Origin of the sequence: Flavobacterium sp. RNTU_13 (genome assembly GCF_046614455.1) — a bacterium.
Classification (GTDB): domain Bacteria; phylum Bacteroidota; class Bacteroidia; order Flavobacteriales; family Flavobacteriaceae; genus Flavobacterium.
This window is the reverse complement of sequence record NZ_JBKJHB010000002.1, coordinates 115,343-170,267: the sequence shown is the minus strand read 5'-3', so window position 1 is coordinate 170,267 and position 54,925 is coordinate 115,343. Positions and strand designations below refer to the sequence as shown.

61 protein-coding genes and 1 tRNA gene (1 of these 62 only partly in view) are annotated in these 54,925 nt (G+C 43.0%); 31 read left to right on the top strand and 31 right to left on the bottom strand.

Translation table 11 applies throughout. The annotated features are described in order from the left end of the window. Positions 1-488 precede the first annotated feature (488 nt). From tgt to ACLI08_RS05785, 6 genes are all read left to right on the top strand, one after another. A complete protein-coding gene (gene tgt / locus ACLI08_RS05810; RefSeq protein ID WP_411427523.1) occupies positions 489-1,619 on the top strand; it encodes a tRNA guanosine(34) transglycosylase Tgt in 1,131 nt (376 codons plus the stop codon). Positions 1,620-1,695: 76 nt separating this feature from the next. Beyond that, complete coding sequence (locus ACLI08_RS05805; RefSeq protein ID WP_411427522.1) at positions 1,696-2,769, top strand: LptF/LptG family permease; 1,074 nt, start codon at positions 1,696-1,698, stop codon at positions 2,767-2,769. Then, on the top strand, positions 2,756-3,676 hold the full coding sequence (locus tag ACLI08_RS05800) for a DMT family transporter (protein ID WP_411427521.1): 921 nt from the start codon (positions 2,756-2,758) through the stop codon (positions 3,674-3,676). Before ACLI08_RS05805 ends, ACLI08_RS05800 begins: the two co-directional genes overlap by 14 nt. A gap of 81 nt (positions 3,677-3,757) precedes the next feature. Then, complete coding sequence (locus ACLI08_RS05795; RefSeq protein WP_411427520.1) at positions 3,758-4,711, top strand: acetyl-CoA carboxylase carboxyltransferase subunit alpha; 954 nt, start codon at positions 3,758-3,760, stop codon at positions 4,709-4,711. 163 nt (positions 4,712-4,874) lie between these two features. Further along, a complete protein-coding gene (gene dnaB, locus ACLI08_RS05790) occupies positions 4,875-6,431 on the top strand; it encodes a replicative DNA helicase (RefSeq protein WP_411427519.1) in 1,557 nt (518 codons plus the stop codon). Between the two features lie 297 nt (positions 6,432-6,728). After that, the gene (locus ACLI08_RS05785; protein ID WP_411427518.1) at positions 6,729-6,956 is read left to right on the top strand and encodes a hypothetical protein; all 228 of its coding nucleotides are present in this window, start codon (positions 6,729-6,731) and stop codon (positions 6,954-6,956) included. Between the two features lie 130 nt (positions 6,957-7,086). Here ACLI08_RS05785 and ACLI08_RS05780 read toward each other — a convergent pair whose 3' ends face one another. Beyond that, on the bottom strand, positions 7,087-8,757 hold the full coding sequence (locus ACLI08_RS05780) for a PNGase F N-terminal domain-containing protein (protein WP_411427517.1): 1,671 nt from the start codon (positions 8,755-8,757) through the stop codon (positions 7,087-7,089). A gap of 266 nt (positions 8,758-9,023) precedes the next feature. Here ACLI08_RS05780 and ACLI08_RS05775 point away from each other — a divergent pair, with 266 nt between their 5' ends. The 5 genes from ACLI08_RS05775 (at position 9,024) to ACLI08_RS05755 (ending at position 13,407) form a co-directional block, all read left to right on the top strand. After that, a complete protein-coding gene (locus ACLI08_RS05775; protein ID WP_411427516.1) occupies positions 9,024-9,872 on the top strand; it encodes a transketolase in 849 nt (282 codons plus the stop codon). Positions 9,873-10,001: 129 nt separating this feature from the next. Beyond that, the gene (locus ACLI08_RS05770; protein WP_411427515.1) at positions 10,002-10,955 is read left to right on the top strand and encodes a transketolase family protein; all 954 of its coding nucleotides are present in this window, start codon (positions 10,002-10,004) and stop codon (positions 10,953-10,955) included. Between the two features lie 112 nt (positions 10,956-11,067). Beyond that, the gene (locus ACLI08_RS05765; RefSeq protein WP_411427514.1) at positions 11,068-11,853 is read left to right on the top strand and encodes an HNH endonuclease; all 786 of its coding nucleotides are present in this window, start codon (positions 11,068-11,070) and stop codon (positions 11,851-11,853) included. Between the two features lie 4 nt (positions 11,854-11,857). Continuing rightward, positions 11,858-12,415, top strand: coding sequence for a Crp/Fnr family transcriptional regulator (locus ACLI08_RS05760; protein WP_411427513.1), 558 nt, complete (start codon positions 11,858-11,860; stop codon positions 12,413-12,415). A 209-nt stretch (positions 12,416-12,624) separates the two neighbouring features. After that, complete coding sequence (locus tag ACLI08_RS05755) at positions 12,625-13,407, top strand: type 1 glutamine amidotransferase domain-containing protein (RefSeq protein WP_411427512.1); 783 nt, start codon at positions 12,625-12,627, stop codon at positions 13,405-13,407. A 162-nt stretch (positions 13,408-13,569) separates the two neighbouring features. Here ACLI08_RS05755 and ACLI08_RS05750 read toward each other — a convergent pair. Continuing rightward, a tRNA-Arg gene (locus tag ACLI08_RS05750) sits at positions 13,570-13,643 on the bottom strand. A 104-nt stretch (positions 13,644-13,747) separates the two neighbouring features. On the opposite strand from ACLI08_RS05750, the gene ACLI08_RS05745 reads away from it, so the two are divergent. Continuing rightward, complete coding sequence (locus ACLI08_RS05745) at positions 13,748-14,260, top strand: adenine phosphoribosyltransferase (protein WP_411427511.1); 513 nt, start codon at positions 13,748-13,750, stop codon at positions 14,258-14,260. An 81-nt stretch (positions 14,261-14,341) separates the two neighbouring features. Here the strand turns inward: ACLI08_RS05745 and ACLI08_RS05740 are convergent, their stop codons facing one another. Then, positions 14,342-15,394: a WD40/YVTN/BNR-like repeat-containing protein gene (locus ACLI08_RS05740; RefSeq protein ID WP_411427510.1), complete on the bottom strand. Its 1,053-nt coding sequence runs from the start codon at positions 15,392-15,394 to the stop codon at positions 14,342-14,344. Between the two features lie 82 nt (positions 15,395-15,476). Here ACLI08_RS05740 and ACLI08_RS05735 point away from each other — a divergent pair, with 82 nt between their 5' ends. Beyond that, a complete protein-coding gene (locus ACLI08_RS05735; protein WP_411427509.1) occupies positions 15,477-16,097 on the top strand; it encodes an NUDIX hydrolase in 621 nt (206 codons plus the stop codon). 9 nt (positions 16,098-16,106) lie between these two features. Here ACLI08_RS05735 and ACLI08_RS05730 read toward each other — a convergent pair whose 3' ends face one another. From ACLI08_RS05730 to ACLI08_RS05705, 6 genes are all read right to left on the bottom strand, one after another. After that, on the bottom strand, positions 16,107-16,994 hold the full coding sequence (locus ACLI08_RS05730) for a DUF4835 family protein (RefSeq protein WP_411427508.1): 888 nt from the start codon (positions 16,992-16,994) through the stop codon (positions 16,107-16,109). Beyond that, entirely contained in the window at positions 16,987-18,198 is a 1,212-nt protein-coding gene (coaBC, locus tag ACLI08_RS05725) for a bifunctional phosphopantothenoylcysteine decarboxylase/phosphopantothenate--cysteine ligase CoaBC (protein WP_411427507.1), read from the bottom strand. The genes ACLI08_RS05730 and coaBC overlap by 8 nt, the downstream gene beginning before the upstream one ends. A gap of 8 nt (positions 18,199-18,206) precedes the next feature. After that, positions 18,207-18,524: a DNA-directed RNA polymerase subunit omega gene (locus ACLI08_RS05720; RefSeq protein ID WP_411427506.1), complete on the bottom strand. Its 318-nt coding sequence runs from the start codon at positions 18,522-18,524 to the stop codon at positions 18,207-18,209. Between the two features lie 8 nt (positions 18,525-18,532). Next, entirely contained in the window at positions 18,533-19,339 is an 807-nt protein-coding gene (locus tag ACLI08_RS05715) for an outer membrane protein assembly factor BamD (RefSeq protein ID WP_411427505.1), read from the bottom strand. A gap of 157 nt (positions 19,340-19,496) precedes the next feature. Next, complete coding sequence (gene dapA, locus ACLI08_RS05710; protein ID WP_411427504.1) at positions 19,497-20,399, bottom strand: 4-hydroxy-tetrahydrodipicolinate synthase; 903 nt, start codon at positions 20,397-20,399, stop codon at positions 19,497-19,499. A gap of 9 nt (positions 20,400-20,408) precedes the next feature. After that, entirely contained in the window at positions 20,409-20,921 is a 513-nt protein-coding gene (locus ACLI08_RS05705) for a DUF6913 domain-containing protein (protein WP_411427503.1), read from the bottom strand. Between the two features lie 57 nt (positions 20,922-20,978). Here ACLI08_RS05705 and ACLI08_RS05700 point away from each other — a divergent pair, with 57 nt between their 5' ends. From ACLI08_RS05700 to ACLI08_RS05685, 4 genes are all read left to right on the top strand, one after another. Then, positions 20,979-21,764, top strand: a complete 786-nt coding sequence (locus tag ACLI08_RS05700; protein ID WP_411427502.1) for a 5'-nucleotidase C-terminal domain-containing protein — start codon at positions 20,979-20,981, stop codon at positions 21,762-21,764. Next, a complete protein-coding gene (locus ACLI08_RS05695; protein WP_411427501.1) occupies positions 21,764-22,675 on the top strand; it encodes a bifunctional metallophosphatase/5'-nucleotidase in 912 nt (303 codons plus the stop codon). The genes ACLI08_RS05700 and ACLI08_RS05695 overlap by 1 nt, the downstream gene beginning before the upstream one ends. A gap of 100 nt (positions 22,676-22,775) precedes the next feature. Next, positions 22,776-23,423, top strand: a complete 648-nt coding sequence (locus ACLI08_RS05690; RefSeq protein WP_411427500.1) for a hypothetical protein — start codon at positions 22,776-22,778, stop codon at positions 23,421-23,423. Position 23,424: 1 nt separating this feature from the next. Beyond that, entirely contained in the window at positions 23,425-23,886 is a 462-nt protein-coding gene (locus ACLI08_RS05685) for a hypothetical protein (RefSeq protein WP_411427499.1), read from the top strand. Between the two features lie 46 nt (positions 23,887-23,932). On the opposite strand, the gene ACLI08_RS05680 is transcribed toward ACLI08_RS05685, so the two are convergent. Then, positions 23,933-24,853 (bottom strand): AraC family transcriptional regulator N-terminal domain-containing protein, encoded by a 921-nt coding sequence (locus tag ACLI08_RS05680; RefSeq protein WP_411427498.1) that lies wholly within the window; start codon positions 24,851-24,853, stop codon positions 23,933-23,935. Positions 24,854-24,930: 77 nt separating this feature from the next. Next, a complete protein-coding gene (locus ACLI08_RS05675) occupies positions 24,931-26,157 on the bottom strand; it encodes an ATP-binding protein (RefSeq protein ID WP_411427497.1) in 1,227 nt (408 codons plus the stop codon). A 417-nt stretch (positions 26,158-26,574) separates the two neighbouring features. Between ACLI08_RS05675 and nadC the strand changes: the two genes are divergently transcribed. Genes nadC through ACLI08_RS05660 form a run of 3 tightly spaced genes read left to right on the top strand, consistent with a single transcriptional unit; the run spans position 26,575 to position 28,817 of the window. After that, positions 26,575-27,432, top strand: coding sequence for a carboxylating nicotinate-nucleotide diphosphorylase (nadC, locus tag ACLI08_RS05670; RefSeq protein WP_411427496.1), 858 nt, complete (start codon positions 26,575-26,577; stop codon positions 27,430-27,432). 5 nt (positions 27,433-27,437) lie between these two features. Next, positions 27,438-28,367, top strand: a complete 930-nt coding sequence (locus ACLI08_RS05665; protein ID WP_411427495.1) for a YihY/virulence factor BrkB family protein — start codon at positions 27,438-27,440, stop codon at positions 28,365-28,367. A 21-nt stretch (positions 28,368-28,388) separates the two neighbouring features. Further along, positions 28,389-28,817 (top strand): DUF2147 domain-containing protein, encoded by a 429-nt coding sequence (locus ACLI08_RS05660; protein WP_411427494.1) that lies wholly within the window; start codon positions 28,389-28,391, stop codon positions 28,815-28,817. A gap of 219 nt (positions 28,818-29,036) precedes the next feature. Here the strand turns inward: ACLI08_RS05660 and ACLI08_RS05655 are convergent, their stop codons facing one another. The 3 genes from ACLI08_RS05655 to ACLI08_RS05645 form a co-directional block, all read right to left on the bottom strand. Then, positions 29,037-29,411, bottom strand: coding sequence for a DUF779 domain-containing protein (locus ACLI08_RS05655; RefSeq protein ID WP_411427493.1), 375 nt, complete (start codon positions 29,409-29,411; stop codon positions 29,037-29,039). A 146-nt stretch (positions 29,412-29,557) separates the two neighbouring features. Then, entirely contained in the window at positions 29,558-30,592 is a 1,035-nt protein-coding gene (gene adhP, locus ACLI08_RS05650) for an alcohol dehydrogenase AdhP (protein WP_411427492.1), read from the bottom strand. A gap of 95 nt (positions 30,593-30,687) precedes the next feature. Beyond that, positions 30,688-32,193 (bottom strand): aldehyde dehydrogenase family protein, encoded by a 1,506-nt coding sequence (locus ACLI08_RS05645; RefSeq protein WP_411427491.1) that lies wholly within the window; start codon positions 32,191-32,193, stop codon positions 30,688-30,690. Between the two features lie 257 nt (positions 32,194-32,450). Here ACLI08_RS05645 and ACLI08_RS05640 point away from each other — a divergent pair, with 257 nt between their 5' ends. Further along, positions 32,451-33,035 (top strand): hypothetical protein, encoded by a 585-nt coding sequence (locus ACLI08_RS05640; protein ID WP_411427490.1) that lies wholly within the window; start codon positions 32,451-32,453, stop codon positions 33,033-33,035. A gap of 16 nt (positions 33,036-33,051) precedes the next feature. Here ACLI08_RS05640 and ACLI08_RS05635 read toward each other — a convergent pair whose 3' ends face one another. The 3 genes from ACLI08_RS05635 to ACLI08_RS05625 form a co-directional block, all read right to left on the bottom strand. Next, positions 33,052-33,966, bottom strand: coding sequence for a phospholipase A (locus ACLI08_RS05635; protein WP_411427489.1), 915 nt, complete (start codon positions 33,964-33,966; stop codon positions 33,052-33,054). A gap of 153 nt (positions 33,967-34,119) precedes the next feature. Further along, on the bottom strand, positions 34,120-34,494 hold the full coding sequence (locus ACLI08_RS05630) for a DNA topoisomerase IV (RefSeq protein WP_411427488.1): 375 nt from the start codon (positions 34,492-34,494) through the stop codon (positions 34,120-34,122). Then, positions 34,494-35,078: a DUF1572 domain-containing protein gene (locus tag ACLI08_RS05625; RefSeq protein WP_411427487.1), complete on the bottom strand. Its 585-nt coding sequence runs from the start codon at positions 35,076-35,078 to the stop codon at positions 34,494-34,496. Before ACLI08_RS05625 ends, ACLI08_RS05630 begins: the two co-directional genes overlap by 1 nt. 476 nt (positions 35,079-35,554) lie before the next feature. On the opposite strand from ACLI08_RS05625, the gene ACLI08_RS05620 reads away from it, so the two are divergent. Next, a complete protein-coding gene (locus tag ACLI08_RS05620; RefSeq protein ID WP_411427486.1) occupies positions 35,555-36,601 on the top strand; it encodes a DUF2806 domain-containing protein in 1,047 nt (348 codons plus the stop codon). A gap of 9 nt (positions 36,602-36,610) precedes the next feature. Here ACLI08_RS05620 and ACLI08_RS05615 read toward each other — a convergent pair whose 3' ends face one another. From ACLI08_RS05615 to ACLI08_RS05600, 4 genes are read right to left on the bottom strand one after another with little or no spacing between them, the layout of a single operon-like run. Further along, complete coding sequence (locus tag ACLI08_RS05615) at positions 36,611-36,838, bottom strand: DUF6095 family protein (protein WP_411427485.1); 228 nt, start codon at positions 36,836-36,838, stop codon at positions 36,611-36,613. Continuing rightward, on the bottom strand, positions 36,825-37,640 hold the full coding sequence (gene murQ, locus ACLI08_RS05610; RefSeq protein WP_411427484.1) for an N-acetylmuramic acid 6-phosphate etherase: 816 nt from the start codon (positions 37,638-37,640) through the stop codon (positions 36,825-36,827). The genes ACLI08_RS05615 and murQ overlap by 14 nt, the downstream gene beginning before the upstream one ends. 24 nt (positions 37,641-37,664) lie before the next feature. Beyond that, positions 37,665-38,384: a ZIP family metal transporter gene (locus tag ACLI08_RS05605; RefSeq protein ID WP_411428006.1), complete on the bottom strand. Its 720-nt coding sequence runs from the start codon at positions 38,382-38,384 to the stop codon at positions 37,665-37,667. 8 nt (positions 38,385-38,392) lie between these two features. Beyond that, complete coding sequence (locus ACLI08_RS05600) at positions 38,393-39,130, bottom strand: class I SAM-dependent DNA methyltransferase (RefSeq protein ID WP_411427483.1); 738 nt, start codon at positions 39,128-39,130, stop codon at positions 38,393-38,395. A gap of 176 nt (positions 39,131-39,306) precedes the next feature. Here ACLI08_RS05600 and ACLI08_RS05595 point away from each other — a divergent pair, with 176 nt between their 5' ends. After that, complete coding sequence (locus tag ACLI08_RS05595; protein ID WP_411427482.1) at positions 39,307-40,464, top strand: THUMP domain-containing class I SAM-dependent RNA methyltransferase; 1,158 nt, start codon at positions 39,307-39,309, stop codon at positions 40,462-40,464. Positions 40,465-40,533: 69 nt separating this feature from the next. On the opposite strand, the gene ACLI08_RS05590 is transcribed toward ACLI08_RS05595, so the two are convergent. The 3 genes from ACLI08_RS05590 to ACLI08_RS05580 all read right to left on the bottom strand — a co-directional run bounded on the left by ACLI08_RS05590 (position 40,534) and on the right by ACLI08_RS05580 (position 43,323). Next, positions 40,534-41,271, bottom strand: coding sequence for a zeta toxin family protein (locus tag ACLI08_RS05590; RefSeq protein ID WP_411427481.1), 738 nt, complete (start codon positions 41,269-41,271; stop codon positions 40,534-40,536). 4 nt (positions 41,272-41,275) lie between these two features. Continuing rightward, positions 41,276-41,569: a glycine zipper 2TM domain-containing protein gene (locus ACLI08_RS05585; RefSeq protein WP_411427480.1), complete on the bottom strand. Its 294-nt coding sequence runs from the start codon at positions 41,567-41,569 to the stop codon at positions 41,276-41,278. Positions 41,570-41,694: 125 nt separating this feature from the next. After that, entirely contained in the window at positions 41,695-43,323 is a 1,629-nt protein-coding gene (locus ACLI08_RS05580; RefSeq protein WP_411427479.1) for an acyl-CoA carboxylase subunit beta, read from the bottom strand. 198 nt (positions 43,324-43,521) lie between these two features. On the opposite strand from ACLI08_RS05580, the gene ACLI08_RS05575 reads away from it, so the two are divergent. Next, positions 43,522-44,166, top strand: a complete 645-nt coding sequence (locus ACLI08_RS05575) for a DUF47 domain-containing protein (RefSeq protein WP_411427478.1) — start codon at positions 43,522-43,524, stop codon at positions 44,164-44,166. Between the two features lie 21 nt (positions 44,167-44,187). Beyond that, the gene (locus ACLI08_RS05570) at positions 44,188-45,513 is read left to right on the top strand and encodes an anion permease (RefSeq protein ID WP_411427477.1); all 1,326 of its coding nucleotides are present in this window, start codon (positions 44,188-44,190) and stop codon (positions 45,511-45,513) included. A 62-nt stretch (positions 45,514-45,575) separates the two neighbouring features. On the opposite strand, the gene kdsB is transcribed toward ACLI08_RS05570, so the two are convergent. The 5 genes from kdsB to ACLI08_RS05545 all read right to left on the bottom strand — a co-directional run bounded on the left by kdsB (position 45,576) and on the right by ACLI08_RS05545 (position 49,548). Continuing rightward, positions 45,576-46,307 (bottom strand): 3-deoxy-manno-octulosonate cytidylyltransferase, encoded by a 732-nt coding sequence (gene kdsB / locus ACLI08_RS05565; RefSeq protein ID WP_411427476.1) that lies wholly within the window; start codon positions 46,305-46,307, stop codon positions 45,576-45,578. Continuing rightward, on the bottom strand, positions 46,304-47,158 hold the full coding sequence (locus ACLI08_RS05560; protein WP_411427475.1) for a reverse transcriptase family protein: 855 nt from the start codon (positions 47,156-47,158) through the stop codon (positions 46,304-46,306). Before ACLI08_RS05560 ends, kdsB begins: the two co-directional genes overlap by 4 nt. After that, a complete protein-coding gene (locus tag ACLI08_RS05555; RefSeq protein WP_411427474.1) occupies positions 47,130-47,429 on the bottom strand; it encodes a helix-turn-helix domain-containing protein in 300 nt (99 codons plus the stop codon). Before ACLI08_RS05555 ends, ACLI08_RS05560 begins: the two co-directional genes overlap by 29 nt. Positions 47,430-47,474: 45 nt before the next feature. Further along, positions 47,475-47,699 (bottom strand): hypothetical protein, encoded by a 225-nt coding sequence (locus ACLI08_RS05550; RefSeq protein ID WP_411427473.1) that lies wholly within the window; start codon positions 47,697-47,699, stop codon positions 47,475-47,477. A 424-nt stretch (positions 47,700-48,123) separates the two neighbouring features. Then, positions 48,124-49,548 (bottom strand): ATP-dependent RecD-like DNA helicase, encoded by a 1,425-nt coding sequence (locus ACLI08_RS05545; protein WP_411427472.1) that lies wholly within the window; start codon positions 49,546-49,548, stop codon positions 48,124-48,126. Positions 49,549-49,655: 107 nt separating this feature from the next. On the opposite strand from ACLI08_RS05545, the gene ACLI08_RS05540 reads away from it, so the two are divergent. The 3 genes from ACLI08_RS05540 (at position 49,656) to ACLI08_RS05530 (ending at position 51,706) form a co-directional block, all read left to right on the top strand. Then, positions 49,656-50,459 (top strand): DUF3822 family protein, encoded by an 804-nt coding sequence (locus ACLI08_RS05540; RefSeq protein WP_411427471.1) that lies wholly within the window; start codon positions 49,656-49,658, stop codon positions 50,457-50,459. Continuing rightward, on the top strand, positions 50,456-51,052 hold the full coding sequence (locus ACLI08_RS05535; protein ID WP_411427470.1) for an RsmD family RNA methyltransferase: 597 nt from the start codon (positions 50,456-50,458) through the stop codon (positions 51,050-51,052). Before ACLI08_RS05540 ends, ACLI08_RS05535 begins: the two co-directional genes overlap by 4 nt. A gap of 69 nt (positions 51,053-51,121) precedes the next feature. Next, complete coding sequence (locus tag ACLI08_RS05530) at positions 51,122-51,706, top strand: hypothetical protein (protein WP_411427469.1); 585 nt, start codon at positions 51,122-51,124, stop codon at positions 51,704-51,706. Between the two features lie 95 nt (positions 51,707-51,801). Here the strand turns inward: ACLI08_RS05530 and ACLI08_RS05525 are convergent, their stop codons facing one another. Next, a complete protein-coding gene (locus ACLI08_RS05525; RefSeq protein WP_411427468.1) occupies positions 51,802-52,077 on the bottom strand; it encodes an ATP-dependent Clp protease adaptor ClpS in 276 nt (91 codons plus the stop codon). A 27-nt stretch (positions 52,078-52,104) separates the two neighbouring features. After that, positions 52,105-52,941 carry a 50S ribosomal protein L11 methyltransferase gene (gene prmA / locus ACLI08_RS05520; RefSeq protein ID WP_411427467.1) on the bottom strand — a complete coding sequence of 279 codons (837 nt, stop codon included), beginning with the start codon at positions 52,939-52,941 and terminating at the stop codon, positions 52,105-52,107. A gap of 258 nt (positions 52,942-53,199) precedes the next feature. Between prmA and ACLI08_RS05515 the strand changes: the two genes are divergently transcribed. From ACLI08_RS05515 to ettA, 3 genes are all read left to right on the top strand, one after another. After that, on the top strand, positions 53,200-54,033 hold the full coding sequence (locus ACLI08_RS05515; protein ID WP_411427466.1) for a S1 RNA-binding domain-containing protein: 834 nt from the start codon (positions 53,200-53,202) through the stop codon (positions 54,031-54,033). Positions 54,034-54,102: 69 nt separating this feature from the next. After that, positions 54,103-54,279, top strand: a complete 177-nt coding sequence (locus ACLI08_RS05510; protein ID WP_411428005.1) for a CAL67264 family membrane protein — start codon at positions 54,103-54,105, stop codon at positions 54,277-54,279. Positions 54,280-54,332: 53 nt separating this feature from the next. Continuing rightward, positions 54,333-54,925 carry the 5' portion of an energy-dependent translational throttle protein EttA gene (gene ettA / locus ACLI08_RS05505; protein WP_411427465.1) on the top strand. 1,102 nt of this gene lie beyond the right edge of the window, so 593 of the gene's 1,695 nt are visible here — the first part of the coding sequence; the start codon lies at positions 54,333-54,335; the stop codon falls past the right edge of the window.

Here is a 54,925-nt window from a genome sequence, read left to right as displayed (position 1 = left end):
TTATTAAGGGTTTAGAGAAAAATATTACGTTACCATATTGTAAGGCAAAATTTAATTTGTAATTAATTTCTGCCCAATGATTAACATTAAAAAAACACCCGGGAAACATTAGCAAAACAAAAACATTACAAACGGCTGAAAGGCTCTCTTTGATAAGAAAATAAAACAGCCCGTAAAAAGTCGGGCTGGTGTAAACTATATAATTTTTATTACTGTTTGATTTTTTTATCGGCTGCTACCTTGGCTTCAACTGTTCCTCTTTTCATTTTTACAGGAATAAAGTAATAACAGTAAGGGTATAAGATGGTGGGGTTTCATAGGCGTATTGGTTTACTTGTAAATGTAACATTTTTAACCCAGCTATGATTCCTCTTTTTAAACTTATGTTTTCCATTTTCCCGACATCTAACTCCTCTCTCATCAATCTGAAATCTAAAATCTGAAATCTGAAATCTAAACCGTATCTTTGCCGCCTGTAAAAGAGTACCATGAAATTTGATTTACTTACAAAAGACCCGCAAACCAAAGCCCGTGCCGGTGAAATAACTACCGACCACGGCACCATACAAACACCGATTTTTATGCCGGTAGGTACTGCGGGTACCGTAAAAGGCGTACACCAGCGCGAACTGAAAAACGACATAAACCCCGATATTATACTGGGCAACACCTACCACCTGTACCTGCGTCCGCAAACGGCCATACTGGAACAGGCAGGAGGCCTTCATAAATTTATGAACTGGGACCGCAATATCCTTACCGATAGCGGCGGTTACCAGGTATACTCGCTTTCGGCTAACCGTAAGATTAAAGAAGAAGGTGTAAAGTTTAAGAGCCATATAGATGGGTCGTACCACTTCTTTTCGCCCGAGAGCGTTATGGAAATCCAGCGTACCATAGGTGCAGATATTATTATGGCATTTGACGAGTGTACGCCTTACCCGTGCGACTACCGTTATGCAAAGCGCTCTATGCACATGACCCACCGCTGGCTGGACCGTTGTATAACCCACCTGGAAAAACTTCCGTTTAAGTACGGCTACAGCCAGGCGTTTTTCCCTATTGTACAGGGTAGTACCTATAAAGACCTGCGCCAGCAAAGTGCAGAGTACATAGCCAATGCCGGTGCCGTGGGTAATGCCATAGGCGGACTTAGCGTAGGCGAACCAGCAGAGGAAATGTACGCCATGACCGATGTGGTGTGCAGCATACTACCCGAAGATAAACCACGTTACCTTATGGGCGTGGGTACTCCTATAAATATACTGGAAAACATAGCCCTGGGCGTAGATATGTTTGACTGTGTTATGCCTACCCGTAATGCGCGAAATGGTATGCTGTTTACGGCTAACGGTACCATTAACATAAAAAACAAAAAGTGGGAAAACGACTTTAGCCCGGTAGACGAAATGGGCATAACGTTTGTAGATACCGAATACACCAAAGCTTACCTGCGCCACCTGTTTGCCGCAGACGAGTTTTTGGGTAAGCAAATTGCTACCATACACAACCTGGGCTTTTATATGTGGCTGGTGCGTGAGGCCCGTAAGCACATTATAGCGGGCGACTTCCGTGAGTGGAAGGAAATGATGGTAAAAAACATGAGCCAAAGATTATAGTTTTAAAGGTTGTAGGTTGTCAGTTGACGGAAGCTTCCGACAACCTACAACCTACAACCGACAACAAATAGAATAGATGAAAATAATAGACTGGTATATACTTAAGCGTTACCTCGCCACATTTTTTGTAATGCTTATTATGTTTATTCCCATAGGGATTGTTATCGACGTATCGGAAAAAATAAACCGCATGCTCGAAAACAAGGTTGCTTTTAAGCTCATAGCCATTTACTATGCTGATTTTACCGTTTATTTCGCAAACCTGCTTTTTCCTATATTCCTGTTTCTTAGCATTATATGGTTTACCAGTAAGCTGGCTAACAACACAGAAATTGTAGCCATACTAAGTTCGGGTATATCATTTACCCGATTTTTGCGCCCGTACCTTATGGGGGCTACCATAGTATCTGTACTGGCACTGGCCATGGGGTTCTTTTTCCTGCCAAAAGCCAGTAAGGGGTTTAACGATTTCCGCTACCAGTACCTTACCCGAAAGGAAACCCGCCAGAGTACCGATGTGTACAAGCAAATAAGCCCTACGCAGGTTATCTATGTAAGTAACTTTATATACTCTAACAAATCGGGGAGCAACTTTAACCTGGAAACCTACAAAGGCGATCAGCTGGTTAGCCTTGAAACTGCCAACGGCATTGTTTGGAACGAAAAAGAAAAAAACTATACCCTTAGCGGATACACAAAGCGTGTTATTGGTAAAATGGAAGATGTGATTACCAAAGAACCGCAGCGCACGGTAAAGCTTAACTTTTTACCGGACGACCTTACCCCTACCGTATACGCCGCCGAAACCATGACCTACCCGGAGCTGAAACGCTTTATAGCACGCGAACGCTCGCGCGGGTCAAGCAATCTTAATGCTTATTTGGTAGTATTGTATAAAAAGTTTACCATACCGGTATCGGCATTTATCCTTACCATTATAGCCGTAGCCGTATCCAGCATGAAACGCCGCGGTGGTATGGGTATTAATCTGGCTATAGGCATAGCGCTGGCGTTTACGTTTGTGTTTTTTGATAAGGTATTTGGCACCCTGGCCGAAAAGTCTACCTTTTCGCCCCTGCTTGCCACGTGGATTCCTAACCTAGTTTTTGGCATACTGGCCTTTTACCTGCTGCGCAATGCAAAACGATAACCTAAAAAATTACCTGCACCTGCACTTTATTGTATTTGTGTGGGGGTTTACCGCCGTATTGGGCAAGCTTATAAGCATAGGTGCACTGCCGCTGGTATGGTTCCGTATGGTTATAGCCCTGCTGATTATGGGGGTATATGCGATTATTGTAAAAGCGCCGTTCAGGCTATCGGGCAAGGTATTTGCCCGGCTGGTTATTGCGGGGCTTATTATAGCGCTGCACTGGTTTACGTTTTATCATGCCATTAAAATAAGCAACATATCTATTACCCTTTCCTGCCTTAGTACGGGCGCGTTTTTTGCCGCCCTACTGGAGCCCCTGCTCTACGGCCGGAAGTTAATTTTATACGAAGTAGTTTTCGGGTTGTTTATAATTGTGGGGCTGCTGTTTATTTCGGGCATTATAAGCCTGCAGGATGGCGCACTGCTTTTTAAATCCGAAATCAGCTACGCATGGGGCATACTTACCGCGCTTACCAGCGCATTCCTCAGCACGGTTTTTGCCATTATAAACGGTAAGTTTGCAAAAGAATACAACGCCACGGCAGTATCTTTTTATGAACTGCTGGGGGGTATCTTTTTCTTTTCGCTGTACCTGCTATGGGACGGGCAATTTACACCGGCGTTTTTTGCGCTTTCTAATGCCGACTGGCTTTGGCTGTTTTTACTGGGGTCTATCTGTACCGCCTACGCGCAAATAGCCGCCGTAAAGGTTATGAAAACCATAACGCCTTATACCATGATGCTTACCATAAACCTGGAGCCCATATATGGGATAATCCTGGCACTTATTGTATTCAGCGAAAGCGAAAAAATGAACACAGCATTCTATATAGGTGCAGGCATAATACTAACCACAGTGATTATCAACGGGGTACTTAAAAACCGTACTACAGCAGTAAACTAATTGGCATTTTAATATACAACGTATTAAACAGAATTACTTATCTTTGCTGCTTCAACTTAAATAAATAAATCTGCCTCTACTATGGAATACCTGGATTTTGAGCTTCCGATTAAAGAACTGGAAGAGCAGTTAGAAAAATGTACCATTATAGGACAGGAGAGCGACGTAGACGTATCTAATACCTGCAAACAGATTGAGAAGAAACTCATAGAAACCAAGAAAAACATCTATAAAAACCTTACGGCATGGCAAAGGGTGCAGCTATCGCGCCACCCAAACCGCCCGTACACGGTAGACTATATTAAGGCACTTACCGGCGATACCTGGCTGGAGCTTTTTGGCGACCGCGCCTTTAAAGACGACAAAGCCATGGTGGGCGGCCTTGGTAAAATAAACGGCCAAAGCTTTATGATTATAGGCCAGCAAAAGGGTTACAATACCAAAACAAGGCAGTACCGCAACTTTGGTATGGCAAACCCTGAAGGCTACCGTAAGGCACTAAGGCTTATGAAAATGGCAGAGAAATTTGGCATTCCTGTAGTTACCTTTATAGATACCCCGGGTGCATATCCGGGTCTTGAAGCCGAAGAACGCGGACAGGGAGAGGCCATAGCAAGGAACATCTTTGAAATGAGCCGCCTTAAAACTCCTGTAATCTGTGTTATAATAGGCGAAGGAGCATCGGGTGGTGCACTGGGCATAGGCGTGGGAGACCGCGTATACATGCTGGAAAACACCTGGTACTCTGTAATTTCTCCTGAGTCTTGTTCGTCTATATTATGGAGGAGCTGGGAATACAAAGAGCAGGCGGCAGACGCGCTTAAGCTTACCAGCTACGACATGAAGAAGCAAAACCTGATAGACGAAATTGTACCTGAGCCACTGGGCGGGGCACATTTTGACAGGGAAACCACCTTTAAAACGGTAGAACAGTACATAACCAAAGCATACAATGAACTGAAAGACTTATCAACAGAAGATCTTGTAGAGCAACGGATGGAAAAATACTTTAAAATGGGCGAATTCAATAAGTAATTACTGGATTACAGCACATTAAAAATATGGAAGTCCGAAGCCCCGTGTTTCGGACTATTTTTTTGGTTTTCAACAATTTCAGGCAAGTTATAAACACCTTGTAAACAGCTCGGTCTTAACAATTACTTAACGCCCGGCACACAATTTTGTTTACATTAGCACTATGGAAAATTTAAGGAACGTCAATCCCGTAAAAGTAGATAAGAGCACCCTTATCAGCCTTGAAAAAGGTAAGCTGCCACCACAGGCCGTAGACCTGGAGGAGGCCGTACTGGGTGCCATGATGATAGATAAAAAAGGGGTAGACGAGGTTATAGACATACTACAACCCGATGCCTTTTATAAAGATGCGCACAAGCACATTTACGAAGCCATTGTACAGCTGTTTAACGACACCCAACCCATAGACTTGCTTACCGTTTCGGCACAGCTGAAAAAAAACGCTAAGCTGGAAGCAGCCGGGGGCGACTTTTACCTGATTCAGCTTACGCAAAAAATATCATCGTCGGCACACATAGAGTTTCACTCGCGTATTATCCTGCAAAAGTTTATACAGCGCAGCCTTATACGCCTTTCCAGCGAAATCATTGAAGATGCATACGATGAAACCACAGACGTGTTTGACCTGCTGGACAAGGCCGAAAGCAAACTCTATGAAGTAACCCAGGGTAACATAAAGCGTAGTTCTGAAACGGCGCAAAGCCTTGTAATGCAGGCTAAAAAGCGTATTGAGGAAATTGCGGGCAAAGAAGGCCTTTCGGGTGTGGCAACCGGTTTCCATGAACTTGATAAACTTACCAGCGGCTGGCAGCCCAGCGACCTTATTATTATTGCAGCAAGGCCCGGTATGGGGAAGACTGCGTTCGTACTTTCCATGGCCCGAAACATTGCCATTACCTACGGGCACGGCGTAGCGGTATTCTCTCTGGAAATGGCTTCGGTACAGCTTATTACGCGTCTTATTTCCAGCGAAACGGGGCTTTCATCAGAAAAGTTACGTACCGGTAAGCTTGAAAAACACGAGTGGGAACAGCTGAGTATTAAAGTAAAAGACCTGGAACGTGCGCCGCTTTATATAGACGACACACCTTCGTTATCGATATTCGACTTACGTGCAAAAGCCCGAAGGCTGGCTTCTCAGTACGGCATAAGGATGATAATCATTGACTACCTTCAGCTGATGACTGCGGGTGGTAGCGGTAAAAACGGGGGTAATCGTGAACAGGAAATCTCTACCATATCCCGAAACCTAAAGGCGCTGGCTAAGGAACTTAACATACCTGTAATTGCGCTGTCGCAGCTATCGCGTGCGGTAGAAACACGGGGAAGCAGCAAGCGTCCGCTTCTATCGGATCTACGTGAATCGGGTGCAATTGAGCAGGATGCGGATATTGTATCGTTTATTTACCGCCCGGAATATTACAAAATTGAAGAGTGGGATGACGAAGAGCAATCGCCTACCGCAGGGCAGGCCGAGTTTATTGTGGCCAAGCACCGTAACGGTGGCCTTGATAACATCAGGCTGAAGTTTATAGGCAGCCTTGGTAAGTTTGACAACCTGGATGATTTTGGTGCCTCGCCGTTTGACGAACTCCCATCGAGCATGAACAGCACCGGCAGCGCTAACGACTTTCTGACCAAGAACCTGCCAAGCCCTAACGATGCCTTTGGCAGCAACATGAACAGTAACCGCCCTGACGACGATGATGTTCCGTTTTAGGAGCTACTAAGCCTTTGAGTTACTAAGCTTCTTAGCTTTACACAGATACTAATTATTAGAATTAAAAAATAACCCGGCAGCTTGGGTACTAAACAACTCAGCAGCGCTAATAAAATCATTATGAGCAACAATATAACCACTAACGAACTGGTACTTACCGAAGCTATCCTGGCCATAACCGTAACCGATGCTGAAGTAATCGTAGCAGAGTAAAAATTGTAAAGTGCCTTTAGGGGCACTTTTTTGTTGGCATATACCAAACAGTAATTTTTGTATATTTGATAAAAACTGATTGTAATGGAAACGGTACACTTAAGAATAAATGAAGGAGTATATGAGCACGTAATGTGGCTGTTAAAACAATTTGACCCGAAGGATGTTGAGATTATTTCGGAGGAGTTTTTGCGTACCAAAGCAGAGCTTGAAGAAGACCTGAGAGCCATAGAAGCCGGAGAAATGAAGATGTATTCTTTGGAAGAATTTGAAAAGGAAACAGATGAATTCCTGAAAAAACATGAAGATTAAAATGCTTCAGAGTTTTCGGTTTATTAAATATACCCGGGAACCATAAAACCACAAAAGCCGCAGTAATGCGGCTTTTGTGGTTATTGTGAGTTGTGTGACTGAAAACTGAGACTGAAAACTGAGACTAAAACTACTCCTCCCCCAGCAATACCCCCGAAACATTCCACGCGCTAAAGCTACCACCTTCGGGAGCACCCTGCGGAATTTGTACCCTTATGGTATGTGTACCGGCAGGCAGGTTGCCAAGGGGAATAAAATTAGGGTTGGTTACCGTACCCGGGCACCAGTTGCTTCGGCTGTAGTCTGACGACGAAAGCCCGTTATCAAAGTTGCCCGAAGCCGGGTTAAACAGGCGGTAACTGCCGCAATCCTGTCGCCATGGTATAAACGAAAAAGCTTCTTTACCATCCAGCAAAATGGTGTTCTTTTTCGGGATAAACTCATCACCGTTTTCCCAGCCGCCATGGCCTGTGGTTATATAGCGCAGCCGGGCATCCTTTAGTGGCTTATCAAGGGTAAAAGTTACTTCAAGCCCCTTGGCGTTGTTAAACATAGTGCTGTACCCCTGCCCTGCCATTTCCATAACGTTTACCGTATCAAACAGCGGAATGGCCTTGGTAGCCTTATTGTACGTAAGCTCATCGGCATGTACGGTTAGCTCCAGGCTTACTTTGTGTCCGCCTTTATCGTAGTTGCCTATAAATACCCCCACATACAGCTCCTTGCCACTCAGGTACGGAATCAGTTCGCTAATATCCTGGCGGTATGGCACGGCATTATGCCAGGTTTTCCCTTTTAGCTGAATGGTATTGTACTGGCTAATGCCAAACGGGGTAAAAAAGCGCATGAGTTCCAGCAATGGTGTAAAACCCTCGGTACGCACCATGCCTACGTATTTTTCGCCGTTGCCATTTTCATAGACAGGTAGCGTATTGGCACCGTTAGTAAGCCCATCTAAAAACGACTGTTTCTGGTCTTGCGGGATTACAAAAACAGAGCCTGTACGGTCGTATGCATCACCTGCCGACTGTTCTGTAAGCTGGGCAAACACCTGGCTACCCGCTTTAATATCGGGGAATTTTATTTTGCGCAGCGCTATGGTACCGTTAGCAAAACGCAGTACGCTGTCGTTTGATTTAGAGGCGTCGCTGAAATTTATCTGCTGCTCAGTAAACACAGGAATTGTAGTAAAACGTGCTTTCCAAATCAGGTCGCGGTAGCTTAGGTTATCGGTAACCCTGGCATTGGCGGGTAAAGCAACCGAAGCCGGCAGGCGTTTTAGCTTCTCTATTTTTGTGGCTGTAACTAAAAAGTTGTTGTTACGATTGGTTTCCAGCACAAGGCCTAACTCCTGCCCTAAAACAGAAGGCGCCCCTTTTAGGCCCAAATCATTTGTATACCAAAGCTCTATGGTATTACTGTTGATGACGATTTTAGCTTTATGACAGGTGTAACCTAATATGGTTTTAGTATCGGGCAACAACTCAAAAGTTTGCTTTTTTAGCGCAACGGTATCGCGCATGGCTACAAAACTCCCGGGCTTTAGTTCAGCAAACTGCGTGTATGTGGCAGGGTGCTGCACCAAAACCTGTTCGGCAGGCAGGGCTGCTTTTTTATCTAATAGCTGTTGGGATGTAACCAGTGTTTTCTCCTTGTCCGAAAAAATAATCACGGGGTTAGCTTCGTCCTGCGGTTTGCCAAGGTAACTTTTTTGATAGGTAGCTTTAATGGCTGCCGGGGCTTTTTGGGCGAAAGCCACATTTGCTGCCGTAAGCAACAACAGGGCTAAGAGTTGTTTCATGGTGTTTGTGTTAGCGGTGCTAATTTCGTGAATTTTATTTTTTTGCGTACTGTATTTTTTTTAAGGGAGCTGTTTCTGCTACGTTACCTTCTATCTGCATACAACCACAAACTATAAACCCTAAACAACAAACTACAAACCAACCATTTATAAAAGTGTAAATAAAACACTTATAACTAAAAGATTTTCAGCCGGTTAAACCCACGAAATTGTTTGCCAAAGCCGAAAATACAGCTACCTTTGCAACGGAAATTTTAATCTGACAAATGAAACCTAACACACAACAACTAAACGATTTAACCGTACAGGTAAGGCGCGATATTCTGCGCATGGTACACGCCGTAAACAGCGGCCACCCGGGCGGATCTCTGGGCTGCGCCGAATTTTTGGTAAGCCTGTACCAAAGCATTATGGACCGTAAAGACGGCTGGGATATGGACGGCAAGGATGAAGACATCTTTATTCTTAGTAACGGACACATATCGCCTGTATTTTACAGCGTACTGGCACGCAGCGGGTACTTCCCTGTAAGCGAGCTGGCTACCTTCCGCCTGTTAAACTCAAGGCTTCAGGGCCACCCTACCACGCACGAAGGGCTTCCGGGCGTGCGCGTGGCATCGGGCTCACTGGGCCAGGGAATGAGCGTAGCCGTAGGCGCCGCCCAAACCAAAAAACTGAATAAAGACAACCATATTGTGTATACCCTGCATGGCGATGGCGAGCTACAGGAAGGACAAAACTGGGAAGCTATTATGTATGCAGCAGCCTACAAAGTAGATAACCTTATTGCTACTGTAGACCTTAACGGAAAGCAGATAGACGGCCCTACCGACGAGGTACTGCCTATGGGCAGCATAGGGGCCAAGTTTGCAGCCTTCGGGTGGGAAGTTGTAGAAATTGCACAAGGCAACAACATTGATGCTATCCTTACTGGCATGGCCGATGCTAAGGCTAAAGCCTTTAACGGTAAGCCGGTTGTAGTGCTGCTGCATACCGAAATGGGTAACGGTGTAGATTTTATGATGCACACCCACGCATGGCACGGTAAAGCACCTAACGATGCGCAGCTGGAAAGTGCTCTTACACAAAACGCCGAAACATTAGGGGACTATTAATGAATTTCAGATTTTAGATTTCAGATTTCAGAATGCCACTCAAACTTTGCTTCGATATTATATTCGGCAAGAGTGTAGCCAATCTGAAATCTGAAATCTACGATCTGAAATAGAAATTCTGAAATTACAATGAAAAAATATACCAATACAGGAAGTAAAGATACCCGTTCGGGATTTGGCGCAGGCCTTACCGAACTTGGGCAAACCAATGAAAATGTGGTAGCCTTGTGTGCCGACCTTATCGGCTCGCTAAAAATGGACGATTTTAAAAAGAACCACCCGGAACGTTTCTTTCAGGTAGGTATAGCCGAGGCCAACATGATAGGTATGGCTGCCGGTATGACCCTGGGCGGTAAGATTCCGTTTACCGGTACGTTTGCCAACTTTTCTACCGGAAGGGTTTACGACCAGATTCGTCAGAGTGTAGCCTATTCAGACAAAAATGTAAAAATATGTGCCAGCCACGCGGGTCTTACCCTAGGCGAAGATGGTGCTACCCACCAGATACTGGAAGACATAGGCCTTATGAAAATGCTTCCGGGCATGACGGTTATTAATACCTGCGACTATGCGCAGACTAAAGCTGCTACCCTTGCCATAGCCGAACACCACGGCCCGGTATACCTACGTTTTGGCCGCCCTGTGGTGCCAAACTTTACCGGCGAACTGGAGTTTGTTATTGGTAAAGCTATCCTTCTAAACGAAGGAACTGATGTTACCATTGTAGCTACAGGCCACCTGGTTTGGGAGGCGCTGGTTGCTGCCGAGGCACTGGAGGCTAAAGGCATTTCTGCAGAGGTGATTAACATACACACCATAAAGCCGCTGGATGAGGAAGCTATCCTAAAATCAGTAGGCAAAACCGGTTGTGTGGTTACTGCCGAAGAACATAATATACTGGGCGGACTTGGCGAAAGCGTGGCACGTGTGCTGTCGCTTAACCACCCTTCACTGCAGGAGTTTGTAGCCGTACAAGACAGCTTTGGCGAAAGCGGCACCCCTGAACAGCTTATGGAGAAATACGGACTTAACAGCGAGGCTATTGTTGCGGCTGCTGAAAAAGCAATTTCAAGGAAGAATTAATTTGAGTTTTTCTGATATAAAGAGTCCCGAAGTGAAAGCTTCGGGATTTTTTAGTTATAAGGGTTTGCCAAGGATTGTAGTAATTTCTTTAATTTAGCGAAAATCAATCTATATGGATTATTGGATTATCTCAGCTAACCCGGAAATGTATGATCATGCTTCTTCTTTTGAACATTTTGGAGAAATAGACTGGAGACAGAAAGCCAATTTTAAAGAAAAAGACATAGTTTATATATACTGTTCAAAACCTATTCAACGCATAAGATACAAATGCCTTGTAGAGAAAGTAAATCTAAAATTTAACGAGATTAGGGACGACAAAAGTTATTGGCTCAAAGAAGAAGAATACATTAATTCACTTGCTGGTAATTTTGTGAACCTGAAACTTCTTGAACAAGTTGATACTCCGTTTTTAAATCTCAATAAATTATTAGAAAATGGCTTAAAAAGAGCTCCACAAGGTCCAATGAAAGTAACCGGTAATCTATTAGATTACTTGAAAAATCATTTTATTGAAGAAAAACAAAGTGAAATATTTCCTGAAACTTTAGACTCACAAATCTTATTAAAAGAGGGTATAAAAGTTTCCATAGTTGTGAACAAATATGAAAGAAGTTCAGTTGCTAGAGCTAAGTGTATTGAATATCATGGAGTAAAGTGTTCAGTATGTGAAATTGATTTTAAGTCAATTTATGGAGAAATCGGCGATGGCTTTATACATGTTCATCATATAACACCAATTTCTGAAATTAAAGAAGAATATAAAGTCGACTATAAAAAAGACCTAATACCCGTTTGTCCAAACTGCCATGCTATGTTACATCGAAAACTAAATGGTAAAGAACTAAAAGTTCATGAGTTAAGAGACAAGATGGAACAAATAAAAAATAAAAAATAAAACAATGCACCCACTACGCGCCCATATAGAAAAAATCACCCCGCTTACCGATGCGGAGTTTGATTACATACTGTCGCATTTCACGCCCCGGAAACTAAAGAAACACCAGTTCCTGGTACAGGCGGGCATGGCGGTAGAGTGCGATTATTTTGTAATAAGCGGCCTGGTAAAAGCCTACTTTACATCTGAAGACGGTAAGCAGCACATACTGCAATTTGGCATGGAAGACTGGTGGATAACCGATTTTCAGGCGTATTTTAACGGTACTGCCGCCACACTCGATATTGACTGCATAGAAGACACCGAAGTGCTGTGCCTGCCGCTGGTTAACCGCGAAAAACTGTGCGCCGACCTCCATAAGATAGAACACTTTTTCCGCAAAAAAAGTAACGGCGGCTATGTAGCGCTGCAACGCCGCATACTCTCTCTTATGAACAACAGCGCTAAAGAACGCTACGAAACACTCCTGGCACAATACCCTACCCTTTTTCAGCGTGTACCAAAAACGCTTATTGCCTCGTACCTGGGCGTATCCCGCGAAACACTAAGCAGGCTGTCGTAGTTTGTGGTTTTGTGTTTATGGTTTGTAGTTCCCTGAGTTATGTACAATAATCCGATCACCAAATAAATAAATCACCAAATAAACAAATCCACAAATTCACAAATAACCCTCCCTGTGACTTACATCACAGCAAAGTTGTGATTTCCCTCCTTTAGCCCCGGCGCACTGTTGCCGTATCTTTGCCATATAACTTTTAAGTAGTACTATAAATGAAATCAAGTAAAGTAATGCGTGGCCTTGCGGTGGCACTTGGGTTAGTTTTTACGCTAATCAGCACACCGGCTCAGGCTCAGGTAAAAACAAAAAAGAACATGAAAAAAATACTGTTTGTGGTAACAAGCCACGATAAAAAAGGAAGCACCGGGCAGCCTACAGGCTATTACCTTAGCGAAGTTTCACACCCGTGGGATGTACTGGTAAATGCAGGTTACGAAATAGATTTTGTAAGTCCCCTTGGTGGCAAAGCCCCGGTAGACGGCTTTAACCTGGAAGACCCTATTAATAAAAAGTTTTGGGAAAACGCTGTGTATCATAAAAAGATAGAAAACACCCTGAAACCAAGCCAGGTTAACCCTAACGACTATGTGGCCATACACTACGCAGGCGGGCATGGTGCCATGTGGGATTTACCCCAAAACAAAGAAATTGCTGCCATAGCTGCAAAAATATACGAAAACAACGGTGTGGTTAGCGCGGTGTGCCACGGCCCTGCCGGACTGGTAGACATAAAGCTAAGCAATGGTAAATACCTTATAGACGGTAAAAAAGTAAACGGTTTTACTAATGAGGAAGAAGTAGCCGTAGGCCTGGAAAAAGTAGTGCCATTTATGCTGGAAGACAAAATGATAGAACGTGGCGGTATTTTTGAAAAATCAGGTTTATGGCAGGAGCATGCCGTAGCCGATAAAAGGGTGGTTACAGGCCAAAACCCGCAATCTGCGCACGCAGTAGGCGTATCCGTACTTAAAGAGCTAAAAGCCCTTAAAAAGTAATTGCTTACGCTGACCTATATATATATGATGCACCAGATGGAGTTATTTTCATCTGGTGTTTTTTTTGCAATGACCGAAGACGGTTGGTGTTTTATGGAGTTACAAAAACAGGTATAAAACAAAAAAGCCCTGGTTTTACCAGAGCTTTTAGTATTCTATTTGTGACACCGACAGGATTCAAACCTGTAACCTTCTGAGCCGTAATCAGATGCGCTATTCAGTTGCGCCACGGTGCCTTTTTGCTTCTCTTGCACTAAGTATTTTAGTACCTGATTGCGGGTGCAAATATAGATAAGATTTCTTAAATTGCAAGCACTAATATGCAATATTTTTCAAAAAAATGAATCTTACTTCTTATATCCGTGACATTCAGGATTTTCCAAAACCAGGAATTATTTTTAAAGATATAACGCCACTGCTGGCAAACCCCACTGCGGTAAACGAATGCCTGCAACAACTGCTGCAAAACCTTAACGGACAAAAAATAGACAAGGTAGTAGGTGCCGAAAGCCGGGGCTTTTTCTTTGGAACGCTGCTGGCGCATGAGCTTAACGCAGGGTTTGTACCCGTGCGTAAGCCCGGCAAACTACCCTACAGCACCCTTAAAGCCACGTATGAGCTTGAGTATGGCACAGATACCCTCGAGGTGCATACAGACGCTATAAAGCCCGGAGAACGTATTTTAATACATGACGACGTACTGGCTACCGGCGGCACAGCAAAAGCCGTTTGCGAACTTGTAGAACGCCTGGGCGGGGTGATTGTGCAGTGCAACTTCCTTATGGAGCTATCGTTTCTTAACGGGCGCGAAAAACTGGCGCCACATCCGGTATTTGCACCGCTGGTATATTAACTTAGGCTGAAGCAAATAAAAAATGGAATCCCGGAGCCGTTTACTACTCCGGGATTCCATTTTTTCAATTTTCCCGATTGCTTACTGCAGCTTTATACGCAGTATTACCTTTTGCCCCGCGGCAATGATGGTTTTAGCATCGGTAAACAAAAACGTATTGAGGTTGGTAGCATTGTGCAGCTTTTTCCAGCTAGTACCCTGGTCCGGGCTGTAAAAAACACCGGTTCTTCCCACAGTAACAAGGCCGTTGCCGTTACTACCCGGCACAAACTGCACGCACGATATGTAGCCTGGGCCTGTACCCTCGCCTACTATTTTCCAGGTTCTACCCCCGTTTACAGATAGTATTTTATTAGCCGTATTCTGCTCCGGTTTTTCGTAATCGCCACCGCCGGCAAAGCCTACGTTTTCATCATAAAAGTCGGCACTGAATATCCCGGTCATTTCACGTCCTTGTATTATTGGCGTTTCGGCTACCTTAAAGCTTGCACCCTTATCGTTAGAATAAAACACCCGCGATTGCTTACCACCCGATACTATCCAGGTTTTATCGCCCTTAATAATAATATTAGTATTGCTCGCTGCAAAAGCCGCCTCGCCATTAGCTACAGCTAACCCTTCTGTACACAGACTTTTTTGCCATGTATTACCGCCATCTTTAGTAGTAAGCAACGTAAGGCAACCGTTTTGTGGGTCGCCCATTACTATACCTTCCTTATCGTTATAAAACTTCATACAGTCATAAAACACCTTTTCCCCGGCTTCGGTATATACCTGTTTTATTTGCCTGCCGTCTTTGCTTATTTTGTACAACAGCGCGGGCGAACCCACATTTATCATAAACACATCGTTTTTGGTTTGTGCCAATGCCCTGAATTCCGGAAATATGGTATCATGAGACGCCACACCGGTAAAGTTTTTCCCGCCTGATAACGACACCCATCCGTACTTACCACCGCTACCGGCATACCATATTTTATCAGTATCTGCAGCAAGCGTACGTATACTTATGCTGTCTGAAAGCAACGTATCTACAGCGGTAATTTTGTTTAATGAAGGTGCGTCTACCTTAGCCTGCTTTTTACACGACAAAACCAGTAGTGACAGCACTACAGGTAACAATACTTTTTTCATTAGTGGTACGTTTTAAGGCTAAGATACTTATTTGGCTCCCAAAAGCCAATGGTGTTTGCGTATATTTACCAAAAGTAGCAACATGACCGATTTTCTTAACGCGCTAAAAAAACTGAAAGCCATTGCCGATACAGGCCTTGTATACAGCACAGATGAATACAACACCGAGCGCTATACCGAAATACAGCAACTAGCGCTGACACTAATGGCTAACGTAAGCGGCAACAGCCCCGAGCAACTAAACGCCATATTTGCCCCTGTAACAGACTACCCTACCGTAAAGACCGACGTAAGGGCATTGATCCTTTCGGATGATAAAAAACAGGTATTGCTTGCACGCGAAAGTGCCGATGGAAAATGGAGCCTGCCGGGCGGCTGGGCAGATATAGGCGATTCGCCAAAGGAAACCGCCGAAAAAGAAGCACGGGAAGAAACCGGGCTTACCGTACAGGCTACCCGCCTGCTGGCTGTTTTCGACAAACGCTGCCATCCGCATCCGCCGCAGCCGTTTTATGTATACAAGTTGGTCTTTTTGTGCGAAGTCGTTTCGGGCGAACTAAAAGAAGGCTTTGACCTGCTTGGCGTAGGGTATTTTGACATAGACAGCCTACCTGAACTTTCTGAAGACCGCATACTGGAAAGCCAGATACAGCTGGTATATAAAAAGGCCGCCAATGGCGACCTTTCTGCATATTTTGATTAAGATATTTTCTTATTTTATTTTGAGCCATTTGGCCGCATTAGTAGGCGAAATACGGTTAAGTGTTTCTACCAGCGGTGCTACCTGTACCGATGGGCCACCGCTAAAAATGGCAGCAATCTCATCTGACTTGGCATCAAAAAACACCCGTGTTATGTAGGCATTAGGCCTTGTTTTATGAATCGCCGAAAGCTGGGTTATGGCTTCCATAAGCAGCACCTTTGCATTTACTACGCTCTCCGCCATGGTATCAAGCCCTTTACGGTGGTAGTTGTACATGGCAAGCCTGTATGGTTCAAAAGTGGTACTAAGCATATCGTTAATTAAAAAGTAACGGTTTTGGTTGTTACCATCCTGCTGGCCCCAGCCTTTAAACCCGCTGCTTTGTGCCACATTGGCTATACCACGTGCTGCCTCCAGATAATCACTGCCACCTTTTTCGGCAAACGAATCTGCATCTACCCCAATGATAACATTAGCGTAAAAAGAAAGTAGCGATACCAGGTTAGAGTCGAACGTAGTGGGGTTAAATATAAGATTTTCACCCTCATTATAAGTAAAGCTGATGTCTTTATCGTTTATGTTAAGCAACTGCGTAGTGTAAGAGCTGTTGTACACCGGGCGTATGGAGTTAACCTGCAACAGCGCGCCAAATCCGTTGTTTTTGTACGATGTAAGATTTAAAAACACAGAGCACTCTATACGTTCGGTACTACTTATGTTACGCGAAGTAAAGCGCGTGTTGTTCATAAAATCCTGAACCGCTTTTTGCAGGCTTTTAAATATCTGCGGATTTGCATCTGTAATACGGTCATAATTAATGTTTACAGTACAATTAAGCTCCTGCGCCTTTAAAGGGGCGCATGCAAGCAGTACCACAGCTATAATCCACTTATACATTATAATGCTCTTTTATCTTGTTAACAATGTCTTGCGCCACCGCTTCTTTTGATTTTAGCGCCATAGGTTCTTCCTCAAAACGGCTGTTTATAAAAGTAACCTTATTTGTTGGTTTACCAAAGCCTGCACCCTCGTCATTTAAAGAGTTTAACACAATCAGGTCGAGATTCTTCTTGCGTATCTTGGCTTTAGCGTTCTCTACCTCATTTTCGGTTTCTAAAGCAAAGCCTATAAGAAACTGACCTTTTTTCTTTTCTCCTAAAGATGCCAGTATATCGGTTGTTTTTTCCAGCTCCAGGGTAAGGTGGGCTTCGTTTTTCTTGATTTTTTGTGCTGCTACATGCTTCGGCCTGTAATCGGCAACGGCAGCAGCGGCAACAGCTACATCTACCCCATCAAAATACGTGTGGCACGCCGTATACATCTCGGCACTGCTGGTAACCTTAACCAGCTGTATCTGTTCGTGGCTCACCCTTAAATGGGTAGGCCCGCTTACCAAAATTACCTCGGCACCGGCATCGGCGGCGGCCAAAGCAATGTCATATCCCATTTTCCCTGACGAATGGTTTCCTATAAAACGCACGGGGTCTATAGGTTCGTATGTAGGGCCGGCAGTAACCAGTATTTTTTTTCCGCGCAGGGGAAGCTGTCCTTCCAGGTGCTTTTCTATAAAAGACACAATGTTCTCAGGTTCAGCCATACGCCCTTCGCCATAAAGGCCACTGGCAAGCTCACCGCTCTCGGCAGGGATAATAATATTACCAAACGCCTCAAGCTTATCAAAACTATCTTTAGTACTGGGGTGGCGGTACATATCTAAATCCATAGCAGGCGCCACATACACAGGACACTTAGCAGAAAGATACGTAGCTATAAGAAGGTTGTCGCTATTGCCGGTTACCATTTTAGACATGGTGTTTGCCGTAGCAGGGGCAATAACAAAAAGATCGGCCCAAAGGCCCAATTCTACGTGGTTGTTCCACACGGCGTTTTCGTCTTCTTCGTTATAAAAAGAGGAAAACACGGGGTTTTTACTTAGCGTAGAAAGTGTAAGGGGTGTAATAAAATCTTTAGAGGCAGGTGTCACGACTACTTTTACATGCGCACCTGCCTTTATAAAATGCCTTACCAGCGTGGCTGTTTTATAGGCGGCTATACCCCCGGAAATACCGAGTAAGATGTTCTTACCGCGCAAAACAGACATGGGCAATACTATTTGTTTGGTTCTTTGTAGTATACTTTATTTTCTAGCCACTCTTGTACAGCAAGTGCATGTGGCTTAGGAAGTTTTTCATAAAACTTAGAAACCTCTATTTGTTCTTTGTTTTCAAAAATTTCCTCAAGGCTGTCGTTATAAGTGGCAAACTCCTCCAGTTTCTCGATAAGCTCCTTTTTAATTTCGGTGTTTATCTGGCTGGCCCTTTTTGCTATAATGGTAATAGCCTCATACACATTACCTGTAGGTTCCTCTATCTTAGCCTTGTTATAGGTAATGGTATTAACAGGAGCAGTTGTTTTCTTTAAATCCATCTTCGCTATTATTTAGAAATTTTTTGTAATTCACTATCTACTGATTGCAGAAGCTTATCGGCCTCTGCCTTATATTTAGAATCTGCCTTGTATTTTATAAGCTCATCATAAGCTTTGTGGGCGTCTTCAAGTCGTTGTTTCATTTTGCTTTCCACACTGTTTAGCGCCAGCTTTACAGAAGCATCAAACTTTATAAACAGTGCTTCTTCCTTTAGCTCCGTACCCGGAAAATCAATCAGGAAGTTCTCAAGCGTTTTAAACGCGGCGTTATAGTCGCCAAAATAAGCTGCGGTATCAAAGTACTGCTTGGCTATTTCAAAGGCTTTTTTCTCCAGTTTACGGCTCAGTTCGCCCACCAGCTGGTTAGCCTCAGGCATATAAGTACTGTTAGGATACCTGTCTATAAACGCCTGTAGTTTTTCCAGCGCCTTGTATGTATCTACCTGATCCAGCGAATAACGTGGCGAAAGATAGTAGTAACTCTTAGCACCTAAAAAGGCTGCTTCTTCTACCTTGTTACTCTTAGGATAGCTGGACACAAAACTCTCGTACTGGTAACCCGCTGTATAATACTCTTTGTTTTTATATAAAGAAGTGGCATACATATAAAACAGCTTTTCGGCCTGTGGCTTACCACGATAGCTTGGTGCTATCATTTCAAACAGGCGGATGGCTTTTGCATACTTTTCTTTTTCATACATTTTTTCAGCCACATCGTATTTCAGCTTAGTATCTTCTGATTTAAGCGCCTTTTGATACTGGCTGCACGAAGCAAGCAATAAAGTAAGCAATAATGTATAAAAAATCCGTACCATAAATAGAATTTGCACCTGCAGCTGCAGATTTTAAAGCAACTGCAAAGTTAGTTAATAATTACACAATACAAAATTATTTTTCGCAGCCTTAAGGCCACAAAAAAAGATGCCTTTAAAAGCACCTTTTCTTTAACTTAAATATACTGTATTTATTGCATTACACCCCTTGTAATTGTGGTGTAGCCGAAAACTTTTTCACAAAACCCTCCAGGCGTGCCGCAAGGTCTTCATTTACATTTACAAGCGGCAGGCGCACGGTGTTTTCGCAAAGGCCAAGCACCTTAAACACCTCTTTAATACCTGCTGGGTTACCCTGCTCAAAAATCATATCAATGCTATCCATAATACGGTAGTGGATTTTATATGCCTCATCAGCTTTCCTTTCCAGACCCAGGCGCACCATTTGGCTAAATTCTTTCGGGAAACCTTCACCTATTACAGATATTACCCCTGCACCACCGGCAAGTACCATAGGCAGGGTAATCATATCATCTCCGGAAATTACAAGGAAACCTTCGGGCTTATGCTGAATCAGCTTCATGGCTTGTATAATATCTCCGGCAGCTTCTTTTATGGCTACTATGTTGTTAAAATCATTCGCCAGGCGCAGTACCGTTTCGGGCAGCATATTGCTACCTGTACGCCCCGGCACGTTATATAAAATTACCGGCAGCGGAGATGCCTGGGCAACCGCCTTAAAATGCTGGTAAATCCCTTCCTGTGTAGGCTTATTGTAATAAGGAGAAACCGACAGCACAGCGGTAAATGCAGACAGGTTAGCTGTTTTAAGTTCGGCTACCACATCGGCAGTATTATTACCCCCTACCCCTAACACAAGCGGAAGGCGGCCTGCATTTGCTTTAATAACCGTATTTATAACCAGCTCTTTTTCATCGGCTGTAAGCGTAGCAGACTCGGCAGTAGTGCCTAATACCACCAGGTAGTCTATACCGTTTTCCACCTGAAAATCAACAATTTTTTCAAGCGCCGCGGTATCTACCGAAAAATCTTTTTTAAAAGGGGTAATCAACGCCACCCCGGTACCCATTAACGATTGCATGGTTATAATTTATAGTTTTTGTAAAATCTTTAAATACTTAAAAAGCTCGGCTACAAACTCTTTATAGTTTTCGGCCTGGCTGGCCACCATAAAGGTATGCAGGCGGTTATCTGTGGTACTAAAACCAGCCTTAAAGGCGGACTTGCTCTGTAACGTAGCCAGTGTTAACGGCGGCTTTTGTACATCATAAAAACTTATAAGCACATCAAACGGCTGCTGCAAAAAACTACTTGCCGCGGGCGAAGTAAAAGTACCGTCTGCCGCTACGTCGTTATACGTAAAGTAAGCATGCGCGGGCTCCTGTCCTTTTTTAACCTTATCTATAAAACTAAGTGCGGTAACCTTATCTATGGCTAAACCCTGCGCGGTTACCTCAGCCATAAGAGCTTCTCTGTCGGCAAAATAGGTCTCATCTATAAGAATGCCTACCGTAACAACACGGCCTCCCGAAACCGGGGCTTTATAATTTGTTAAGGTATTTTTAATAATCTTTTTTAATCTGAAATCTTTAATAAACTTCAAAAACATAGTACTTTTATTGCCGAATAGCAAATTTATCAAATTTAAGGACAACTATCAATGATAATACATAAAAACTATACCACACCGTTTAGGCGGTTTGTTTTATTTGTAACAATAAGTTTGTTTTTTGCCTGTTCCCCTTCTAAGCATGTTTCAAACATTAAAGGAGAACAGCTACCGGTAACCGCAGCGTACACCCCGGTACAGCAAATTGAAGACTATGTAAAGCCTTACCGCGAGCACATAAAAAAAGACCTGGACAGCGTACTGGCGTACTGCCCGGAAACCATGGACAAGGCAAAAACCATAAACGGATGGCAAACCACTATAGGCAACTTTGAGGCCGAAACTGTTTTGGCTGCCGCCGATAAACTTATGCTGCAACGCTACAATAAGCATGCCGATGTATGTATGCTTAACCATGGCGGTATACGCTCTATTATTCCTAAAGGTAATGTTACCGCGGGCACGGCATACGCCATTATGCCTTTTGAAAACGCCCTTGTAGTGATTGCCCTTAAAGGGGAACAAATTACAGAACTGGCGCAGTATATACTGAAAGAAAAAAAACCGCACCCGCTTAGTGGTATAGAAATTCATATTGATGCTAACGGCAACCTGAAAAATATTAAGGTACAGAGCCAGCCGCTGGACGCTAACAAAACCTACTATGTAGCCACTAACGACTACCTGGCTAACGGCGGCGACAGCATGAGCTTTTTTACCAAAGGAACCGCACGCTACGATATGGACTATAAGCTGCGAAATGTGTTTATAGATTATTTTAAAGCGGTAGACACGCTACCTATTATTACCACCGAACGCATAATACAGGACAAGTAATGAAAAGAAGGGACTTTATACAAAAAACAGCAGCCGGTAGTGCGCTTGTGCTTGGCGGAATGGGTTTAAGCAGTTTTGACGAAGCCGCTGCGCAAAAAAAACTTACCATACTGCACACTAACGATGTGCACAGCCATATAGATCCGTTTCCTGCAGACGACCCTAAATTCCCCGATAAGGGCGGAGTAGCAAGGCGCGCCACCCTTATAGAAAAAATCAGGAATGAGGAAGATAACGTGCTACTGCTGGATGCCGGGGATATATTTCAGGGGACGCCTTACTTTAACTACTACGGCGGCGAACTGGAAATGAAGCTGATGAGCATGATGAAGTATGACCTGGGCACTATGGGCAACCACGATTTTGATAACGGGATTGATGGTTTCTACAAACAGTTGCCTAATGCTTCGTTTGACTTTGTGTCGGCTAACTATGATTTTAAGAATACCATACTAAACGGCATTGTAAAGCCGTATAAAATATTTCATAAAAACGGCATTAAAGTAGGCATCTTCGGGCTTGGGGTAGAACTAAACGGCCTTGTAGATAAAAAGCTGTCTAAAGAAACGGTATACCTTAATCCGGTAGAAGTAACCCAGGACATGACCCGCATACTGAAACAGGAACAAAAATGCGATGTGGTTATTTGCCTGAGCCACCTGGGCTTTGCTTACGATAACGACCCGGAGAAAATATGCGACGTAAATTTGGCTCGCGCCACTAAAAACATTGACATTATTATAGGAGGGCACACCCACACCTTCCTTAAAAAACCGCATATAGAAAAAAATACCGCGGGCCAGGAGGTAATGATTAACCAGGTGGGCTGCTACGGCGTAAATGTGGGCCGCATAGACATTACCCTGCAAAACGGCAAAGCCGAAGGCAACGGCCGTACCCTAACCGTGTAATAGCATCTGTTTTCTGCATAAAAACCATAAAGAGAGCCTGTATTTTTACAGGCTTTTTTTGTAACATTGCACTACCAACTTTATAACTACTATATCAACCATGAAAAAATTATCGCTTTTTGCGGGCGTTGCCGTTTCCCTACTTTCGTTTACAGCACAGGCACAGGAAAAGAACCTGCCCCCGGCAACTGACTTTTCGAACCCACACCTTATCAGCACTACCGACTGGAAAATTGTTATAGACCAACTGCGTGCCGAAAAATGGATGGAGGCCGAAAAGACCGCTACCACTTTTTTAGTACGTGCCGAAAAAGATACTGCGCACCCGGAAAATGCCGCCATACTGCGCTACATGATTATTAATGCCATAGCAGGTGAACTTGCCAGTAATCAGACCGATAACGAAACGGCTAACAATAAACTGAAAAAGCTAAACGGACAAACGGTAATTACACCTACCTACACCTTTAAAAGCAAGGCACTGGTAAACGGCATTACACTAACCGATGATGCTAAAGGCTGGAGCCAGATAGTTACTAACCGCGCACAGGATGCTGTAATGATTAAAGAAACATACAGCCTTATCTACCCATCTATGGCGCAGGACGCGTACAACAAATACGAAAACAACAACTTTAGGCTACAGGCTAAAATTACGGCAGTATCGGCTACAAGTATAGCACACCCCCACGTAGACATCAGCTTAAGCAATGCCGAAATATGGGATATTTCGGAACCGGCAAAATAACATGAAAGAATACTTTAAATACAAATACGGCTACATAAACGTAGACGACGAAAACCTGTACCTTACTAACAGCGGCAACTGGCAGGAAGCCCGCGAAACTGAAGAAAAAAGCCGCGCTATAGATAAAAGGAATAGCGTCGGCATCGTAGGGATGAAAATATTTGTATATGTAGTTTTGGGAGCTATCTGCATTTTCGTTTTAAAAAACCTGGGAAAACCCAGTATAGGCTTTGGCGTTATAGGACTAGCCATATTCCTTGGTTACAGAGTGTATAAGGTTTTTTCTAAAAAATTTGGAAGCAGGTATCGCATCCCTTTACAAAAAATCACTAACGTATCAGATTGGGGTACAGTGGGCTTACGGATAGATTTCCTTAACGCAAACAACGAGCCTGATTTTGAAATTATAGAAGAACTTGATTTTAGAGGCAGGGACTTTTTATTGGAGTTAAAAACCAAATAACAGCCGGCGCATTCAAAATCTAAAATTCAGAATTTAAAATAATAAACTACCCCACATTAAGCAGCTGATACTGTTTTGGGGTAATGCCTTCGTATTTTTTAAACAGGCGGATAAAGTAATTACAATCATCAAAACCTGCCATAAAGCACACCTCATTAACCTGTATACCCGGATTTTTAAGCAGCTGTTTGGCGTGCTTTATTTTCTCGTTTAGTATAAACTCTATGGGGCTCATACCCAGTTCGCGCTTAAAGTAACGGTAAAAGCTTGTAGTACTCATACAGGCTTTTTCGCTCATATCTTTAAGGTTAATAGGATTGGTTATGTTAGCACGTATATACTCGGTAATGGCTATAATCGGGCTATTGGCATCGGGCACTTTACCGTTGTCTATTTGCTGCACGGCTTGCGTTTGCACAATGCGCACCAGCAGTTCCTGTAAAGCAAGGTCTACCAGCGCATCTTTTGTTACACTGGTGCTCATACACTCGCGTATCAGCTTATTTAGTGTAGAAGCCAGCTCTGTATTGTTATAAAAAAAGTAATTCTCATGGTTTAGCCGCCAGCCGTTAAACTCCTCTTTAGGATAGCGTTCGTTTAAAAAATCAAGGGTTTCTTTTATTTTACCGTGGTCTATAGCAAGGGCTAGGCATTGCGTAGGGTTACTGGTAGAAGCCTCAGGGAAATCAATCTTCATTTCCACGTTACCCGGCACTATTACCGTTTCGCCGGGCAGGTACTCAAACTCAGGGTCGTCAAACAGGTGCATTACCTTTTTACCCCTAAGCATACTTGTAACCACCAGGTCGTTAAACTTTAGCGGCACTAATATGCTTTCCTGATAGGTTTCAAACAAGTTAAGCTCGCAGTTATCCAGGGAGTACACCGTACGGTTCTCCACCAAGGTTTTAAGCGACTTTTCTACGGTAAGTGCCGGTTTGTGCAGCAGGGCTTTTCGTTGGCTCATATCAGGTTTACTAAATCGATGTAATTTAGCAAATTATCTGCTATGGCAAAAGCATAAAAGTGTAAATTTACTTTATCTTAAGCATGCGTACCCTCTTCTGTAGGCATACGGTGCCTAAACGGCAACGACACTATAAAGGTGGTACCGCGGTCTTTACCCGGGCTCATAGCGTAAATATTACCTTTATGCAGCTCTACAAACGACTTGGTTATGCTCAGCCCCAGTCCGGTACTGGTTTCCTTACCGGTAGGCTTACTGCTCAGTTTGGCAAACTTGGTAAACAGCTTTTGCATATCCTGAAAGTTTAGCCCCTGTCCCTGGTCTTTTACCTCTATATGCACGTAGTTACCGGCTTCGCGGGCACTTACTTTAATCACCGTGTTAGGGTACGAATATTTAATCGCGTTACTCAGCAGGTTGTGCAATACGTCCAGTATCTTTTCGCGGTCTGCCTCTATAGGCGGCAGCTGCTCATCTACGTATAGCTCAATGATTTGCTTTTTACGGCCTGCAAGGAGTTCAAAGTTGTTTACTAACCTGTTAAACATATCACGAAGGTCTACCTCCTCTACGGTAAGCAGCTCGTCGCGCTCTTCCATTTCGCTGTGCGCCAGGTAGTCGCCCAGCTTTTTTTGTATGTTTATAACGGCCGATTTTATATTCTCGGTCATTTTTTCCATACTTGCCGGATTTTTGGAAATAATTTCGTTCGCCAGCTTTATACTTGCCAGCGGGTTTTTTATTTCGTGGAGCGCTATGTTCATCAGGTTAATCTGAGATTCTACAGATTTGCGGTACCTCAACCGGTTTTCCAGCTTGTCTACCACTATGGTAGCCAGGGTACGCAGCATTTCTATTTTAGTAGCATCGGGCACAGGGTGAGGCTCGCTGTCGGCTACGCAAAGGGTGCCTACATTATATCCTTCAGGCGTTTTTAGCGGCGCACCGGCATAAAAACGTATGCCTCCCTCCATAACTACATAAGGATAGGTAAGCAGTTCGGGCGAATCATGAGTATCGCAAATCACCGTAACGTTGTCTTCCAGTATGGCAAGGGCGCACAGGCTCTCATCACGCGGAACTTCGTTAGCCGGGACAGGCGAAAGATTTGACTTAAAAAATACCCTGTTTTCATCTACAAAGGTAATGAAGGCTGCCGCAGTGCCAAAAATCTGCGATGCCATAAGGGCTATTTTATCGAAAGTATCTTCCGAATGCGTGTCGAGAATGCGATACTCGCGTAGTTTCTCCAGGCGCTCCCTGTCATTTTTAGGAATTATAACAGATGGTTTTGAATACGTCATGCGGTTTATATACGATATACGGAGATGGTGCCAATTGTACATCGAATGTACGAATTTATTTTCAGCGAATTACACTACTAAACAAATGTTATAATAATTTTAGGATATAACAGGGTTTTACTTACGGGAGCGAGTAAAATGGTTATTTGGTAATGCGGTTATTTAGGCGTCAGCGCTAACTTTACACATTTATAAACCAAATTATAGCCACAATAAAAGCTAGAGCATCTAGTAGACAGTTAACAACTGATAAAGATTTTCCGCAAAAGGATTTCGCATTTGCTTCGATAAAATTGTAACCATCTCTGTTCTTGAAATCCTCCTCATTGATGTGTCAGTTCCTTAACCCTGATTTGTGAATCCTGATTTAATACCTCCCAAAAAAATCCGTACCTTAGCCATACAATAAGTAAACCAATGATTTCTGAACAGCAATTCCAAAAAGAATTAGACCTTATAATAGCCAATGCCATACGCGAAGACGTGGGCCCCGGCGACTATTCATCACTTGCCTGCATACCGGCAGAGGCTACAGGCCGCGCCAAGCTGCTGGTTAAAGACAACGGCATACTGGCCGGGGTAGATTTTGCCCTGAAGGTTTTTGCCTACGTAGATCCTAATCTTGCCATTGAGGTTTTTATACAAGACGGTACACCCGTACAGTATGGCGATGTGGCTTTCCACGTGCATGGCAGCAGCCAAAGCATATTAAAAGCCGAACGCCTTGTGCTAAACGCCATGCAGCGTATGAGCGCCATAGCTACTAAAACCAAAAAATATGTAGACCTGCTACAGGGTACAGGCACAGGCGTGCTGGATACCCGAAAAACCACCCCGGGCATACGCGCGCTGGAAAAATGGGCGGTAAAAATAGGCGGCGGCGAAAACCACCGTTTTGCGCTGTATGACATGATTATGCTGAAAGACAACCATATCGACTTTGCAGGAGGCATTACACAGGCCATACAAAAAACGCAGCAATACCTTAAAGAAAACAACCTGGACCTGAAGATTATTGTTGAGGCGCGCGACCTTACCGAGGTTCAGGAAATTATAGCCAACCCGGGCATACACCGCATATTGCTTGATAATTTTGACTACGACACCACACGCCAGGCAGTAGCACTAATAGGAGACTATTGCCAAACCGAAAGCAGTGGGGGTATTAACGAAAATACCATGCGCCACTATGCCGAATGTGGGGTTAACTATATTTCGAGCGGGGCGCTTACGCACTCAGTGTACAACCTGGACCTGAGCCTGAAAGCGTTTTAAAATCCATGCCTGCCGAACTGGAACATAAGCTGGAACGCATACCCGTACTACGCCACCTGGTACGGCTGGGCAAAAGCATTCGCCTGCCGTACTCTGAGGGGCTTACGCTGTATCATTTGCTGGAACTGTACATTACCGGGATTGTAAACGGAGATGTATCGTACCGGGCAGGTGCCATTGCGTTTACATTTTTTATGTCGCTGTTTCCGTTTGCGCTGTTTATACTAAACCTTATCCCCTACATTCCGCTGGATAATTTCCAGGAAGACTTTATGCAGTTTGTAGCCGACAACGTGCCACCAAACACTTACGACGCCATAGCTAACATACTTACCGATATTCTTTTAAACAGCCATAAAAGCCTGTTGAGCTTTGGTATCTTGTTGTCTATACTGTTTATGAGTAACGGGGTAAACGCCATACTTTCGGGGTTTCAAAGCAGTATGCACATTACGGTAAAGCGTACGTATTTTCACCGCTATGCCATAGCCATAATGCTGTCGTTATTACTTACCGTGCTGCTGTTATTTACGGTAGCGGCCATTATTGTTTTTGAGGTGATTATACAAAAACTAAGCAACCGCTACTATATACCTGCCGAGGTGCAGCTGCTGCAAATAGGCCGATACGCTTTCCTTATGGTTATGATACTGCTTACCACCAGCATACTGTTTAAATTTGCTACCACTGAAAGCCGACGCCACACCTCTTTTTTTAGCTATGGGTCGGTACTCAGCACCGTACTCTTTGGCCTTACCTCTTACGGCTTTAGCATTTACGTAGAGCGTTTTAGCAAATACAATGAGCTTTACGGATCTATTGGCACACTGCTTGTACTAATGCTATACATATATATTAACTGCTTTATCCTGCTTTTGGGGTTTGAATTAAATGCGTTAATACATAAGCTGAAAAGGAAAAATTTGTATATTTAGCATTAGTTAACAACTTAAATTATGATTCGGACAATTTTTACATTCGTTATGATTGCCTTTATGGGCATTATGTCGGCTTCGGCACAGGTAACCGGTAAGTGGAAAACCTTTGACGACGAAACCGGCGAAGCTAAAAGCATCGTGCAGATTTATGAAGAAAACGGCAAGGTGTATGGCAAGGTAATAGAAATACTAAACCCTGCCAAGAAAGACAAAAAATGCCAGAACTGTAAGGGTGCCGATAAAGATAAACCCATACTGGGGCTGGTAATTATTAAAGGCCTTACCAAAGATGGCGAGGAGTATACCGATGGCGACATCCTGGATCCTAACAAAGGTAAACTGTACAGCTGTACCATTAAACTTGAGGGTAAAGACAAACTGAATGTGCGCGGATACATGGGCATTTCATTATTGGGCCGCACACAAACCTGGATAAGGGTTAAATAATTTTTGCCAATGTTTTTAAGTGCTTAACCATAACCAAACACACTTAAAACCTCATTTTAAAACACATACAAACGCAGCTTTTCGGCTGCGTTTTTTATAACAGAAAGCCGCCCCCAAAAGGGGCGGCTTACGTTTTAAAAACCAATAAACAATTAATATCAAGATTTCCCGACAAGGAATTTTGATTCAGTTAAAAACAGGAGCCAGCGACAAACAGGCTTAATCTTCCAGATAACGCAGTGGTGTAAGGTTTTCCCGCTCCTGCGGAGTATACAAACGGGACTCAATGATAAACCGTTTCCCCAGCGGAATTTCAAGCGAAAAGCTGGCACCGCGCCCATCTACCGCTGTAAGGGTTAAATGGGTGTGCTGCCAGTATTCAAACTGGTCTTTACTCATCCAGAATTCACAACATTCTACCTCGCCCAGGCACACATCGCTGTAGCCCAACTTAAAGTCACCTTTTTCAAAACACATAGGTTGGCTGCCATCGCAGCAGCCACCACTCTGATGAAACATAAGCGCACCATAACGGCCTTTTAGTTCGTTAATCAACGTTATGGCTTTTTCGTCGGCTTCTATTCTTTTGTACATGGTTTTACCTTTTTTGATTCTTCCGTCTCGTAATAAATATAAGTTACGCAATGAAAATTAATTACATCATACAAATCGCAAATAATAACCAAACCCGCAAGGCTATAAAAACCCTGCGGGATGGCGTAACTATATTAACTACAACACTACGCTTTGGCAATCTCGAGTACCATACGGCCTTCGATTTGCCCTTTTTTCATTTTGTCAAATACTTCATTAACATCTTCCAGGCGGGCAGCGGTAACATTTGCCTTAACCTTACCTTCTGCGGCAAAGTTAATTGCCTCCTGCAGGTCTTTTCGGGTTCCTACAATAGAACCGCGTATGGTAATACGGTTTAGCACCGCGTTAAAAATATCAAGGTCAAACGTGCCCGGCGGAAGCCCGTTTAGCGCCATGGTACCCCTGCGCCTAAGGGTTTGAAGCCCCTGCGTAAATGCAATAGGCGACACTGCCGTAACCAGGCACCCGTGCATACCACCGGTTTCCTTTTTAAGGTACTCACCGGGGTTTTGTTCTTTGGCGTTTACAACAAGGTCTGCGCCCAGGCGTTTTGCAAGATCCAGTTTATCATCGGCTACGTCTATGGCGGCTACGTGCATACCCATAGCCTTAGCATACTGTACCGCTACGTGGCCAAGCCCACCAATACCAGATATGGCTACCCATTCCCCGGGTTTGGTTTCGGTTTCTTTAAGGCCTTTATATACCGTAACACCGGCGCATAGTATGGGTGCAAATTCCATAAAATTAGGGTTGTGTGGCAAATGCCCCACATAGCGCGCATCGGCTACTACATATTCGGCAAAACCACCGTCTACGCTATACCCGCCGTTTTGCTGGCTTTCGCAAAGGGTTTCCCAGCCCGTAATACAGTGGTCGCAGCAACCACAGGCGCTGTACAGCCACGGCACACCCACGGCATCGCCCTCTTTTACGTTTTTAACACCGGGGCCTACCGCCACCACATAGCCCACGCCCTCATGGCCGGGAATCAGTGGCATTTTTGGTTTTACCGGCCAGTCGCCATCTACGGCATGGAGGTCGGTATGGCACACACCGCTGGCTATTACTTTTACAAGAACTTCGTTAGCACCCGGCATTTTTACCGGAACTTCCTCAATGTGAAGGGGCTGCCCAAATTCTCGCACTACGGCAGCCTTCATGGTTTTAGGAATCATATTATTTTTGTTTGGGTTGTTACAGGGAGTTTAGATTGGGAGACGTAAAAAAACAGGCTGCCCCTCTTGGCAGCCCGCTTTCCACTATATAATTTTTAGAAGAATCCTAATTTTTGTTTGCTGTACGATACAAGCATGTTTTTAGTTTGCCTGTAGTGCTCCAGCATCATTTTGTGGTTTTCGCGACCGAAACCTGATTTTTTGTAGCCACCAAACGGAGCATGCGCTGGATACGCGTGGTAGTTGTTTACCCACACACGGCCTGCCTTAATTTCGCGCGGAACCTGGTACAGCTCGTGCGCATCGCGGGTCCACACACCGGCACCAAGGCCATAAAGGGTATCGTTAGCTATTTCCAGCGCCTCTTCGGTAGTTTTAAATGTGGTAACACATACTACAGGGCCAAAGATTTCTTCCTGGAAAATACGCATCTTGTTATGTCCTTTAAATATGGTAGGCTGAATGTAGAAACCGCCTTCCAGCTCGCCGCCAAGTTTATTTACTTCGCCACCGGTAAGCACCTCAGCACCTTCTTCCCTACCTATTTTAAGGTAGCTTTGTATTTTTTCGTACTGGTCGTTACTGGCTTGTGCACCTATCATGGTAGCTTTATCAAGCGGGTTACCGGCTACAATAGCTTTTGTACGGGCCACTACACGCTCCATAAATTTATCGTATATGTCTTCGTGCACCAGCATACGGCTTGGACAGGTACAGATTTCTCCCTGGTTAAGGGCAAACATCACAGCACCCTCTATCGCTTTATCAAAGAAATCATCATCGGCATCGCCTACTGATTTAAAGAAGATGTTTGGCGACTTACCGCCCAGCTCCATAGTACTTGGTATAATGTTTTCTGCGGCATACTGCATAATAAGGCGTCCGGTAGTGGTTTCGCCGGTAAACGATACCTTAGCAATGCGTGGCGAAGTAGCCAGCGGCTTACCGGCCTCTACACCAAAACCGTTTACTACGTTTACTACACCTGCAGGGATTACATCTTTAAGCAGCTCCATAAGTACCATAATAGATACCGGGGTTTGTTCAGCGGCTTTTACTACGGTAGTACAACCGGCAGCAATGGCAGGCGCTATTTTCCAGGTAGCCATAAGCAGCGGGAAGTTCCACGGAATGATTTGCCCTACCACACCCAGTGGTTCGTGCAGCACTATGCTCACGGTTGTTTCGTCGTGTTCAGAAATAGTACCTTCTTCAGCACGGATAACACTCGCAAAGTAGCGGAAGTGGTCTATACAAAGCGGTAGGTCGGCAGCCAGGGTTTCGCGGATTGGCTTACCGTTATCTATGGTTTCTACCGTAGCCAGATACTCCAGGTTAGCCTCCATGGTATCGGCTATTTTATTAAGGATGCCGCTGCGGTATGCCGGCGACGTTTTGCTCCATGTTTTAAATGCCTCGTGGGCAGCATCAAGCGCAAGGTCTATATCTTCTTTAGACGAGCGTGCCGCCTTAGCAATCAGTTTGCCATCTATAGGCGAAGTATTATCAAAGTATTCTCCTTTTACCGGGGCTACAAATTTGCCACCAATAAAGTTATCGTATTTGTCTTTAAATTCCGGACGTGAAACTGTGGTACTCATAACTTAGAAATTTGTTTTTTGTTTACTCCAAAATTACCTACTACATCGTTTTAGGAGTAGCACAAATCCTTCAATCAATAGCACAAATTTTTCAATCGATGAGAATTTTACTTTTTTGACGAAACATTTTTAAATACTTCTAAAAAATATCCGCAAAAAAATAACAGTATAATAATCCGAAACACTGCATCACTAGATTATATATATAATAACTATCAAATGCTTACTTTTAACCACCAAAAGTGTAATATTTTAAGATGTACAGAAAGCTTATTTTTATAATATCAACGGTTTTATTGCTAACTATAACCGCAGGGATATATGGCATAGTGCACGACTTTATAACCTATAAAATAAGCCATGAATATTACACGAAGTTCAAATTTGTACAGTTCGGGTTTATAACACCCGATAATAAATTACCCATAAACACCCTGCAACTGCTTGTAGCCACAGGCTGGGCCGCCACCTGGTGGGTAGGATGCCTTGCCGGACTGGTATTTAGCCTTGTTGCCGTATATAACACCAAAATAAAAAACAGTATTGCCTTTACCCTACGCGCAACAGTAATAATGTTTTTAACCGCCATTGTATGCGGATTGCTGGGTTATAACATAGGGCACTTTGCCACGCCACTTAGCCTGCCCGACCTCGCCGAATTTTGCTACGAGTGCGCCACCATAAAAAAACCGGCCAACTTTACTACGGCGGGCTACATTCATAACTTTAGTTATATAGGCGGATTGCTGGGTATAGTACTGGGCGTAGCATCTATTTTAAAGCAGCGCCATAACGTGGCTGTAAAAACAGAACTGGATAAAAACCGGAAACCTTTAGCCTGAAACCTAGAACAACACCCTACAACCATTCAATAAGCGAGATACCTGCACCTACCGTGGTTTGCCTGTTGTTGTAATCAATCAGCGTTTCGCCATAGCCGTGCGTTACCTGAAAATACCCACGCAGGTTACCCTTAATTTTATACGACAACGCTGCTTCGGCATATCCTCTAAAGGTTTTATTCATCTGAAAATTGCTGCTTCCCGTAAGGGTGAGGGTATAATTGCCGTGACAATAAATACCTATAGCCTCTCCCCTGCCTACGTAGTGTGTAATATCCGGGTTATCGTCGGTGCCGCGCTTATCGGGAACGCGGAACCAAGGGCGAAGGTACAGCTGCCAGTCGCCACTCTCAAATCCTGCCTGTACAATAATGCGGTTCCAGCTACGCGAATACGGTAAATCGCGGCCATTGCTCTGGTGGTTAAAGCTCACACCAAGCAAACGGTTTTTTAGCCCAAAGAAATCTACATTGGTGGCAAAGTTAAGTATCAATTCCGGCTCATAGTTTATTTCCCTGAACGGACGCGATAAGGTGGCATTATAAACCTGCCAGTGGCTCTTTTGCGTGTAGGCACCCCAAAGGTCGCCATGGCCCCAAAACAACCCTTGGAAAATTTTCATTTTAAAACTCAACTGAAATTTGGCCTCCAGGTTATTAAGGTCCAGATTATTGGTGTTATTATATTGTTCGCCTGAATTTCCGCTTCGGGGCATACCGTTTGGGGCACTGCTCCAGCGCAGTGGCAGCAGGTAAACGGGTTTATACGGCGTTAGTATAAACGTACCCGGCGAAGAAAGGGTATCAAGCTCCCAGCGCTGCGACATCGACTTAGGGCGGTCTGTATTAAAAACCGATGGCTGCTGGATTTTTCGCTGCGCGTAAAGGCTACAGCCAAAAATAATAAACACTACTGCGAAAAGCTGCTTCATAACCCGTTGTGATTTTACACATCAAAAATACGGAACTCCCTTACAAACAGTAGTTAAGCGCATCTTAAAGTATATCTTAAAAGATTACAAAAAAAACGGGCACCCGCTACTTTGCGTAACCGGTACCCGTATAAAATCTTGTAGTCCGCGCGGTTATTCCAGTTTGGTAACCGTAGCTTTTTGCTTTTGCGTATCGCCCACCAGCGAAAACTCCATAACGCACGTATTGCCCTTAGTGGTAAGTATCTTCATTTGCACCGCCTTTTTTTCGGCAGCGTTTTTAGGGTGCAGCTTTTCCAGGATAAATTCGCAGTCGTTTACCCAGCGTACCGACGACGTATCGGTTTCACCTTCAAAGGTTTCAATTTCCGTTTTATCATCGCGGGTAAATTCGGTTACCTTTTTTTGCCCGTTTATGGTAATCTCAGAGCGGAACTTCCCGGTCCTGAAATTGGCACAGTTTCGCTCCTGGTTAAAACATCCGGCAAAGGCTAATGCCACCGGAAGCAGTACAACTAACTTTTTCATTATTGGTTATCGTTAAGCCTTTTCAGCTCGTTATCGGTAAAATTACGTATTGCTTTTTCCTGCGCAAACTTCCCCGCATTGTATGCCGCCGAATTGTTTCGGGGTATGCTAAGGCTGTCCCATGCGGTTTGTTTCAGCATTTTGGCAAAAAATACTATTTGCCCCACGTGGTACGGGTAGTGCGCCAGTTGGCGGTTAATCGCCTCTACCACCGTATGCCCCTCATTCCTTATATAGATAATGCTGTTCAGGTTTTCGGGGGTTACGGTATCAAGGGCTGCAAACAGGCATCCCCAACCTTCTTCCCAAGCGTTTAGCAGGCTTTCTTTATCTGCAATGTCATTTTCAAACTCGGCATCGCGGTTGCGCCAGTCTTTTTCGCCATCACTGGTAAGGAAATCCGTCCAACGGCTCAGCATATTACCATGCAGGTGCTTTACTATTACGGCAATGCTGTTAGTATCTTCATTGGGCGTATAAAACAACTGCTCCGGCTGTAGCTGCGCCATAGCTTTTTCGCCCAGTGCCTTGTAGTACAGGAACTGTTTACGGGCACTTTCGATATAGGCTTCGGTAGCTTGCATTGTTTTGTTATTTGCTGTAACAAAAATACGGGTTTAAAGGATATGTTCGTGTTTGTTTTTTGACACGAATTTCAATAACCACTATGAATTGACTCAGGGGTATTTTTACACCTACAAGGTTTTAGAAACCTTGCAGGAGCGGCACTAAAATCCTGCAAGGTCTTTATGACCTTGTAGGTATTATTACCCTATGAGATTTGTGTTGTTTTATTTTGCTCACTAATACAACGCAGCTTGTTTAGCTCCGTAGGAGCGGCATATTTATAGCAACAGAATGAGTTCCGTAACCGTGAGTCCCGTAGGGACGGCATAATTATATACCGTCCCTACGGGACTCTGTTGAATGTAGTTACACTGATTGCTATAGCCATACCACCCCTACGGGGTTAGCGTTGTTTTATTTTGTTGCTCATGAATTTATTTTGTTAATTTGAATAATCACTGATACAAAAAATACCAACCTAAATAATAAAAAAATGAATGTGAATGACGCTTTGGGAATCGGAAAAGTACTACCTATTGACAAATTAATCGAAGTACTCTCAAAATCTGTTGGCAAGATTTCAAAATCATATTTCGATAAGAAAGATGTTGATACAAAAGCATATGAAATAGAAAAACTTGCCGAGGCTCGTGCTAATGAAATGAAGATTATCGCAAATGCAGTTAAAGAAAATTTTTTAATTACTGGCGGTATTGAATATAAAGATGAGAAGATATCTATTAGTTCTCCAAAGGATTTACCAATTCAAACTCAACAACAAATTTTAATAACTCCCGAACTAGACATAAGAACAAACGACAGATTAAATTATCAGGAAGCTAAAAAACAGTTGAATATTGAAAATGTAACTGCATTTGCAGCTGAAGAGTTAAAAAACGAACCGGCAATTACCGATGAGCCACTTAATGAAGACTGGATTACCAGATTTTTCAAAATAGCTGAAGAAGTCTCAAATGAAGAAATGCAAACTATATGGGGGAAAATTTTAGCTGGGGAAATTAAACAACCAAACTCATACTCGCTCAGGACCCTTGAACTAATCAGAAACTTATCAAAGCAAGAAGCGCAGATTTTTATAAAAGTTGCCAGATTTGCTATTAATGAAGGGGGAAAGAATTACATATTTAAAACTAATAAAACGAGTTTACTAAGTGACAAATATGGCATAACTTATGAGGACATTACGTTATTAACTGAAATCGGATTAATTCAATCTGGAGAAACAATGACGCTTAATTTTATTTCTAAAGAAGTTGATTTTAACATAGTTTTGAGATGGGGAAATATCTTAGCCGTAACTGAAGTAAAAAAGAGCACGCCTTCGATTACAATGCCAGTATATTCTTTTACAACCGCTGGGAATGAACTCTTAAGGTTAGTCGACTCAAGTGTCAACTATGAGTACTTAAAAGAAGTAATCCACTCCATAAAAGGTGAAAATATCAGATCTAAATATGGTTATATATTAGGATATGAAGGTGATAATATTATATGCAATTCTTTAAAGGATTTTGAATAAATATCAACCCTACTTCTCCCCATCAAACATACTGCTGATTACCGTACGCAGCCCCATAAACATAAGCCACATACCCACCAGGCAGGTAATGGCACCTAAGCCAAAAACCGGTATAAACAATGGGTGATCCTGGTTTTTAAACGATGAGTGCATAACCACAGGGCCTATGCCAAAAAGCGGCAGCGCACCAAAAAGGTACTTAAGGCCGCGCATTAAAACTTTTTTATCTGTTGCCATACGCTTCTATAGCTTTACGCACGTTTTTATGTTGTTCTAAAAGGGTTTCGGCTTCGGTTTGGCTTATGCCCAGCTCGTCTATAATCATACCCACGGCACGGCCTACCAGCTTGTGGTTGCTCAGCTGCATATCTACCATTTTGTTCCCTTTTACCTTACCCAGCTGAATCATGGTAGCGGTACTAATCATGTTCAGCACCAGCTTTTGGGCGGTACCGGCTTTCATGCGACTGCTACCGGTTACAAATTCCGGCCCCACCACTACCTCAATAGGGAATTTCGCAGTTTGTGCCAATGGGCTACCCACATTGCAGGTAATACAACCGGTAGGGATGTTAAGCGCATTACACTTCTCTAACCCGCCAATAACATACGGCGTAGTACCGGAAGCAGCTATACCTACCACCACGTCATTCTCATTAATATTGTAAGCAGAAAGGTCGGCCCACGCGGCTTCGCGGTCGTCTTCGGCAAACTCCACGGCGCGGCGTATGGCGGTATCGCCACCGGCTATAAGCCCTATAACCAAATCAAACGGCACACCAAAGGTAGGCGGGCACTCGCTGGCATCTACAATACCCAAACGTCCGCTGGTACCGGCGCCTATATAAAACAGGCGGCCTCCCTTTTTTAGTTGGGCTACCACAGTAGTTACCAGTGCCTCTATCTGCGGAAGCGCCTTTTCCACCGCAAGGGGTACGGTTTTGTCTTCGTTGTTTATATTGGCCAGCAGATCGGCTACGGGCATTTTTTCAAGATGCTCGTATTTGCTGCTTTGTTCGGTAGTACGGATGAATGACATCGTAGAGAATTTTATACGGTAAAGTTACAGATAATACGCCAACACCACACCCAGCCCTATGCTTAATAGTTTGGCAAGGTTAAACTTATGGTCTTCGCCGCTTTCAAAAATAATGGTGCTGGAAATGTGGAACAGTATACCCACCACTACTGCCGATATATAAGGGTAATATTCTTCGGCTATGGTAAGTTGCCCCGAAAGCAGAGTGCCCAGCGGTGTCATGGCTGCAAACGCAACCATAAACAACAACACCGGTACTTTTTTCATGCCCGAATTTATAAAGAAAGCGGTAAGTATAATGGCTATAGGGAAATGGTGTATGCCTATGCCCCAAGCCATATCCGGATGATGGCTTACCGGCATACCTTCCAGCAGCGCATGGATGCAAAGGCTTATAAACAGCAGCCACGGCATGCCGTGATGGTGGCCGTGATTGTGCACATGCCCGTGCTCTGCCCCTTGCGAAAAATACTCCAGTATAATCTGGAAAATAATACCTGCCATAATAAAGATGCCTATGGTGTGCCCGGCACCGTGATCGTGGCCGTGCTCATGGGCCTCGTGCCCCCCGGCATGCAGGGTAGCCTCATATACTTCGGGCAGCAGGTGCAGTACCGTAAGCGAAAGCAAAAACGCGCCGCTAAAGGCAAGCAGCAGCTTCAGGCTTTTTTTATTGCTGGGCTTAAGCAAAAGTGCAGCGCCTATCCCGGCCAGTACCGATACAAACGGAACTATATATACTATCATTTGGTTTACTTAAAAATCATTATAAGCCTGTCCGACTCGTTTTTGTAGTATTTGCGCAGGCGGTAATCGCCAAAGGTTTCCAGCAGGTAAATGCCCGCTTCGTCCATCATTTGCTCAAAATCTTCAAGGGTAAGGGCTTTTACCCTTTCTGTAAAATGGAAGTCTTTACCCTTATCGGTAAATTTAATATCTTTTATAATATGGTTGTCTTCTACACAGCGGTGTATATGAAAATCAATCCCGTCTACCGTTTTTACTTCATGCGGCACCAAATGCTCTATAACCTTATGCACGTTCATAAAATCGATCACGGCAAAACCATATTCCGTAAGGCTTTGGCAAATGGCTTTTAGGGTAGTTATGTTATCCTGGTCGTTATCAAAATATCCAAAACTGGTAAACAGGTTAAAAATGGCATCGTACTGCGTAGGGAACGGCTCGCGCATATCGTGCTCCATAAAGTGCAGCGTGTCATTTTCGTATTTTTTAGCCTCGCTGATGCTGTTTGCACTAAGGTCGGCTCCCGTTACATTGTATCCCAGCTTATTCAAGTAAACCGAATGCCTACCCTTGCCGCAGGCCAAATCCAGGATTTTAGCATCATCGGGCAGGTTAAGGTAAGCGGTAAGGTTGTCCATAAACAACTGCGCCTCTTCGTAATCGCGGTCTTTATATAGTATGTGGTAATAAGGTGTGTCAAACCAGGATGCGTACCAACAAGCGTTGTTTTCCGGCTGTTCCATAGTAGGTATAGGGTTGCGGTGTTTTTCTTAAAATTTCAGGGGTACAAAGTTAGCATATATTGTGCTAACTGCATACAGGTTTTAGGTTTAGTTTAGCTAAAGCCTGTGGCGGTTTAGGCAGTTATAGTTTGAAATGGCAACAAAATGCGTACTTTTGCAGCAGATAAATCCGCCCGATGGAAAATTTTAAAATGGTGGCCAAAACGCTTTTTGGCCTTGAAGAAGTATTAGCCAAAGAACTGCAACAACTTGGCGCACAGCAGGTAGAACCCGGCGTGCGTATGGTAAGTTTTGTAGGCGATAAAGGTTTTATGTACAAGGCAAACCTGGCGCTGCGCACGGCCCTTAAAATACTAAAACCCATACATAGCTTTAGGGCCTGGAACGACAGGGCACTGTACAGCGGCATACAAAGCATAGACTGGAGCAAGTACCTTACCGTAAACCAAACGTTTGTGGTAGACGTTACCCTTAGCGGAGAGCAGTTTACACACTCTCAGTTTGTAGCCCTTAAAACCAAAGACGCTATTGTAGACCAGTTTAGGGACAAGTACGGAAAACGCCCCGATATAGATAAACTACACCCGGATTTACGCATAAACATACATATTTTTAACGATCAATGCAGCGTGGCCCTGGATACCAGCGGCAACTCCCTGCACCACCGCGGTTACCGCAGTGCCACAAACATAGCCCCAATAAATGAGGTGCTTGCTGCAGGCATGCTGCTGCTTAGCGGATGGGATGGTTCCACCCATTTCCTGGACCCTATGTGTGGTAGCGGTACCCTACTTGCCGAAGCCGCCATGATAGCCTGTAACATTCCGGCAAATATAAACCGCAAGGAATTTGCGTTTGAAAAATGGCAGGACTGGGATAACGATCTTTTTGATACGGTTACTAACTCGCTGATGAATAAAACGCGGGAGTTTCATTATACCATAAAAGGCTATGACAAAGCCCCTTCGGCAGTGATGAAAGCCAAAGACAATATTAAAAATGCTAACCTGGAAGACTACGTAACCATAAGCCAGGAAAACTTTTTTGATACCAACAAAGCTACCGAAGGCCCGCTACACATGGTGTTTAACCCCCCGTACGGCGAACGCCTGGACATTAACCTGGAGCGTTTTTACCGAGAAATAGGCGACACCTTAAAACAGGGCTACCCGAACACCAACGCCTGGTTTATAACCGGTAACCTGGAAGCGCTGAAATTTGTAGGGCTAAAACCATCTCGCAAGATAAAGCTGTTTAACGGTAAGCTGGAAGCACGCCTTGTAAAATACGAAATGTACGAAGGCAGCAAGAGGGCGAAGTTTCAGCAGGATTAGCGCATAGTCTCAGTGACTGCAGAAAATATAAAAACCCCATTTGTAATATATCCGCTACAAATGGGGTTTTTATATTAAATCGCTATCCTTTTCAACAACATTTTTTATAAACCAACCAGGCACTTCATCAAAAGTAGATACATCTACACCCTCTGTAATTTCAGCAAAAAACAAAGCGGCCTGACCAGAATTATCCCAAAGATATGCACGGTTACTCAACTTGATTGCACCTTTTAACTGTTGCAAACTCTTATAGTATCTGTCTTTTACTTTCTTATTACTTACATTGTGTCCTTTTTGGGTTACCCTTATACTAACGCGGTTAACATTAATATCAGGATCTTCCGTTGCTATATAATATAAATACACCCGATACCCAAGATTTTTGGCAGCGTCGAGAAAGTCTAATTTATTTGAGTGACTCATAACTGTTTCATAAGTTAACGATATACCGTTAACCAGAAGTTGTTGCCTAATAAATTCAGCGATATCAGCAGCCAGGTAAGAATCTACAGTACAGGATACTTTTAACCGATTATCTAAAATGATGAGCTTAGACCATAAATCAGGTTCACCTCGCATTACCGGAGAAAACGTACTTTTCCTGAAAAAATCAGCAATCGAGTTTTGTGAAATATCAAGGTGGTAATCGTTAAAAGAAATCCCTCCCTTTTCACGAAGTTCTCTTTCAATATCATCAGCATTAACATAAACGCCAAAACTAATCTCATTTCGTAGCTGATTTACAATTGTTGTTTTTCCGGAACCATTAGGCCCTGCAAAAACCCTGAGCCTTTTTACAGCCATCTACTTAGCGCAGTTTAAATTGCGATGGCATAGTTATTTTGGGCTTTTCAATTTTCCTTAAAAAACGTCTTTGCCCATCCGGAGAAATTTCGTACAAATTTCCTTCCTCTTCAAGTATAAGCGGTACATTTGATTTTTTTGCTTCTTCATTGGCACGAAACGTCGCCAAAATAGCCGCTCCGGCAAGCGCACCTAATGTAGCTCCCTCCCTTTTGTCTTTAGACAATAAAGCCCCTAACGCAGCGCCAACAACACCGCCCGTTATAAGGTTTTCCAGTATTTTATCGTCCTGTTCCATAGGTACTAAGTTATAACATTTTTACCTAATTGCAATTTAAATACATCAATGTTTAACACATCAAAAAAATCAGGCCGCCTGCTCCCCAGCAGACGGCCTCCCAATCTAAACCCTAAAAATTATAACTAAACCTGTATTACCCCCAGGTTAAAAGGCTTTTCTATAGGCGCATGGTTTGCTGCCTCTATCCCCATAGATATCCACGTGCGGGTATCGGCAGGGTCTATAATGCCATCGGTCCATAGGCGCGCCGCCGCGTAATACGGCGATACCTGGGCATCATATTTTGCTTTAATCTTATCAAACAATTCGGCTTCCTTTTCTGGTGTCAGCTCCTCTCCCCTTGCTTTAAGCGAACTGGCTTCTATCTGCAACAGTACCTTAGCTGCCTGAGCACCACCCATAACGGCAAGCTCTGCGCTTGGCCAGGCCGCAATAAGCCTTGGATCATAGGCTTTGCCACACATGGCATAGTTACCCGCTCCGTAGCTGTTACCCACCACTATGGTAAACTTAGGTACTACCGAATTACTCACGGCATTTACCATCTTGGCACCGTCTTTTATAATGCCGCCGTGCTCACTTTTACTACCCACCATAAAACCGGTAACATCTTGCAGAAACACTAACGGAATTTTCTTTTGGTTACAATTGGCTATAAATCGCGTAGCCTTATCGGCACTATCAGAATAAATTACACCGCCAAATTGCATTTCGCCTTTTTTGCTTTTAACCACCTTACGCTGGTTCGCCACAATACCTACAGCCCAACCATCTATGCGGGCGTACCCGGTAATAATGGTTTGCCCGTAGCCGGCCTTATATTCATCAAACTCTGATTTATCTACCAGGCGTTTTATAATCTCCATCATGTCATACTGCTCTGTACGGGTGCGAGGCAGTGTGCCATAAAGTTCGTTTATGTCTAACGATGGTTTTTCTGCCTTAACGCGGTTAAAGCCCGCAGGCGTATAATCGCCCATTTTGCCTACAACGCTTTTTATACGATCCAGCGCATCTTTATCGTCTTTGGCTTTATAATCTGTAACCCCCGATATTTCGCAATGCGTAGTGGCACCGCCCAGGGTTTCGTTATCTATGCTCTCCCCTATGGCAGCTTTTACCAGGTAACTGCCTGCTAAAAATATACTGCCTGTTTTATCTACTATCAGCGCTTCATCGCTCATTATAGGCAGGTAGGCTCCACCGGCTACGCAACTGCCCATAACGGCAGCAATCTGGGTAATGCCCATACTGCTCATAATGGCGTTGTTACGAAAAATGCGACCGAAATGCTCTTTATCAGGAAAAATTTCATCCTGCATTGGCAGGTATACACCCGCGCTGTCTACAAGGTATATAATAGGAAGCTTGTTTTCTATGGCTATTTCCTGCGCACGAAGGTTCTTTTTACCCGTTATAGGGAACCACGCGCCCGCCTTTACCGTAGCATCATTAGCTACCACTATGCACTGGCGGCCCTGTATGTAACCTATTTTAACCACTACGCCGCCGCTGGGGCATCCGCCGTGCTCTGTGTACATACCGTCTCCGGCAAGTGCGCCTATTTCTATACTTTTACTATTTTTGTCTAAAAGGTACTCAATGCGCTCACGGGCAGTCATTTTACCTTCAGCATGTAGTTTTTCAATACGCTTTTCGCCGCCGCCAAGGTATACTTTGTTAAGTTTTTGCCTTAAATCAGATAGCAAAAGCCTGTTATGGTCTTCGTTTTTATTGAAGTTTAAATCCATAAAATTCTACTATTTTTAAAAACACATAATTTTTACAGCACTAAAATACGAATTTGTTTTTATTACTCTAATATTTTTTAATATTTTTCAAAAACAAAGACTTAACCTGTTGTTAACATTGGTAACGTTAGGTTGAATGTGTGTTAATAATTCCTTAACATTAGGTTCATACATTTGCCTCATAAAATTTAAACGTAAATGTCTCTAAACAACATTTTCCAGTTTCTTGTACCGAAGGATAAGAAATTTTTCCCGCTTTTTGAGCAGGCAACACAAAACCTTGTTCTACTTGCACAAACCCTGCACGAAGCCGTAAATGCTCCTAAGCCGGAAAGGGAAGCCTACTTTAAGAAAATTGAAGAGCTTGAAGCGGTAATAGAGCAGGTTACACACAACACCAACCTGGAGCTGAGCCGTAACTTTATTACGCCTTTTGACCGCGAAGACATACACGCCCTTATAAGCGCCATAGATAACGTAGCCGGATACCTTTACGGGGCATCGAACCGTATGAAACTGTACCAGGTAGAAAAAATATCTAAAAGTATAAGGAAAATGACCGAAATAACACTGGAAGGCACTCAGCTTATACAGATTGCGGTTAGCGACCTTAAAGACATGAAAAAACTACACAACATAGCAGATGTGTGTAAAAAGCTTTACAAACTTGAAGCCAAGAGCGACAGCGTATTTGACAAAGCGGTAGCTGATATCTTTGAAAACGAAACTGATGTAAAAAACATCATTAAGTACAAAGAAGTACTTTCGGCACTGGAAACTGCTGCAGACAAATGTAAAGGCGTGGCAAACGTGCTGGAATCTATAGCTGTAAAGCACTCTTAAAACACACAACCCAGTTTAGCTATGTTTACATTACTTATTGTAATTATAATACTTGCCCTTGGTTTTGACTACATAAATGGTTTTCACGATGCGGCAAACTCTATCGCTACCATAGTAGCCACAAAGGTGCTTACACCTTTTCAGGCAGTGCTTTGGGCGGCGTTTTTTAACTTCCTTGCCTACTGGGTATTTGGGTTTGGTGTAGCCGATACGGTAGCCAAAACCGCCCACACAGGAAGTATAAACCTTACGGTAATCCTTGCGGGTATTATTGCCGCAATTATATGGAACCTGTTTACCTGGTGGAAAGGTATACCTTCATCTTCATCGCACACCCTTATAGGTGGTTTTGCAGGTGCGGCACTGGCACACGGATTTTCGGGTAACGTTACAGATCCTGAACACTATGGCTGGAAGATAGTAAGCTGGTACAAAGCCCCTAAGGCAGGCGAATTACTGCCAAGCGGTGTACTTATTATCATTGCGTTTATTGCCCTTGCCCCTATTGTGGGTATGATCATTTCATACCTTATTTCGGTATGGATGATGCATTCATCGCGTAAAGCCATTGCCCCTAAAATTTTTACCGTAGCACTTATGTTAATCGTATTTGCATTCCTGGCTTCGGTTTGGGAAGGGTACGACCACATAAAGAAACCACGTTTTGAAAGCCATTTTTGGTCTGTAGTACTAGAACCGGCTAATATAAAGTGGTTACTGGTAGCCATAATTTTTTACAGCCTTGCCATATTTAACCTGTTTTTCAGTTCGTTTTCTGCTGCTAAAGCCGAAACCATACTTAAGAGAATGCAGCTGCTTTCATCGGCATCGTTTAGCTTAGGCCACGGTGGCAACGACTCTCAAAAGGTTATGGGTATTATAGCGGCAGCTGTAGCGGTTTACTTAAACACGCTGCACGAAAACGTAAGCAATATGCCTGAGTGGCTAAGGATGGTGTTGCCAAACGAAGAACTGGGTATTAAAAGCCAAATGCCAGAGTGGATTCCGCTGGCATGTTACACTGTAATAGGACTGGGTACGCTAAGCGGCGGATGGAAAATTGTAAAAACAATGGGTTCTAAAATTACCAAAGTAAATGCCTTTGAAGGTGTTGTAGCCGAATCGGCAGGTGCGCTTACCCTGTTTTCTACAGAACACTTTAAAATCCCGGTATCTACAACACACACCATTACAGGTTCTATTATAGGTGTGGGTGTTACAAAAAGGGTATCGGCAGTGCGCTGGGGTGTTACCATAAACCTGCTGTATGCATGGGTACTTACCATACCGGTATCTGCAGTAGTAGCGGCACTAACCTACTACCTGCTGGCACTGTTTATAAAATAAAAAACATCAGGAAACTATACATAAAAACAGAGGGCGCTATAATAGTGCCCTCTGTTTTTATACTATAACCCCAGCAGTTTCTTTGCTTTTTCTAAATCCTCCGGGGTATCTATGCCTACACCTACGTGGGAGGTTTCTACCATGCGTATGCGCTTGCCATACTCTAAGTACCTCAGCTGTTCCAGCTTTTCGCTGGCCTCCAGTTTTTGCATGGGCAATTTATAAAAATCTATTAGCGCATGCTTTCGGAACGCATAAATACCTATGTGCTTAAAGTAACGCACCCCTGCCTCCTTATCCCTTGGGTACGGAATTACCGAACGCGAAAAATACAGCGCAAAGCCTTTTTGGTCTACAATAACCTTTACATTATTTGGGTTTTCTATCTCATCCCAGTCGGTTATCTGGTACATTACCGAGGCGAGGTCTACCTCATGGGCAAGGTCTGCCTTAAACACCTCCAGCACATCGGCAAGCGGCTCTTTATTTATAAAAGGTTCGTCGCCCTGCACGTTTACCACTATGTCTACATCCATGTGTTCTACGGCTTCGGCTATACGGTCGCTGCCGCTTTCGTGCTCCTTAATGCTCATAATGGCCTTGCCGCCGTTAGCGGTTATCTCATTATATATAAGGTCGGAATCGGTTACTACAAACACATCATGGAACAGGCCGGTGTTAAGCGCTGCTTCATACGTACGGGTAATAACGGTTTTGCCACCCAAATCCTGCATTAGCTTGGCATGGAAACGGGTACTGGCGTATCGTGCGGGGATTACGGCTATTATTTTCAATTTTTTCTATTTGTATTTCTTATATTTTCAACATAATTACTGTATGGCTTGAACGACGGATGATTATCAATCTCTAATTTAGCTTTTTCAAGTATTTTCTTCGGAGCATCAATCTTATGATTAAAAACTTCTATCCCTGTAATAGTTTGCTTTCCTTTATACTGAGTCTTTCTATGACTAATCTTAAATCCTCCTTCTTCAACAATCTTTAAAATATGGCTTAATAGACTGGAAAAGTCTTGTTGAGATGAAAATGTTAAATCATCTACAAACCTCGTGTAAGTTATCCCGTGATGATTACATAATTCTATTAATCGAATATCCGTTTTTAAAAAGACTAAGTTTGCAATGTGAGTACTTGTCGGAGTTCCTTGTGGTAATTCATACTTCCAAGTAGACAATTTAGTAAGTAATCTCGAAAAGTGTGTTGAATAGCCAAAATCAATAAAAGTATCATAAACTTTCTTTGAACTTATATTTGGAAAAAAAGTTTGTAAATCAGTAGTAAAAATATATTTTTTCCCTTGATGTGGTTTAGCATTTGTAATATTGCTACGCTTTTTTATTCCACCATGAACATTATCAGGTAGCGGAATAGGAGCCAAAATCTTGTTCTTTATCCTTGATTGAATAATCTTTAGCTTGCCTTGTGAAGGTCTAATAATTCTTTCCTTTATTGTCCCATCCAGATAAGTTTTAGGCAGCCCTGTTTTCTTATCAATTTTCTTTTCGACCCATTCATTGTAATATAATTCAATATTACTAATAATGCTCTCTACTTCTGCGCCTTTAAAGCCTACAATCGCATAAAACTTTTTTGTTTCATATTTTTTGTACGATGTTGAACTCATAAAGAAGTGTCTTTAATAATGGATTTAGAGCTTTAAATGCATCTCTTTTATTTTCTTGAATATCATCTTCTGTCAAAGACAAGAAAAATAAAATTGGTAATGGAACATCCAATTTTTCACTAATAGCCTTCAGTACTGATAGTTTTGGATCTTTGCTATTAGTTTCAATCTGTGACAAATATGTCTGAGTAATACCGCAAGAAGAAGCAAACTCATTTTGAGTGAGCTTCTTTTGCTTTCTAATATCTTTTATAATATTTCCTAAATTCATGGCTTAAAGAAAAAATTTAAGGAGTGTTCGGATAATTTCATCAGGCTACTTTTTCGTAAAGAACAGGACAACTAAATTTAAAACTTGGGTAATTTCTTCCCTTATTTGACCATTAGTTTTACCTTTTTTCTTTCTTAAACTATTAAGCCTCACTAATGCTTCAGCTAATAAAGCTGAATCGGTTTCCGAAAGAGAACATTGGCTCTCTGAGATGGCATTAATACAATTGATTACACCATCGATGCTTTGATTTTGTTTTAATCTAGACATGTTACTTAAGTTTTAAAGACAACGTAATTGTTGTCCTGCTTTTGCAACAATCACGTTGTAAAAAGTAATATGTTAAAAATGATGTCTTTAACCTAAGTGCGTATACAATGTTCTCACGCACTCACTTAAAATTTCCTGCTTCTTAAATTAAAGCATAAATGACTTAAATAATCAATTTCTGAATCGACTTAAAATAGCTTAATTATTTGAGTAATTAACTCAACTTAATGCTAAATAAAGATCAGTGCTGCGCATAGGCGAAGCGAGATAGAAAGAGTTGTTGTGTGTCAATTACCCATACGGGTTGTCTTTTCAGACGGTCAGGTGAACTCCACTTAGATTCAAGACTCAAAGCATCTTTTCAAAGAACTACACTGCAAATATACATAAAAAATATTACTACTGGTTAATATTTTTAAAAAAATTAATCCTCCTCAAAAAACTCATCCTTAAAACCTATCAGGTACACCTTGTCACGGCTACGGGTTATGGCGGTGTATAGCCAGCGTACATAATCGCGGTCTATGCCATCGGGCAGGTAAGGCTGCTCTACAAATACGGTGTTCCACTGCCCACCCTGGCTTTTATGGCAGGTAATGGCGTAGCTAAACTTTACCTGCAGGGCATTAAAATGCGGGTTGGCTTTTATCTTTAAAAAGCGCTGGTACTGCGGTTCGTCCTGATAATCTTCCTGCACTTGCTGGTACAATCGGTTAGACTCCTCATACGTAAGCGAAGGCGCCTCGCTGTACAGGGTATCCAGCAGCAGCACGGTTTCCAGTGGCAGGTGGTTGGGGTAATCTACCAGGCGCACCTTAACGCGTGCAAACTTAAAGCCGTAGAGTTCCTCTATCCTAAAGATTTCCAGGATTTCTATAATGTCGCCATTGGCTATAAAACCCGCTTCGCTCTTTTCATCGAGCCAAAAGTAATTGTTCTTTACCACCATAAGGAAATCCCCTGCCGAAAGTTCGCTTTCCCTATCCAGTATACGCGCGCGAATTTGCTGGTTGTAGGCATTGGCACGCTTATTACTGCGCACTATAAAGGCGGTATCTTCTATGCTGTAGTTGCTGTACGCGGTATGTATGGCATCCTGAATATCATAACCATCGGTAAGGCGTATAATATCTTTAAACCCACGCAACTTAAACCGGAACTCATCAAAAAAATCCTCTTTAAGCAACTCCCTCAGTTGAGTGGCGTTGTATAAAATTCCTGATTTTTCGGCCTGTCGCATAACCTCGTCAAGCTCTATGTGCTGCACTTCCTTAAAATACGCCTGCCCCAGTACGCGCTCGTCCAGCGCCGGGCTAAGGTCAGAATTTACAGGGGGAAGCTGAGCGGTATCGCCCACCAGTATCATACGGCAGTTTTGGCCGCTGTACACGTAGCTCATAAGGTCATCGAGCAGCGAACCGTTTGCATACATGCTGCTATCTGTTGGTGCGTCAGAGATCATAGAGGCTTCGTCTACTATAAATATGGTGTCTTTGTATTTGTTTTGCTGCATTACAAACCCCACCTGGCCGCCACTGTTCTTTTTAGGGAAGTAAATACGCTTGTGTATGGTAAAGGCGGGTTTTTCGGCATAGCCAGATATTACCTTTGCCGCCCTGCCCGTGGGTGCCAGCAGCACGTACTTTTTACCGGCGGCACGCAGGTTGTTTACCAGCGTGGCTATAATGGTGGTTTTACCCGTACCGGCATATCCTTTCAGCAAAAAAACATCGTCTCGGTTACCGTTTACCACAAACCAGGCCACCTGTTGTAAAAAGGTGTTTTGCTTTTCGGTAGGTATAAACGGAAAGTTGTCGTGCAGTACGCGGTAAAACTGTACAGGGGTCATTATGGTAACGAATTGTTATTTTTTGCCTCCCAAAGATAACATCATTTTACCCAACCCACAGGCTGAACCAAAAAAGAATGTAAATTTGCAGCAGCACACCATATCTTATGAACCATTCCATAACAGGCAAAAACTATAAAAAGCTCGTAATGCAGGCAGCAGCTACGGGCGTGTCTTTTTGTGTGCTCGATACGCTGAATAACGAAATTAAACAGATTAGCCACGTACCGTTTAACAAAACCACGCCGCTGGAAGATGAGCTGTGGCGTATGTTTGTACAGTACCCTGAACTGCGTATGGGGTTTGACGAAGCTGTAGTGCTGCACGATAATGCTTTTAACGCTTTTGTACCCACTGCCCTGTTTGACGAAGATTTTGCCGGCAGCTACCTGCAATACAATACCCGCGTGTTTGATGGCGACGTGTATGCCTGGGATGCCGTAGGAAGCTACGACATTACAAATGTGTATGTGCCGTTAATGAACATAAACAATTACCTTATAGACCGCCTGGGTAGTTTTGACTACCGCAATGCCAACAGTGTTTTGGTAGAAAAACTGCTGGATGATTCTAAAAACGCGTTTGAAAAACAGGTGTTTATACACGTAAAAGACACCCATTTTGAAATCGTGGTTACAAACGGCCCTAAACTGCTGCTGTTTAACTCGTTTGAGTACGCACTGCCCGAAGACTTTTTGTACTACGTATTATTTACCCTGGAACAACTGGAGCTAAACCCCGAAACGGTAAAGGTATGGATGCTGGGCAGCATAGACACCCAGAGCCCGCTATACGCTTTGGCCTACACCTACATACGCCACGTAGCATTGTATGATGCTGCACCGCTGGCGGCTAAATGGCAAACCTCGCACGAAAATGCTTTAACCAACTTTATTTTACTACACACATGAGGATAATTTCCGGCAAATTTAAAGGGCACCGTATTTCTGCGCCAAATAACCTGCCCGTAAGGCCTACTACAGATATGAGCAAAGAATCGTTGTTTAACATACTAAACAACCGCTTTGACTTTGAAGGGCTTAAAATACTGGACCTTTTTAGTGGTACGGGTAACCTGAGTTACGAATTTGGGTCGCGCGGAGCCGGGCCCATTACATCTGTAGATGCTGATTTTGGGTGTGTGCGCTTTATAAAGAAAACCGCAGCCGAGTTTGACCTGCCTATTACCGTAATAAAAAGTGATGTTTATAAATTTTTAGAAGGACATAAGGCGGTATACGATATTATAGTGGCCGACCCTCCGTATAACTTTAGCCAGGAGCAGTTTGAAGAAGTGGTAAGGCTGGTGTTTGAAAACGAATTGCTAAACGAAGACGGCATGATGATTATAGAGCACAGCAAGTATACCCGCATGCAGCACCTTATGAATTTTTCGTTTGAGAAAAAGTACGGCGGCAGCATTTTCAGCTTTTTTGAATTTGACAAAGATGAAAGCGAAGAACCGCTGGGCTATGATATAGACAGCGAAGACGACGAGATATAACTCAAGGCCCTTTTATGAGGGCTTTTTTTATCCAATATTTTGCTAAGTTTGAAAAAATAACGAAAAAAAATGGATTCAGGAATTAAGACATGGAAAGAGTTATTTGAAATTGTTTGTGGCTTGGTTACAATTTTCTCTTTACTTGGAATTTGGTATTCTTACACATTTTCGAAAAAACAAATTCATTTTTCCACAATTAATAAATGTATTAATGACTTTCGAGATTTAATTAGAAATATAGATTTAAATACTGAAAAAGCAGGATTTCAATATATAGATTTGGTTAATGAAGAGTTTTTTTATTTGGAAAAAGGTTATTTACCATTGGAAATTTCGATTGAATGGATTGATGGTATGATAGACCATCTACCTTTTATTACTGTAGATGGAACGTTTAGAGGAAATAATAAAATAAGATATTTTGAAACTGAACTAAGTACAAATGTACTTATGTATGAATACCCAAGAGTATATAAAACAATTAAATTAACGGAATTGATAGATTTTGAAAAAATATATCTGATTCCAGTAAGTGACGAGAATTTAAAAATGAGACGGCTTGAAAGAAATAAGCTAATTCTTTTTATGATTTCTAATTTGGATTTATCGAAATCTAAAAAAAGACGAGCTCGAAAAATTTTGAGAAAAATCTAGAAAAAAATCCTCTGCACAGGCAGAGGATTTCTTTTATAATCGGCTTTTTGAATGATTTTGGTGCTAAAAAGAAAATGTATATTACCGTTAAGGCATTATACAATTTCTGCGCTCAGGCCGGCTTCCAGCAGCTGTGTACACTGTGGTATAAGCTCGTTAAACACGCCTGTTTTTACCGTACACTTACCATTATAGTGTACAATAAGCGAACATTGTTCGGCTTGCAGAGGAGTATGGTCGCATACGCGTACCAAGGTTTCAATTACGTGGTCAAAAGTGTTTACATCATCATTATACAACACTATTTCGTTATTGTCTGCTACAAGTTCCTCTACCAGTAAATCTTCTAAAACTTTTTCCTTCGTGCTCATATACAATCAATTAAAAAATAGGAAGTGCTAATTTATATATTTTAGCGCTACCCAGTTATTTTTCTGATGCTTTTTTATTAACGTAAGTCCCTTAGCGCTACAGCTTTCGTCTATAGCCGGAATATCTTCTTCATAAAACCCACTTAGCAGCAATGTGCCACCGGGGTTAAGGCAGTCTGCATACACCTGCATATCGTTTAGCAAAATGTTACGGTTTATGTTGGCTATAATAACATCATACGTACGGCCGGGCAGTAATGATGCATCACCCTCATAAACACTAATATGCTTACAGTTGTTACGCTCTGCATTTTCTATAGAATTAAGGTAGCACCAGTTGTCTATGTCTATAGCATCAATAGGCTGGGCGCCTTTCATTTCGGCAAGAATAGCCAGGATGGCAGTACCGCAACCCATATCGAGCGTTTTTTTACCGGCCACATCAGTTTCTAACAGGTGTTGGATAACCATAAACGTAGTTTCGTGATGCCCTGTACCAAAACTCATTTTTGGTTCAATAACTATATCATATTGCACCTCTTTGTACTCATGGAACGGCGCACGTACACGGCAGGTATTATCTACTTCAATAGGTTCAAAATTCTTTTCCCACTCCTCGTTCCAGTTTACCTGCTCTATTTCCTCAAAGGTATAGGTAATATTAAACTCGCCTGATTGAAGTATGTACACATCAGCCAACACATCTTCCGTCCAGAATTGTTTCTGGATGTAAGCGCTAAGCCCTGTTTCGGTTTCCTCAAAGCTTTCAAACGGCAGTTCGCCCAGTTCGGCTATAAGTATTTCGGTAGCGGGTTCTTTCGGTTCTATGGTAAAGTGGTATCCTATGTAAGCTAATTCGGCCATTGTGTAAAATTTGGCACAAAGGTAGTATTAATGTGATAATGTATCAATTAATTGATGTAGCAATTTACGTACTCTAATAATTGGTACATTGATATATTGACAAATTGTCACATCAATTAATTGATGTAGCAGTTTACGTACTCTAATAATTGACACATTGATATATTGACAAATTGTTACATCAATTAATTGATACATTAGTAAATTGATACACTGTTACATTAAAGTATTACCTTTGCAGCTTATAATGAATGATTAATGATTGAAATAGGAAAACACAATGCCCTTACCATAGCGCGTGGCACCAGCGTAGGCCTTTACCTTACTGATGGCACTACCGACGTACTGTTACCAAACAAGTACGTACCTGCCGAATGGAATGAGGGGGACGAAATGACCGTATTTGTATACCTTGACCAGGAGGAACGCCCTGTGGCCACCACGCTTGAGCCCCTTGTTAAACTAAACGGCTTTGCACTGCTGCGTGTAAGCTTTATTAATAAGTTTGGTGCATTTGTAGGCATAGGACTGGAAAAGGATTTGTTTGTACCCTTCCGCGAGCAGGCAAGGCCAATGGAGGTAGGCAAACGCTATTTGGTACACATGTACCTGGACGAAAAGAGCAACCGACTTGCAGGCAGTAGCAAACTGAGTCAGTTTTTAGACAACGAAAACCTTACGGTAACCGAGGGCGAGGAAGTAGACATTATAGTATCGCATTTTACAGACTTGGGTATAAACGTGATTATAAACAACAAGCACCGAGGATTATTGTATAAAAATGACGTTTACGATGATATTAGGTTAGGAGAAAAACTTGTGGGTTATATAAAAACCATACGCCCTGATAATAAGATAGACGTTAGCCTTCAAAAACCGGGTATAGAAAGTATAGAACCCAATGCCGAAAAGATACTGGACGAACTACGTGCCAGCCGAGGATTCTTACGCCTGCACGACGACAGTCACCCGGAAGATATTAAAACCGTACTGAAAATGAGCAAAAAGGCATTTAAAAAAGCCATTGGATCATTGTATAAACAAAGACTTATCGATATTAAAGAAGATGGTATTTATTTGGTACAATCCTAATTAGGATAATAATTTTATAAATACACAATCTTTACCGATATTTGCTAGGATTAACACGAAACGACAATGATGAATAAAAATACAGTACTGGGATGGGCTACACTCATCATGGTGCTTATGGGAATTCTATTGATTTGCCTTGGTGCATTTCGGTACGATGATATTGCCGGCTATGGTTTTGCAGCCGTAGGCGTAGGATTTTTTGCCATAGCATGGGTTTTTAATGCTTTAAAGGGGCGCGTTTAGAGCCTGAGTAAGCAACCTTAAACTTGAAACTTTAAACAAATAGAACATTAACAATGTCTGACGATAAGAAAGTAATATTTTCGATGTCCCGCGTCAACAAGACGTATCAGGGAGCACAAAAACCGGTACTTAAGGATATTTACCTGAGCTTCTTTTACGGGGCAAAAATAGGTATCCTTGGTCTTAACGGTTCGGGTAAATCAACACTATTAAAAATTATAGCCGGTGTAGACAAGAGTTACCAGGGCGATGTGGTGTTTTCACCGGGCTACACAGTAGGTTACCTGGAGCAGGAACCACAGCTTGATGAAACCAAAACGGTTATAGAAATTGTACGCGAAGGCGTAGCCGAAACGGTAGCCATACTTGAGGAATTTAACAATATTAACGACCAGTTTATGTTGCCTGAAGTATATGAGGATGCCGATAAAATGCAAAAACTGATGGACCGCCAGGCCGACCTTCAGGATAAAATAGACGCTGCCGGCGCATGGGAACTGGACACCAAGCTTGAAATAGCTATGGACGCCCTGCGCACGCCTGAGGCAGACACTCCTATCAGCGTACTTTCGGGTGGTGAAAAACGCCGTGTGGCACTATGCCGCCTGTTACTGCAACAACCGGACGTACTACTGCTTGATGAGCC

What these genes read in the sequence shown, in the direction of transcription:
- ACLI08_RS05545 (WP_411427472.1), bottom strand. Translation starts at nt 49,548, where the DNA reads ATGACCCCTGTACAGTTTTACCGCGTACTGCACGACAACTTTCCGTTT.
- ACLI08_RS05660 (WP_411427494.1), top strand. Translation starts at nt 28,389, where the DNA reads ATGATTCGGACAATTTTTACATTCGTTATGATTGCCTTTATGGGCATT.
- ACLI08_RS05590 (WP_411427481.1), bottom strand. Translation starts at nt 41,271, where the DNA reads ATGGCTGTAAAAAGGCTCAGGGTTTTTGCAGGGCCTAATGGTTCCGGA.
- ACLI08_RS05535 (WP_411427470.1), top strand. Translation starts at nt 50,456, where the DNA reads ATGAGGATAATTTCCGGCAAATTTAAAGGGCACCGTATTTCTGCGCCA.
- ACLI08_RS05630 (WP_411427488.1), bottom strand. Translation starts at nt 34,494, where the DNA reads ATGAAAAAGTTAGTTGTACTGCTTCCGGTGGCATTAGCCTTTGCCGGA.
- ACLI08_RS05685 (WP_411427499.1), top strand. Translation starts at nt 23,425, where the DNA reads ATGAAAGAATACTTTAAATACAAATACGGCTACATAAACGTAGACGAC.
- ACLI08_RS05765 (WP_411427514.1), top strand. Translation starts at nt 11,068, where the DNA reads ATGGATTATTGGATTATCTCAGCTAACCCGGAAATGTATGATCATGCT.
- ACLI08_RS05775 (WP_411427516.1), top strand. Translation starts at nt 9,024, where the DNA reads ATGAAACCTAACACACAACAACTAAACGATTTAACCGTACAGGTAAGG.
- ACLI08_RS05530 (WP_411427469.1), top strand. Translation starts at nt 51,122, where the DNA reads ATGGATTCAGGAATTAAGACATGGAAAGAGTTATTTGAAATTGTTTGT.
- ACLI08_RS05735 (WP_411427509.1), top strand. Translation starts at nt 15,477, where the DNA reads ATGACCGATTTTCTTAACGCGCTAAAAAAACTGAAAGCCATTGCCGAT.
- ACLI08_RS05640 (WP_411427490.1), top strand. Translation starts at nt 32,451, where the DNA reads ATGTACAGAAAGCTTATTTTTATAATATCAACGGTTTTATTGCTAACT.
- ACLI08_RS05655 (WP_411427493.1), bottom strand. Translation starts at nt 29,411, where the DNA reads ATGTACAAAAGAATAGAAGCCGACGAAAAAGCCATAACGTTGATTAAC.
- ACLI08_RS05745 (WP_411427511.1), top strand. Translation starts at nt 13,748, where the DNA reads ATGAATCTTACTTCTTATATCCGTGACATTCAGGATTTTCCAAAACCA.
- murQ (WP_411427484.1), bottom strand. Translation starts at nt 37,640, where the DNA reads ATGTCATTCATCCGTACTACCGAACAAAGCAGCAAATACGAGCATCTT.
- ACLI08_RS05760 (WP_411427513.1), top strand. Translation starts at nt 11,858, where the DNA reads ATGCACCCACTACGCGCCCATATAGAAAAAATCACCCCGCTTACCGAT.
- ACLI08_RS05580 (WP_411427479.1), bottom strand. Translation starts at nt 43,323, where the DNA reads ATGGATTTAAACTTCAATAAAAACGAAGACCATAACAGGCTTTTGCTA.
- prmA (WP_411427467.1), bottom strand. Translation starts at nt 52,941, where the DNA reads ATGGCCGAATTAGCTTACATAGGATACCACTTTACCATAGAACCGAAA.
- coaBC (WP_411427507.1), bottom strand. Translation starts at nt 18,198, where the DNA reads ATGTCTGTTTTGCGCGGTAAGAACATCTTACTCGGTATTTCCGGGGGT.
- ACLI08_RS05800 (WP_411427521.1), top strand. Translation starts at nt 2,756, where the DNA reads ATGCAAAACGATAACCTAAAAAATTACCTGCACCTGCACTTTATTGTA.
- ACLI08_RS05715 (WP_411427505.1), bottom strand. Translation starts at nt 19,339, where the DNA reads ATGGTACGGATTTTTTATACATTATTGCTTACTTTATTGCTTGCTTCG.
- ACLI08_RS05625 (WP_411427487.1), bottom strand. Translation starts at nt 35,078, where the DNA reads ATGCAAGCTACCGAAGCCTATATCGAAAGTGCCCGTAAACAGTTCCTG.
- ACLI08_RS05615 (WP_411427485.1), bottom strand. Translation starts at nt 36,838, where the DNA reads ATGGCAACAGATAAAAAAGTTTTAATGCGCGGCCTTAAGTACCTTTTT.
- ACLI08_RS05585 (WP_411427480.1), bottom strand. Translation starts at nt 41,569, where the DNA reads ATGGAACAGGACGATAAAATACTGGAAAACCTTATAACGGGCGGTGTT.
- ACLI08_RS05575 (WP_411427478.1), top strand. Translation starts at nt 43,522, where the DNA reads ATGTCTCTAAACAACATTTTCCAGTTTCTTGTACCGAAGGATAAGAAA.
- nadC (WP_411427496.1), top strand. Translation starts at nt 26,575, where the DNA reads ATGATTTCTGAACAGCAATTCCAAAAAGAATTAGACCTTATAATAGCC.
- ACLI08_RS05680 (WP_411427498.1), bottom strand. Translation starts at nt 24,853, where the DNA reads ATGAGCCAACGAAAAGCCCTGCTGCACAAACCGGCACTTACCGTAGAA.
- ACLI08_RS05620 (WP_411427486.1), top strand. Translation starts at nt 35,555, where the DNA reads ATGAATGTGAATGACGCTTTGGGAATCGGAAAAGTACTACCTATTGAC.
- ACLI08_RS05730 (WP_411427508.1), bottom strand. Translation starts at nt 16,994, where the DNA reads ATGTATAAGTGGATTATAGCTGTGGTACTGCTTGCATGCGCCCCTTTA.
- ACLI08_RS05595 (WP_411427482.1), top strand. Translation starts at nt 39,307, where the DNA reads ATGGAAAATTTTAAAATGGTGGCCAAAACGCTTTTTGGCCTTGAAGAA.
- ACLI08_RS05550 (WP_411427473.1), bottom strand. Translation starts at nt 47,699, where the DNA reads ATGTCTAGATTAAAACAAAATCAAAGCATCGATGGTGTAATCAATTGT.
- dapA (WP_411427504.1), bottom strand. Translation starts at nt 20,399, where the DNA reads ATGCAATCGTTAATGGGTACCGGGGTGGCGTTGATTACCCCTTTTAAA.
- ACLI08_RS05515 (WP_411427466.1), top strand. Translation starts at nt 53,200, where the DNA reads ATGATTGAAATAGGAAAACACAATGCCCTTACCATAGCGCGTGGCACC.
- ACLI08_RS05805 (WP_411427522.1), top strand. Translation starts at nt 1,696, where the DNA reads ATGAAAATAATAGACTGGTATATACTTAAGCGTTACCTCGCCACATTT.
- ACLI08_RS05780 (WP_411427517.1), bottom strand. Translation starts at nt 8,757, where the DNA reads ATGAAACAACTCTTAGCCCTGTTGTTGCTTACGGCAGCAAATGTGGCT.
- ACLI08_RS05525 (WP_411427468.1), bottom strand. Translation starts at nt 52,077, where the DNA reads ATGAGCACGAAGGAAAAAGTTTTAGAAGATTTACTGGTAGAGGAACTT.
- ACLI08_RS05690 (WP_411427500.1), top strand. Translation starts at nt 22,776, where the DNA reads ATGAAAAAATTATCGCTTTTTGCGGGCGTTGCCGTTTCCCTACTTTCG.
- ACLI08_RS05665 (WP_411427495.1), top strand. Translation starts at nt 27,438, where the DNA reads ATGCCTGCCGAACTGGAACATAAGCTGGAACGCATACCCGTACTACGC.
- ACLI08_RS05675 (WP_411427497.1), bottom strand. Translation starts at nt 26,157, where the DNA reads ATGACGTATTCAAAACCATCTGTTATAATTCCTAAAAATGACAGGGAG.
- ACLI08_RS05635 (WP_411427489.1), bottom strand. Translation starts at nt 33,966, where the DNA reads ATGAAGCAGCTTTTCGCAGTAGTGTTTATTATTTTTGGCTGTAGCCTT.
- dnaB (WP_411427519.1), top strand. Translation starts at nt 4,875, where the DNA reads ATGGAAAATTTAAGGAACGTCAATCCCGTAAAAGTAGATAAGAGCACC.
- ACLI08_RS05700 (WP_411427502.1), top strand. Translation starts at nt 20,979, where the DNA reads ATGATAATACATAAAAACTATACCACACCGTTTAGGCGGTTTGTTTTA.
- ACLI08_RS05740 (WP_411427510.1), bottom strand. Translation starts at nt 15,394, where the DNA reads ATGAAAAAAGTATTGTTACCTGTAGTGCTGTCACTACTGGTTTTGTCG.
- ACLI08_RS05695 (WP_411427501.1), top strand. Translation starts at nt 21,764, where the DNA reads ATGAAAAGAAGGGACTTTATACAAAAAACAGCAGCCGGTAGTGCGCTT.
- ACLI08_RS05755 (WP_411427512.1), top strand. Translation starts at nt 12,625, where the DNA reads ATGAAATCAAGTAAAGTAATGCGTGGCCTTGCGGTGGCACTTGGGTTA.
- ACLI08_RS05540 (WP_411427471.1), top strand. Translation starts at nt 49,656, where the DNA reads ATGAACCATTCCATAACAGGCAAAAACTATAAAAAGCTCGTAATGCAG.
- ACLI08_RS05795 (WP_411427520.1), top strand. Translation starts at nt 3,758, where the DNA reads ATGGAATACCTGGATTTTGAGCTTCCGATTAAAGAACTGGAAGAGCAG.
- ACLI08_RS05785 (WP_411427518.1), top strand. Translation starts at nt 6,729, where the DNA reads ATGGAAACGGTACACTTAAGAATAAATGAAGGAGTATATGAGCACGTA.
- ACLI08_RS05720 (WP_411427506.1), bottom strand. Translation starts at nt 18,524, where the DNA reads ATGGATTTAAAGAAAACAACTGCTCCTGTTAATACCATTACCTATAAC.
- ACLI08_RS05570 (WP_411427477.1), top strand. Translation starts at nt 44,188, where the DNA reads ATGTTTACATTACTTATTGTAATTATAATACTTGCCCTTGGTTTTGAC.
- ACLI08_RS05555 (WP_411427474.1), bottom strand. Translation starts at nt 47,429, where the DNA reads ATGAATTTAGGAAATATTATAAAAGATATTAGAAAGCAAAAGAAGCTC.
- ACLI08_RS05645 (WP_411427491.1), bottom strand. Translation starts at nt 32,193, where the DNA reads ATGAGTACCACAGTTTCACGTCCGGAATTTAAAGACAAATACGATAAC.
- ACLI08_RS05560 (WP_411427475.1), bottom strand. Translation starts at nt 47,158, where the DNA reads ATGAGTTCAACATCGTACAAAAAATATGAAACAAAAAAGTTTTATGCG.
- ACLI08_RS05510 (WP_411428005.1), top strand. Translation starts at nt 54,103, where the DNA reads ATGAATAAAAATACAGTACTGGGATGGGCTACACTCATCATGGTGCTT.
- tgt (WP_411427523.1), top strand. Translation starts at nt 489, where the DNA reads ATGAAATTTGATTTACTTACAAAAGACCCGCAAACCAAAGCCCGTGCC.
- adhP (WP_411427492.1), bottom strand. Translation starts at nt 30,592, where the DNA reads ATGATTCCTAAAACCATGAAGGCTGCCGTAGTGCGAGAATTTGGGCAG.
- ACLI08_RS05600 (WP_411427483.1), bottom strand. Translation starts at nt 39,130, where the DNA reads ATGGAACAGCCGGAAAACAACGCTTGTTGGTACGCATCCTGGTTTGAC.
- ACLI08_RS05770 (WP_411427515.1), top strand. Translation starts at nt 10,002, where the DNA reads ATGAAAAAATATACCAATACAGGAAGTAAAGATACCCGTTCGGGATTT.